At 63.7% G+C, this 57340-nt stretch carries 54 protein-coding genes (2 of these 54 cut by a window edge); 20 read left to right on the plus strand and 34 right to left on the minus strand.

Features of this window, described 5'->3' with window-relative positions; genetic code table 11:
- The 5 genes from ABID26_RS24025 to olsB all read left to right on the plus strand — a co-directional run.
- Positions 1–566, plus strand: partial view of a TrmH family RNA methyltransferase gene (locus ABID26_RS24025; RefSeq protein ID WP_126097876.1) — the 3' portion only. It extends 295 nt beyond the left edge of the window; 566 of the gene's 861 nt are visible here — the last part of the coding sequence; its start codon lies off the left edge, out of view; the stop codon is at positions 564–566.
- Between the two features lie 10 nt (positions 567–576).
- Positions 577–1065 carry a signal peptidase II gene (gene lspA, locus ABID26_RS24030; protein ID WP_126097875.1) on the plus strand — a complete coding sequence of 163 codons (489 nt, stop codon included), beginning with the start codon at positions 577–579 and terminating at the stop codon, positions 1063–1065.
- Positions 1066–1175: 110 nt separating this feature from the next.
- Positions 1176–2165, plus strand: coding sequence for an acrylyl-CoA reductase (NADPH) (gene acuI, locus ABID26_RS24035; protein ID WP_292373325.1), 990 nt, complete (start codon positions 1176–1178; stop codon positions 2163–2165).
- Between the two features lie 144 nt (positions 2166–2309).
- Entirely contained in the window at positions 2310–4589 is a 2280-nt protein-coding gene (locus ABID26_RS24040) for a PAS domain-containing sensor histidine kinase (RefSeq protein ID WP_292302575.1), read from the plus strand.
- 198 nt (positions 4590–4787) lie between these two features.
- Positions 4788–5660, plus strand: a complete 873-nt coding sequence (gene olsB, locus ABID26_RS24045) for a l-ornithine N(alpha)-acyltransferase (protein WP_435528608.1) — start codon at positions 4788–4790, stop codon at positions 5658–5660.
- A gap of 84 nt (positions 5661–5744) precedes the next feature.
- Here the strand turns inward: olsB and ABID26_RS24050 are convergent, their stop codons facing one another.
- Together ABID26_RS24050 and grpE are read right to left on the minus strand one after the other, a co-directional pair.
- Entirely contained in the window at positions 5745–6377 is a 633-nt protein-coding gene (locus tag ABID26_RS24050; protein WP_126097871.1) for a trimeric intracellular cation channel family protein, read from the minus strand.
- A 98-nt stretch (positions 6378–6475) separates the two neighbouring features.
- Positions 6476–7138: a nucleotide exchange factor GrpE gene (gene grpE / locus ABID26_RS24055; protein WP_126097870.1), complete on the minus strand. Its 663-nt coding sequence runs from the start codon at positions 7136–7138 to the stop codon at positions 6476–6478.
- A gap of 218 nt (positions 7139–7356) precedes the next feature.
- Between grpE and ABID26_RS24060 the strand changes: the two genes are divergently transcribed.
- A complete protein-coding gene (locus tag ABID26_RS24060) occupies positions 7357–7557 on the plus strand; it encodes a hypothetical protein (protein ID WP_126097869.1) in 201 nt (66 codons plus the stop codon).
- A gap of 156 nt (positions 7558–7713) precedes the next feature.
- On the opposite strand, the gene ABID26_RS24065 is transcribed toward ABID26_RS24060, so the two are convergent.
- From ABID26_RS24065 to cysG, 6 genes are all read right to left on the minus strand, one after another.
- A complete protein-coding gene (locus ABID26_RS24065; RefSeq protein WP_126097868.1) occupies positions 7714–8334 on the minus strand; it encodes a DJ-1/PfpI family protein in 621 nt (206 codons plus the stop codon).
- Between the two features lie 220 nt (positions 8335–8554).
- The gene (locus tag ABID26_RS24070) at positions 8555–9088 is read right to left on the minus strand and encodes a DUF934 domain-containing protein (protein ID WP_292302573.1); all 534 of its coding nucleotides are present in this window, start codon (positions 9086–9088) and stop codon (positions 8555–8557) included.
- A gap of 168 nt (positions 9089–9256) precedes the next feature.
- A complete protein-coding gene (locus tag ABID26_RS24075; protein WP_126097866.1) occupies positions 9257–10021 on the minus strand; it encodes a phosphoadenylyl-sulfate reductase in 765 nt (254 codons plus the stop codon).
- Positions 9996–11666, minus strand: a complete 1671-nt coding sequence (locus ABID26_RS24080; RefSeq protein ID WP_292302572.1) for a nitrite/sulfite reductase — start codon at positions 11664–11666, stop codon at positions 9996–9998. The genes ABID26_RS24075 and ABID26_RS24080 overlap by 26 nt, the downstream gene beginning before the upstream one ends.
- 43 nt (positions 11667–11709) lie before the next feature.
- Positions 11710–12015, minus strand: coding sequence for a DUF2849 domain-containing protein (locus ABID26_RS24085; protein ID WP_292302571.1), 306 nt, complete (start codon positions 12013–12015; stop codon positions 11710–11712).
- The gene (gene cysG, locus ABID26_RS24090) at positions 12012–13475 is read right to left on the minus strand and encodes a siroheme synthase CysG (protein ID WP_292373322.1); all 1464 of its coding nucleotides are present in this window, start codon (positions 13473–13475) and stop codon (positions 12012–12014) included. The genes ABID26_RS24085 and cysG overlap by 4 nt, the downstream gene beginning before the upstream one ends.
- Before the next feature lie 431 nt (positions 13476–13906).
- On the opposite strand from cysG, the gene ABID26_RS24095 reads away from it, so the two are divergent.
- Complete coding sequence (locus tag ABID26_RS24095; RefSeq protein ID WP_292302568.1) at positions 13907–14353, plus strand: host attachment family protein; 447 nt, start codon at positions 13907–13909, stop codon at positions 14351–14353.
- Between the two features lie 218 nt (positions 14354–14571).
- On the plus strand, positions 14572–16353 hold the full coding sequence (locus ABID26_RS24100; protein ID WP_292302567.1) for a cation:proton antiporter domain-containing protein: 1782 nt from the start codon (positions 14572–14574) through the stop codon (positions 16351–16353).
- A 43-nt stretch (positions 16354–16396) separates the two neighbouring features.
- Here ABID26_RS24100 and ABID26_RS24105 read toward each other — a convergent pair whose 3' ends face one another.
- Complete coding sequence (locus ABID26_RS24105; RefSeq protein WP_292302566.1) at positions 16397–17206, minus strand: AraC family transcriptional regulator; 810 nt, start codon at positions 17204–17206, stop codon at positions 16397–16399.
- Between the two features lie 125 nt (positions 17207–17331).
- On the opposite strand from ABID26_RS24105, the gene ABID26_RS24110 reads away from it, so the two are divergent.
- On the plus strand, positions 17332–18252 hold the full coding sequence (locus ABID26_RS24110; protein WP_126097859.1) for a zinc-binding dehydrogenase: 921 nt from the start codon (positions 17332–17334) through the stop codon (positions 18250–18252).
- A gap of 27 nt (positions 18253–18279) precedes the next feature.
- Here ABID26_RS24110 and ABID26_RS24115 read toward each other — a convergent pair whose 3' ends face one another.
- From ABID26_RS24115 to ABID26_RS24125, 3 genes are all read right to left on the minus strand, one after another.
- On the minus strand, positions 18280–19029 hold the full coding sequence (locus ABID26_RS24115) for an SDR family NAD(P)-dependent oxidoreductase (protein WP_292302565.1): 750 nt from the start codon (positions 19027–19029) through the stop codon (positions 18280–18282).
- 95 nt (positions 19030–19124) lie between these two features.
- Entirely contained in the window at positions 19125–21377 is a 2253-nt protein-coding gene (locus ABID26_RS24120; RefSeq protein ID WP_292302564.1) for a transglycosylase domain-containing protein, read from the minus strand.
- Positions 21378–21970: 593 nt separating this feature from the next.
- Positions 21971–22972, minus strand: a complete 1002-nt coding sequence (locus tag ABID26_RS24125; protein WP_126097856.1) for an MBL fold metallo-hydrolase — start codon at positions 22970–22972, stop codon at positions 21971–21973.
- Positions 22973–23014: 42 nt separating this feature from the next.
- Between ABID26_RS24125 and ABID26_RS24130 the strand changes: the two genes are divergently transcribed.
- Both ABID26_RS24130 and ABID26_RS24135 read left to right on the plus strand, forming a co-directional pair.
- Positions 23015–23320 (plus strand): hypothetical protein, encoded by a 306-nt coding sequence (locus tag ABID26_RS24130; protein ID WP_189521440.1) that lies wholly within the window; start codon positions 23015–23017, stop codon positions 23318–23320.
- 16 nt (positions 23321–23336) lie between these two features.
- Positions 23337–23603: a hypothetical protein gene (locus ABID26_RS24135; protein WP_126097855.1), complete on the plus strand. Its 267-nt coding sequence runs from the start codon at positions 23337–23339 to the stop codon at positions 23601–23603.
- Here the strand turns inward: ABID26_RS24135 and acs are convergent.
- The 7 genes from acs to ABID26_RS24170 all read right to left on the minus strand — a co-directional run bounded on the left by acs (position 23600) and on the right by ABID26_RS24170 (position 30170).
- Positions 23600–25630 (minus strand): acetate--CoA ligase, encoded by a 2031-nt coding sequence (gene acs, locus ABID26_RS24140; RefSeq protein WP_292302563.1) that lies wholly within the window; start codon positions 25628–25630, stop codon positions 23600–23602. The two genes, ABID26_RS24135 and acs, sit on opposite strands and share 4 nt — an antisense overlap.
- Before the next feature lie 393 nt (positions 25631–26023).
- On the minus strand, positions 26024–26272 hold the full coding sequence (locus ABID26_RS24145) for a hypothetical protein (RefSeq protein ID WP_126097853.1): 249 nt from the start codon (positions 26270–26272) through the stop codon (positions 26024–26026).
- A gap of 736 nt (positions 26273–27008) precedes the next feature.
- Positions 27009–27392, minus strand: a complete 384-nt coding sequence (locus tag ABID26_RS24150; protein WP_292302253.1) for a hypothetical protein — start codon at positions 27390–27392, stop codon at positions 27009–27011.
- Between the two features lie 166 nt (positions 27393–27558).
- Positions 27559–27705, minus strand: a complete 147-nt coding sequence (locus ABID26_RS24155; RefSeq protein ID WP_126097851.1) for a hypothetical protein — start codon at positions 27703–27705, stop codon at positions 27559–27561.
- Positions 27706–27762: 57 nt separating this feature from the next.
- The gene (locus ABID26_RS24160; protein WP_126097850.1) at positions 27763–27966 is read right to left on the minus strand and encodes a hypothetical protein; all 204 of its coding nucleotides are present in this window, start codon (positions 27964–27966) and stop codon (positions 27763–27765) included.
- A 61-nt stretch (positions 27967–28027) separates the two neighbouring features.
- A complete protein-coding gene (locus ABID26_RS24165; protein WP_126097849.1) occupies positions 28028–28648 on the minus strand; it encodes a ribonuclease D in 621 nt (206 codons plus the stop codon).
- A gap of 136 nt (positions 28649–28784) precedes the next feature.
- Complete coding sequence (locus ABID26_RS24170; protein ID WP_292302257.1) at positions 28785–30170, minus strand: M20/M25/M40 family metallo-hydrolase; 1386 nt, start codon at positions 30168–30170, stop codon at positions 28785–28787.
- A gap of 448 nt (positions 30171–30618) precedes the next feature.
- Between ABID26_RS24170 and polA the strand changes: the two genes are divergently transcribed.
- Positions 30619–33579 (plus strand): DNA polymerase I, encoded by a 2961-nt coding sequence (gene polA / locus ABID26_RS24175; RefSeq protein ID WP_292302260.1) that lies wholly within the window; start codon positions 30619–30621, stop codon positions 33577–33579.
- 241 nt (positions 33580–33820) lie between these two features.
- Here the strand turns inward: polA and ABID26_RS24180 are convergent, their stop codons facing one another.
- From ABID26_RS24180 to ABID26_RS24215, 8 genes are all read right to left on the minus strand, one after another.
- On the minus strand, positions 33821–34225 hold the full coding sequence (locus ABID26_RS24180) for a Fur family transcriptional regulator (protein ID WP_126097846.1): 405 nt from the start codon (positions 34223–34225) through the stop codon (positions 33821–33823).
- Positions 34226–34351: 126 nt separating this feature from the next.
- Entirely contained in the window at positions 34352–35398 is a 1047-nt protein-coding gene (gene mgrA, locus ABID26_RS24185; protein WP_292302263.1) for an L-glyceraldehyde 3-phosphate reductase, read from the minus strand.
- 168 nt (positions 35399–35566) lie between these two features.
- The gene (locus ABID26_RS24190) at positions 35567–36709 is read right to left on the minus strand and encodes a Gfo/Idh/MocA family protein (RefSeq protein ID WP_126097844.1); all 1143 of its coding nucleotides are present in this window, start codon (positions 36707–36709) and stop codon (positions 35567–35569) included.
- A gap of 12 nt (positions 36710–36721) precedes the next feature.
- On the minus strand, positions 36722–37468 hold the full coding sequence (locus tag ABID26_RS24195; RefSeq protein ID WP_292302264.1) for a sugar phosphate isomerase/epimerase family protein: 747 nt from the start codon (positions 37466–37468) through the stop codon (positions 36722–36724).
- Between the two features lie 30 nt (positions 37469–37498).
- Positions 37499–38605 (minus strand): ABC transporter ATP-binding protein, encoded by a 1107-nt coding sequence (locus ABID26_RS24200; RefSeq protein WP_435528604.1) that lies wholly within the window; start codon positions 38603–38605, stop codon positions 37499–37501.
- 2 nt (positions 38606–38607) lie between these two features.
- Positions 38608–39534 carry a carbohydrate ABC transporter permease gene (locus tag ABID26_RS24205; RefSeq protein WP_292302320.1) on the minus strand — a complete coding sequence of 309 codons (927 nt, stop codon included), beginning with the start codon at positions 39532–39534 and terminating at the stop codon, positions 38608–38610.
- Positions 39535–39547: 13 nt separating this feature from the next.
- The gene (locus ABID26_RS24210; RefSeq protein ID WP_292302266.1) at positions 39548–40441 is read right to left on the minus strand and encodes a carbohydrate ABC transporter permease; all 894 of its coding nucleotides are present in this window, start codon (positions 40439–40441) and stop codon (positions 39548–39550) included.
- An 85-nt stretch (positions 40442–40526) separates the two neighbouring features.
- The gene (locus ABID26_RS24215; RefSeq protein WP_292302268.1) at positions 40527–41765 is read right to left on the minus strand and encodes an ABC transporter substrate-binding protein; all 1239 of its coding nucleotides are present in this window, start codon (positions 41763–41765) and stop codon (positions 40527–40529) included.
- A 383-nt stretch (positions 41766–42148) separates the two neighbouring features.
- Here ABID26_RS24215 and ABID26_RS24220 point away from each other — a divergent pair, with 383 nt between their 5' ends.
- Positions 42149–43204: a LacI family transcriptional regulator gene (locus ABID26_RS24220; RefSeq protein WP_292302270.1), complete on the plus strand. Its 1056-nt coding sequence runs from the start codon at positions 42149–42151 to the stop codon at positions 43202–43204.
- Positions 43205–43230: 26 nt separating this feature from the next.
- Here ABID26_RS24220 and ABID26_RS24225 read toward each other — a convergent pair whose 3' ends face one another.
- Positions 43231–43686 carry a DUF2269 family protein gene (locus ABID26_RS24225; RefSeq protein ID WP_292302272.1) on the minus strand — a complete coding sequence of 152 codons (456 nt, stop codon included), beginning with the start codon at positions 43684–43686 and terminating at the stop codon, positions 43231–43233.
- Between the two features lie 151 nt (positions 43687–43837).
- Here ABID26_RS24225 and ABID26_RS24230 point away from each other — a divergent pair, with 151 nt between their 5' ends.
- A complete protein-coding gene (locus ABID26_RS24230) occupies positions 43838–44398 on the plus strand; it encodes a TetR/AcrR family transcriptional regulator (protein ID WP_292302274.1) in 561 nt (186 codons plus the stop codon).
- 26 nt (positions 44399–44424) lie between these two features.
- Here the strand turns inward: ABID26_RS24230 and gndA are convergent, their stop codons facing one another.
- From gndA to ABID26_RS24260, 6 genes are all read right to left on the minus strand, one after another.
- Positions 44425–45852, minus strand: coding sequence for an NADP-dependent phosphogluconate dehydrogenase (gene gndA, locus ABID26_RS24235; RefSeq protein WP_292302276.1), 1428 nt, complete (start codon positions 45850–45852; stop codon positions 44425–44427).
- Between the two features lie 112 nt (positions 45853–45964).
- A complete protein-coding gene (locus ABID26_RS24240) occupies positions 45965–47599 on the minus strand; it encodes a copper resistance CopC/CopD family protein (protein WP_292302278.1) in 1635 nt (544 codons plus the stop codon).
- Positions 47600–47651: 52 nt separating this feature from the next.
- Positions 47652–48170, minus strand: a complete 519-nt coding sequence (locus ABID26_RS24245) for a YcnI family copper-binding membrane protein (protein WP_292302280.1) — start codon at positions 48168–48170, stop codon at positions 47652–47654.
- 38 nt (positions 48171–48208) lie between these two features.
- Entirely contained in the window at positions 48209–48751 is a 543-nt protein-coding gene (locus ABID26_RS24250) for a copper chaperone PCu(A)C (protein WP_435528605.1), read from the minus strand.
- Between the two features lie 95 nt (positions 48752–48846).
- Positions 48847–49194 (minus strand): hypothetical protein, encoded by a 348-nt coding sequence (locus ABID26_RS24255; RefSeq protein WP_292302282.1) that lies wholly within the window; start codon positions 49192–49194, stop codon positions 48847–48849.
- A 127-nt stretch (positions 49195–49321) separates the two neighbouring features.
- On the minus strand, positions 49322–50224 hold the full coding sequence (locus ABID26_RS24260) for a GntR family transcriptional regulator (protein WP_292302284.1): 903 nt from the start codon (positions 50222–50224) through the stop codon (positions 49322–49324).
- Between the two features lie 207 nt (positions 50225–50431).
- On the opposite strand from ABID26_RS24260, the gene ABID26_RS24265 reads away from it, so the two are divergent.
- The 6 genes from ABID26_RS24265 to ABID26_RS24290 all read left to right on the plus strand — a co-directional run.
- Positions 50432–51982, plus strand: a complete 1551-nt coding sequence (locus ABID26_RS24265) for a UxaA family hydrolase (protein ID WP_435528606.1) — start codon at positions 50432–50434, stop codon at positions 51980–51982.
- A gap of 44 nt (positions 51983–52026) precedes the next feature.
- Positions 52027–53025, plus strand: coding sequence for an aldo/keto reductase (locus tag ABID26_RS24270; RefSeq protein WP_292302288.1), 999 nt, complete (start codon positions 52027–52029; stop codon positions 53023–53025).
- A gap of 336 nt (positions 53026–53361) precedes the next feature.
- On the plus strand, positions 53362–54357 hold the full coding sequence (locus tag ABID26_RS24275) for an ABC transporter substrate-binding protein (protein ID WP_292302290.1): 996 nt from the start codon (positions 53362–53364) through the stop codon (positions 54355–54357).
- A 218-nt stretch (positions 54358–54575) separates the two neighbouring features.
- A complete protein-coding gene (locus ABID26_RS24280; RefSeq protein ID WP_292341232.1) occupies positions 54576–56129 on the plus strand; it encodes a sugar ABC transporter ATP-binding protein in 1554 nt (517 codons plus the stop codon).
- Complete coding sequence (locus tag ABID26_RS24285) at positions 56126–57091, plus strand: ABC transporter permease (protein ID WP_126097827.1); 966 nt, start codon at positions 56126–56128, stop codon at positions 57089–57091. The genes ABID26_RS24280 and ABID26_RS24285 overlap by 4 nt, the downstream gene beginning before the upstream one ends.
- A 67-nt stretch (positions 57092–57158) precedes the next feature.
- Positions 57159–57340 carry the beginning of a zinc-binding alcohol dehydrogenase family protein gene (locus ABID26_RS24290; protein WP_292342813.1) on the plus strand. It continues 835 nt past the right edge of the window, so the window shows 182 of its 1017 coding nt (coding positions 1–182); the start codon lies at positions 57159–57161; its stop codon lies beyond the right edge, outside the window.

Raw genomic sequence — 57340 nt, forward strand, 5'->3', positions numbered from 1 at the left:
CAATCACTCGCCGCGAAAACCCGCAAATGGTCGTCGGCGTCTTCGCGCAGCAGACGCTACCGCTAAAAGGTATCCGCGCCACAGACGGCGACGTCTGGGTCGCGCTCGACCGCGTGCGCGACCCAGGCAATCTCGGCACCGTCATCCGCACCGTCGATGCCGTTGGCGCCAAGGGCATCATCCTGGTCGGCGACACCACCGATCCGTTTTCGCTGGAGACGGTGCGCGCCACTATGGGCTCGATCTTCGCCGTGCCGGTCGCCAAGGCGACGGAGCAAGCTTTCCTCGCCTGGCGGCGCGATTTCCCGGGTCTGGTCGCAGGGACGCATCTGAAGGGCGCGGTCGACTACCGCTCGGTCGACTTCTCAAGGGGCCCGGTGCTGCTCTTGATGGGCAACGAGCAGCAAGGGCTGCCCGACAGCCTCGCCGAAAGCTGCGACCGGCTATTGAGAATCCCGCAGGCCGGCCGCGCCGATTCGCTCAATCTGGCGGTTGCCACCGGCGTCATGCTGTTCGAGATCCGGCGCGGCGCGTTGAAGCTCGACCCCGCCACCGACACGCGATGAGGACTGCCAAGTGAAATCCTGGTCCCCTTACGCCCTGCTGGTCGTCGCGGCAATCGCGCTCGACCAATGGATCAAGCAGCTGGTCGAGAACGGCCTGGCCTTCCAGGAAAAGGTCGATCTCCTGCCGTTCCTGGCGCTGTTCCGCACCTACAACACCGGCATCGCCTTCTCGATGTTCTCTTCCTTCGGCGACACTGGCCTGGTGGTCATCGCCGCGCTCGTCGTCGCTTTCGTGCTCTATCTCGCCGTGCGCACGCCCCCCGGCCACGTCATTGCCCGCATCGGCTTTGCCCTGATCGTCGGCGGCGCGCTGGGCAACCTGATCGACCGCGCCGTCTACGGCCACGTCATCGACTACATCCTGTTCCACACGCCCGTCTGGTCCTTCGCGGTGTTCAATCTCGCCGACGCCTTCATTTCCGTCGGCGCAGCCCTAGTTGTCTTCGACGAACTGATCGGCTGGCGGCGGGAAACCAAGCCCCAGGACCGAGGCAATTGACCTAGCGCGGCCGCCGCCCCAAATTCGTTTCAAGGGCAATTCCAGGGAAAATGTGCAGCGGTTTTCCGCCGCAACCGCGTAAACAAATCGCCAGAACCGAGGAGACAAAAGTGTCGGATACCTTCAAAGCCATCCTCGTTTCGCGCGACGCCGAGAAGAAGCAGTCGGTCGAGATCGTCGACCTCACCGAGGCCGAGCTGATGGAAGGCGATGTCACCGTCGCCGTCGAGGCGACGACGGTGAACTACAAAGATGGGCTGGCCATCACCGGCAAGGCGCCGGTCGTGCGCCGCTGGCCGCTGGTGCCCGGCATCGATTTCGCCGGCACCGTCATTTCCTCTTCCCATGCCGATTGGCGCAAGGGCGACAAGGTGATCCTCAACGGCTGGGGTGTCGGCGAGACGCATTACGGCGCCTATGCCGGGCGCGCCCGCGTCAAGGGCGACTGGCTCGTGCCGCTGCCCGAGAGCATGAGCCCGCATGATGCGATGGCCGTCGGCACCGCCGGCTATACGGCGATGCTCGCCGTCATGGCGCTGGAGCGGCACGGCATCGTGCCGGACCGCGGGCCTGTGGTGGTGACGGGCGCTGCCGGCGGCGTCGGCTCTGTCGCCATCTCGATCCTCTCCACCCTTGGCTACCATGTCATTGCTTCCACCGGGCGCAATGCCGAAAGCCCCTATCTGATCGATCTCGGCGCGGCCGAGGTGATCTCGCGCGAGGAGCTCAGCCAGCCGGCAAAGCCGCTGGCCAAGGAACGCTGGGCGGGCGGCGTCGACTCGGTCGGCACTCATACGCTCGCCAATGTGCTGTCGATGACATCCTATGGCGGCGCGGTCGCCGCTTGCGGCCTGGCCGGCGGCATGGACCTGCCGACGAGCGTCGCCCCCTTTATCCTGCGCGGCGTGTCGCTGCTCGGCATCGATTCCGTCATGGCGCCGAAACCGGTCCGCCTCGAGGCATGGCGCCGCATCGGCGCCGATCTCGATTTGAAGAAGCTATCGACCCTGTCGCGGTCGATCGGCTTCGACGGGATCGTCGACGCCGCGCGCGACATTGTCCATGGCAAGATCAGGGGCCGCGTGGTCGTCGATATGTAGTGCAATTCCAGGAAAAGTGTTCGGCGGTTTTCCGTCCGGAATTGCACTAAAACAACACAAAATCGCAGGAATTCCGAACCAAAAATTAAAATTCGAATGATCCGCCGCAAGCTTCCATAATCTCTGTCTGGCAAGGTTTCCCGCATGTTCGCGGACTCCGACATCAGACAGGACAGCAAGGTCGCAGGCGATGACGGGCTGGACGCCGGCGCGCCGAAGCGGCAGGTGCTCGTTGCGCCGCCGCTGGTCCCTGCCTTGCAAGCGGACAGCCGTGAAGGCCTGCCGTTCCTGACGATCGTCGCCATCGCCGTGCTGGCCGGGCTGGCGCATCTCACCGGAGCGCCGATCTTCATCACCGTCGGCCTGCTGGCGAGCGGCCTCGGCAGCCTCGCCATGCATCTGCGCAACAGGAACACGGAGCGCCGCACCACGGCTCTTCTCGACGAGACCGCCGCCCGCAGCCGCGCCGAGATCGAGACGCTCGCCGACCGCATGTGGGAGATGCAGGAGAGCGAGGAGCGTTTTCGTGGCCTGATCGATGCGCTCGGCGATCTCGTCGTCCATCGCGACCGCGACGGCCATATCGTCTATGCCAACAAGGTGTTCGCCTCGCTTGTCGACACAGACCAGCGCGACCTTGCCGGCAAGACGCTTTCCGAGCTCGGCATAGATGTCGGCGTCGTGCCCGACGCCGCCTTCTCGGACCACGAATGCCTGAGCTCCACCGATGTCGCCGTCCGCACGCCGAACGGACCGCGCTGGTTCTCCTGGATCGAGCTCTCGGTGCGCGACAAGGATACGGGCGCGGTGTCGCACCGGGCTATCGCGCGCGACATCACCGCCCGCAAGCGCGCCGAATCCTCGCTGATTACCGCCCGCGAGCGGGCCGAATATGCAAGCCAGGCCAAGTCGCGCTTCCTCGCCACCGTCAGCCACGAGATCCGCACGCCGATGAACGGCATCATGGGCATGGCGAAGCTGCTTGCCGACACCGACCTGTCGCCGGAGCAGCGCACCTATGTCGGCGCCGTCTCCACCTCCGCAAGCGCGCTTCTTGCGCTGATCGAGGACCTTCTCGACTATTCCAAGATCGAGGCCGGCCGCTTCGATCCCGAGCCGCAGCCGACCTCGCTGCGCGAAATCGCCGACAACATCATCGAGCTCCTGGCGGCGAGAGCCTTCTCCAAGAACATCGGTCTTGGCTGTTATGTCGAGCCCGACGTGCCGCAGATGATCACCGCCGATCCCGGCCGCGTGCGCCAGGTGCTACTCAATCTCATCGGCAACGCCGTCAAATTCACCGACGCCGGCGGCGTTCTGCTCACCGTCGCGCGCGCCCGCACCGAGAGCACCGACCGCATCTGCTTCACCATCGCCGACACAGGTCCGGGACTGCGCGAAGAGGACATGGAGCGCATTTTCGAGGAGTTCGAGCAATCCGACGGCACCTCGACAAGGGTGCATGGCGGCGCCGGTCTCGGCCTTGCCATCTCCAAGCGGCTGGTGATCGCCATGGGCGGCACGATCTCGGTTTCGAGCCGGCTCGGCGAAGGGTCCGAATTCGTCTTCGATATCCCCGCCACCGCGGCGACCGAGCCGCCGCCGCATCGCCACAATATCCTCTCGGACCGGCGCGCGGTGATCGTGTCGAAAAACGCGGTCGAGGCCGATGCCATCGCCCGCGCCATCCGCGCCCATGGCGGCGCCGTCGATATCGCCGCGACGCCGGGCCAGGCCGCTTCGTTTGCCGCCGGCTGCAACGTGCTTCTGATCGATGCCGCGCTTGAAAACAGCGACGGCCGTTTGCTGAAGCGCCTGCGCGAGAGCGGCTTTGTCGATTGCGAGGCCATCACCCTGATCGCTCCGACCGATCGCGGCATGCTTGGCGAGTTCCGCGCCAACGGCTACGCGACGTTCCTCGCCCGGCCGGTGCGCGGCGAAACGCTGCTGCGTGTGCTGTTGACCAGCCATGTGGCGGCGCCGGCCGAGCCGCAGCCGAAACCCCGCGGTGCCGCGTCCGCGCGCCGCCGCGATCAGGGCCTGTCCGTGCTGATCGCCGAGGACAACGACATCAATGCAATGCTTGCCCGCGCCACGCTGCTCAAGGCCGGGCATCGCGTCAAGATCGTCGGCAACGGCAAGGCCGCGGTCGAGGCCGTAACCGATGCCGGGCTCAAGCATCGTTTCGACGTGGTTCTGATGGACCTGCACATGCCGGTGATGGACGGGCTGGACGCGATCGCCGCCATCCGCCGCCATGAGGAAGCGCTTGCCGTGCCGCCGATCCCGATCATGGTGCTTTCGGCCGACAGCCAGGAAAAGACGCGCCACACCGTGCTGGCTCACGGCGCCAGCGGCTTCGTCACCAAGCCCCTCGACCCCGATGCGCTCGTCCAGGCCGTCGAAGGCCAGGTTGCGGCGTAACGATTTTTTTGGTTTCGCGAACACCTTGGATTGCCTGGCTTTCGCAGCCGTAACATAGCCGGTTGAAGGTATTGCCCAGCCGACGAAGTATTGCCGGGCTCGCCGTATCACGGTACTGTCACAATCCTGTTGCACCTACACCGTATCCCCGTGCCAAGAGGGATGGCTCGAAGGAGAGAATCACTCGTGCATACAGTAATGCCTGAATGCGACACTCGGCCGAACGCCAGCGCTTTGCTCGGCGCGCGTACCGCCGACGCCGTCGCAAGCGGCGCACCGCTGGGCCGTATCGGCAACCTTGAAGTGCGTCTCGCCCGCAACGAGGCCGAGATCGCCGCCGCCCAGGAAGTGCGCTACCGGGTATTCTATGACGAGCTTGGCGCGAGGAAGGATTTGTTCCAGGCGCAGGACCGGCGCGATGCCGATCGCTTCGACCCGCTCTGCGATCACCTTTTGGTGTTCGACACGTCGCTTCCCGGTCCCGAGCACCGCCGCATTGTCGGCACCTACCGCCTTTTGCGGCAGGAGATCGCCACGGCCGCCGGCGGCTTCTACTCCGAGGGCGAGTTCGAGTTGACCAAGCTGGTCGCGCGCCATCCGGGCCAGCGCTTCCTTGAGCTCGGCCGCTCCTGTGTGCTGCCGGAATACCGCTCCAAGCGCACCATCGAGGCGCTCTGGCAAGGCATCTGGGCCTATATCAACCACTATGGTATCGGCGTGATGACCGGCTGCGCCTCCTTCCATGGCATCGTGCCGGCGGCCCATGCCGAGGCGCTCACCTATCTCGCCCATCATTGCCGCACCAACCAGGCCTGGGATGTCAAGGCGGTCGCGGGCCGCTACTGCTCGATGGACCTGATGCCGATCGAGGCCGTCAACGCCAAGGCGGCGATCGCCGCCATGCCGCCGCTGGTCAAAGGCTACCTGCGCGTCGGCGCCCGCATCGGCGACGGCTGCGTCATCGACCACGAATTCTCGACCGTCGATGTCTTCGTCGTCATGCCCGTCAAGGAAATCGGCGCCCGCTACGTCAACTACTATGGCGGTGAAGGGCAGCGCTTTGCTGCGTGAGAATAGCGAATAGCGAAAGAAATAAACGATGTTGGGTTGGTCACAACAACCCTATTCGCTACTCGCTACTCGCTATTCGCTCCCTCACGGAATATCTTCCGGCCTCCGGCCGGGCCGGCTTTTGTAGGCAGGAAACGACCAGCCGAATTTGAGCGCTCCCCCGCGTACCAGGAAAGCGGCCGCGAAGCCGAGCAGGCTGGATGGGAGCGCCGCCATGCCGATAAGGTCGCAAAGCGTGAAGAGCGCCGCCCCCGCAAGCGCCGCCGTGACATAGATCTCGGGTCTCAACAGCACAGACGGCTCGCCGGCGAGCAGGTCGCGCAATATGCCGCCGAAGGTCGCCGTGAGCACTCCGGTGATGACCGATACGACCGGCGAGCCCGTGATCGCCAGCCCCTTTGCAGCCCCCATCACCGCAAAGGCGGCAAGCCCGATCGCGTCGAGCCAGAGCAAGAGCTTATAGCGGGATTCGACGCGATGGGCGCTGAAGAAGACAAGCACCGCCACGACGGCGCAGATCAGCACATAACCGCTATTGGCGACCCAGAACACCGGCAGGTTGAGGATGACGTCGCGCAGCGTCCCGCCGCCGATGCCGGTGACGCTGGCCAGGAACAGGAAGCCGATGATGTCGAGTTCCTTGCGCGACGCGGCAAGCGCGCCCGTCGCCGCGAAAACCGCGACGCCGGCGTAGTCGAGCAGTTCGATCGGATTCATGGTGAGCGAGTAGTGAGTAGCGAATAGTGAGTAGTGGTGAATAACACGGTTCGTACCGGCTTCCCTACTCGCTATTCCCTATTCGCTACTCACTCTCTTCACGCATCCTTCTCGGCCTGCTCGTTCACCGGGCCCGGTTCGACCTTTGCCTCGCTTGCCGCCTTCGGGCCGCCCTTGGCGACGCCGACCATCGCGGGCCTCAAGACGCGCTCGCCGATCGAATAGCCGGGTTGCACGACCTGGACGACGGTGCCGGCCGCAACGTCGGCGTTGGGCACCTCGAACATCGCCTGGTGGAAGTTCGGATCGAACTTCTCGCCCTCGGGCGCGAGCTTCTTCACGCCGTGCCGCTCCAGCGCCGACAGCATGGCGCGCTCGGTGAGGTCGACGCCTTCGATCAACGCCTTGAAGCCGGCATCGCCCGCGGCCTTGGCCTCGGCGGGAATGGCATCCAGCGCGCGGCGCAGATTGTCCGACACCGACAGCATATCGCGGGCGAAGTTGGCCACCGCGTAAGTGCGCGCGTCATGCACGTCGCGCGCGGTGCGCCGCCGCAGGTTCTCCATTTCGGCCGCGACGCGCAGCGCACGATCCTTCAATTCCTCGTTTTCCTTCAGCAGCCGCACAAGCGCTTCATAATCGCCGTCGACGCCGCCTTCCGCACGTTCGCCAGAAGCCTGGGCGCCGGAAGCCTGGGCGTCGGAAGCCTGGGTGGCTTCGATTTCCTCGGGCGCGCGTTCGTCTTTTGCCTGGTCGCTCATCGCCGTATCCCGTCATTCGGATTGGTTTGGATTTGCGCCCGATATCGAGGTTTAAAGGCCAAAAATCAAGGGGCAAGCGCCATTGCCGACCATCCCCGGGTCATTCCAAATTAATTCAAATTTTACCCTACCGGACAGCTTCGCTTGCCTCTGTCGGCCGATGCGGGAACCATTGCCGGGCTAGAGGAGTTTCGAAGCCGACACAGGATTTTGGGACTATGAGCGGCACCAACAGTGAAAGGCGCGCCAGACTCGCCAACGATATCAGGCGGCAGGTCAGCAGCGAAGCGACCAAGCGCCTCTTGCGCACCCTTCCGGTATTTCGCCTGGAGAAAGAGGTGCCCAAGCGGCTTACGGACCTGCTCGACCGCCTGGACGGGGCGGAGGCGGAAAAGGTGGGCGGCGTGCGGCGCCGATAGCCGCGCTGCCCGCCTCCCCTATAACGCTCCGCAGCGTCGCGGCGGAAAGAGCCAAAGCATGTCTCCCGAAAGTGGGAACCGGTCTCGGGACAAAGACATGCGCAAAATCAAAAACCTAAAGCGCATGGAGCGAATCTGAAAGATCGCGACGCGCTTTTACGCCGCCTTGCGCTCGTCTCGCATAAGCGCTTCGCCATGGCGAATTTCGGTGCCGAGCACCTTCAGGCACTCCCGCATGAAAGCGGCAAGCCCCGGCCAACCCTTGGCTGACACCAGATTGCCGTCGACATGTGCGCCGGTCGGCGCAACGTCGATATAGGTGCCGCCGGCGAGCGTGACCTCGGGCTCGCAATATTGCAGCGCCGCCACTTGCCTGCCGCGCACCACACCGTCGACGGCGATGAGGATCTGCACGCCGTGGCAGATGGTGAAGATCGGCTTGCCGGTCTCATGGAAATGCCTGACCAGCGCCTGCACGCGCTTGTCGATGCGGATATATTCCGGACCGCGCCCGCCGGCCGCGTAGACCGCATCGTAATCCGCGGGATTCACCTCGGCGAAGGTCTTGTTGAGGATGTAATCGTGGCCGAGCTTTTCGGTATAGGTCTGATGGCCCTCGAAGTCGTGCAATGAAGTCTTGAGCACATCGCCGGCCTTCTTGTCCGGGCACACGACATGGACCGTGTGGCCGACCGCATGCATGGCCTGCTCAAAGACGAAAATCTCGTATTCCTCGCTGAACTCGCCGACGAGCATCAATATCTTCTTGCCTGCCATGTCGATTCCTCCGTTGACGGCTATTTATTTCGGATCGCGAAATAAATAGCCTATCCTAAGGGCAACACGGCGGAAGGGAAAGCGCAAATCGCGTAAGTGGTCCGGCCAGATCGGTGACGGCTTCCCACTTCCGCTCATTGCAATGCCAGCCCACCGGGAAAATCCGCAGCCTTGGTCCGACCAGGCTGGCCCGAAACGAACCAGGCATGCCGTCACGCCGTCAGCCCGGGCGCTTGCGTCGCCAGGAATATTTCGGGCCCTTGGCTTCCGGCTCAACGGCCGGCTGGTAGTAGAGCGGCAAGCCGCCGGTGCGCCCTTCCTCCAGCCGTTTCAGCAGCACCGGGTTGGAAACTTCGAATTCGTCGAAGCCGAGCCTCAGCATATGCGGCAGCTGGTCGACCAGCACCTGGCCCGTTGCGCGGATCGCGCCCTTGAAGTTGTGCCGGCTGCGCAGCAACTCGCCCTTTGAGAAGGAGCGGCCGTCATTGAACGCCGGAAAGGCCAGCGCCACCAGTGACAACTGATCGAGCAGGCCGACGATCTTGTCGAGCTCGTCGCCTGGCTGCAGCAACACGCCGATGCGCTCCTTGGCCGACTTGCGGACGTCGTCGTCAAGTCCGAGGAAGGCCTGCAACGGCAGGATGAAGCGGCCGTTGCCGGCGAGCGCCTCCACGCCTTCGGCATGGACCCAGTCGTCCTCGCGAAAACCCTTCGGGGTCCAGAGGCGGGTTTCCGATTTGGTCGGTTCAGTCATCAAATTCCTAATACCTAAGAATGCAAGGATATGTCGCTATTCAGGTCAGGCCGAGTCGAAAATGGTGGCTTCCGAGAACCGGAGCGGAGCGTACTTGAAGTACGTGAGCACCGGAAGCGCAGGAAGCCGCCATTTGCAGGCCGGCCTCACCTGAATAGCGGCGTATCCTTAAAGCGATGCGTCGGTCAGCGACTTTTCCAACCCCGACAGATGGATGCCGCACTCGGTCTTGGCGTGCCCTGCCCAGCGGCCGCTGCGCGCATCCTCGCCAGGCTGTACCGGCTGCGTGCATGGGAAGCAACCGATCGAGAGATAGCCATAGGCGACGAGCGGATTTTCGCGCAGCGCATGCGCGCGCATGTAGTCGGCCTGGTCCGACGTCGTCCAGCGCGCGAGCGGATTGATGCGGATGCGCGAGCCGACCGCCTCGAAGACCGGAAGCGCAGCACGCGTCGAAGCCTGGAAGCGCTTGCGTCCGGTGAACCAGGCGCGGAACGGCTCGACGCCGCGGGCCAGCGGCTCGACCTTGCGCACGTTGCAGCAGGCGTCCGTGTCGGTCTCGTGCAGTCTGCCGGTAGGATCGACGCGCTCGAGCGCCGCCTCGTCCGGCTTGATCACCCTGACATCGGTCAAGCCGAAATCGGCGACCAGCGCGTCGCGGTAGCCGAGCGTTTCCTCGAAATGCTTGCCGGTATCGAGGAAGATCACCGGCAGCGACCGGTCTATCTTGGCGATCATGTGCAGGAGCACCGCCGAATCCGCGCCGAAGGACGACACGGCGGCGACCTCGCCGCGGAAGAATTCGCGCACCGACCGCTCGATGATCTCGATCGGCTTCAGATGACCGAGCAGCGCGTCGAGCCCCGCCGCTTCCGCGGCGACGCCGGCCTCGACGCCGTCCGTGCGATCAAGCGGCCTTGGTTTCGCCAGCATAGAGCGCCTCCTTGAACGGCGAGGGACCGACACGGCGGTAGGCGTCGATAAAACGTTCATCGGGACTGAGCCGAAGGCCGAGATAGGTATCGACGATCTGCTCGATGGCATCGGTGATCTCTTCCGAGGAGAAGCCGCGGCCAATGATCTCGCCGACCGAGGTGTTCTCGTCGGCCGAGCCGCCGAGCGTCACTTGGTAGAGCTCGGTGCCCTTCTTCTCGACGCCGAGGATGCCGATGTGGCCGACATGGTGGTGGCCGCAGGCATTGATGCAGCCGGAGATCTTCAGCTTCAACTCGCCGATCTCGCGCTGCCGCTCCAGCGAGGCGAAGCGGCGCGAGATTTCCTGCGCCACCGGAATGGAGCGCGCCGTGGCCAACGCGCAGTAGTCGAGGCCCGGGCAGGAGATGATGTCGCTGATCAGGTTTGAATTGGCTGTCGCGAGACCAATCTCGACCAGCGCGTCATAGACCGTCTTGAGGTCGGCGCGGGCCACATGCGGCAGGATCAGGTTCTGCTCGTGACTGACGCGCAGCTCGTCGAAAGCGAATTTCTCGGCGATGTCGGCCACCGCTTCCATTTGGCTGTCGGTGGCGTCGCCGGGCACCTCGCCGATGCCCTTCAGCGAGATCGTCACCGCCGCATAGTCAGGATGGCGATGGGTCACGACATTCTGGTCGAGCCATTCCGAGAAGCTTTTGGAATCGAGCCGCGCCTGCTTCACTTGCGCGTCGCCTTCCGTCCGGTCCGGCAATGCCGGCGGCGCGAAATAGGCGTTGATCGCCTGGATGTCGGCTTCCGGCAGCTTCAGTTCGGCGTCCTTCAGCTCCTGCCATTCGGCCTCGACCTGGCCGGTGATTTCCTCGACGCCGGTCTCGTGGACGAGGATCTTGATGCGTGCCTTGAACTTGTTGTCGCGGCGGCCATAGAGGTTGTAAACGCGCAGGATCGCCGTGCAGTAGGACAGAAGGTCGGCTTCCGGCAGGAAGTCGCGGATCTTCCTGGCGACCATCGGCGTGCGGCCCTGGCCACCGCCGACATAGACGGCAAAGCCCAGCTCGCCGGCCGCGTTCTTCTTCAGATGCAGGCCGATATCGTGCGTCTGGATGGCGGCGCGGTCGCGCTCGGCGCCGGTCACCGCGATCTTGAACTTGCGCGGCAGGTACGAGAATTCCGGATGCACCGACGACCACTGGCGCAGGATTTCCGCATAGGGGCGCGGATCGGCAACCTCGTCGGCGGCGGCTCCCGCGAAATGGTCCGCGGTGACATTGCGGATGCAGTTGCCGCTGGTCTGGATGGCGTGCATCTCGACGCTGGCCAAATCGGCGAGGATCGCCGGAATGTCCGACAGCGCCGGCCAGTTGAACTGGATGTTCTGGCGTGTGGTGAAATGGCCGTAGCCCTTGTCGTATTTGCGGGCGATGTGGCCGAGCATGCGCAACTGCCGGCTGTTCAGCGTGCCATAGGGCACGGCGATGCGCAGCATATAGGCATGCAGCTGCAGATAGACGCCGTTCATCAGCCTGAGCGGCCGGAACTGCTCCTCGGTGATCTCGCCGGCAAGCCGGCGCTGCACCTGGTCGCTGAACTCGGCGACCCGGGCGCGAACGAAATCTTGGTCGAACTCGTCGTAACGGTACATGCTTCGTCTTCCGGGGGCGCGTCCGCCCGCTCTTTCCTTGAACTTATGCCGCCCGGGCCGGTGCCGCGGACGCCTGCTTGCCGATGTCGGTGCGGATGGTCGGGCCCGCGGCGCGGATCTTCTCGCGCAGCCGCACCGGCTCGACCAATCCATCGACCGCGGTGACGTCGATCAGGTTGACGTCGACCACCTCGTTGTTGGCGGCGGCCGCGGCGCCGATCGCTTCCAGCCGGTCCTCCGCCGCTTTGTCGTGGGCGATGTCGGCATGGCCGACTATCTCCGCCCAGCCGCCATCGGCGTACCAGACGGCAATGCCGTCGGAGAGCCTGTTCGCGGTCAAAACCTTCATTCCCGTACTCCTTCGGCCACCGTGCTGGCGGCTTCTTCATGCCCTGTGTCTTCGCGCTTGTGTGTCACGAGCGGCTCGGATCGCTCGAAATTGGCGCCGGCGACCGCGTCGCCGATGATCGTCATGACCGGACCGGTGAGATCGGCGCGCGCTTCGAGCGACGGCAGGTCGGCCAGCGTGCCGTGAAAGCGGCGGCGGTTGCCGAGGCTGGCATTCTCGACGACGGCGACGGCGGTGTCCGGCGACAGTCCCGCTTCGATCAGACGGCCGGCGACTTCGGCGGCGACCGAGCGGCCCATATAGACGGCGACGGTGGCGCCGGAGATGGCGAGCTTGGCCCAGTCGGGCAGCGAGTTGCCCTTGAGGTCGTGGCCGGTTGTGAACACCATCGAGGAGGTCACGCCGCGCAGCGTCAGCGGCAGTTCGAAATCGGCGGCTGCGGCGAAGGCGGCGGTGACGCCCGGAACCACCTCATAAGCGATACCGGCCTCGCGCAGCGCCGCCATTTCCTCGCCGGCCCGGCCGAACACCAGCGGATCGCCCGACTTCAGCCGGACCACCCGCTTTCCGGCGCGGCCAAGCTCGATGAGCAGCGCGTTGATCTCTTCCTGGCTCTTGGAATGGCAGCCCTTGCGCTTGCCGACAGGCAGGCGCTCGGCGTCGCGGCGGCCCATGGCGACGATCGCCTCCGGCACCAGCGCGTCATAGACGATCGCGTCCGCTTCCATCAGCAGACGGTGGGCGCGCAGCGTCAACAGATCCTCCGCGCCCGGACCGGCGCCGACGAGCGCGATATGGCCCGCTGCCGGCGTGTTCGAAACCAGAAGGTCGAGCGCCGCACCATGCGCCCTGTCGAACTCTCCGGCTTCGATGGCCTTGGCAGGAGCGCCGGCGAAGAAATCGCTCCAGAAACGGCGGCGGCGATTGCCTTTCGGCAGCCGCTCGGCCGCGGCACGGAACGAAGCCGCCAAGGCCGCCAACCGGCCTAGCGACGGCGACAGCATGCGGTCGATGCGCACGCGCAGCATCTGTGCGAGCACCGGGCCGGCGCCCTCGGTGCCGATGGCGATGGCGACCGGCGCCCGGTTGACCAGCGCCGGGGTGAAGAAATCGCAGAGCTCCGGCCGGTCCACGACATTGACCGGGATGCCCAGCCGGCGCGCATCCTCGGCGACGCGGCGATCGAGCGCCTCGTCGCCACCGGCGGCGAACACCATGGCCGCGCCTTCGAGCTGCGCGGCGTCATAGGCGACTTCGATGTGGATGGCGCCGGTGGATGCGATGAATGCAAGCAGCTCCGCATCGGCATTGTCGGCAATGATGCGCAGCGAAGCGCTCGACTGCGCAAGGAGCCTCGCCTTGGCAAGCGCCTCCTCGCCGTTGCCGACGATGGCCACAGCTTCGCCGTCGACGCGCACGAAGACGGGGAAGGCGTTGAGCTTGGCGTTGGCTGGCGACATGGCGATAAGCAATAGTTGAACAGTTTGGCAGTTTTACGCGGGCGCGGCAAAAACCAGAAGGCAAGCACTCGCGCATCCCTCGGAGGCAGGCAATCGCTTTTTCGCAACCGCGAAATGCAGGAGAAAAAAATTCTACGTCTGGGCTTGAGGTGGCCTGACACCTCGCCGACACCCATTGATACCGCATAATTTTTAGCGCTGGCCGGTCATGGCGGCAAAATGGTTTTTTCTAATTTCTACTAAGTTAGTAGATTAAAGCCGTATCCGCTCCGAGCGGCTGCTTGATGCGCCGCGCAAAGAGCGAGCGAGCAGTCGTCGCTGACTGGAACAATCGCGCTTGGCGGCACGTTTGGCTAACGATCCCATCGCTGCCGGCAGACCGCATTTTGAAGCTTGGTCGGCAGGCCTAGAAGCTGAAAAGGAGGAGCGCTATGAGCATCAGGCTGAAACATGATCTTTGGGTCATCGTGGCTGACGGCGAAAAGGCGCTTTTCCTTCGCAACCAGGGCGATACCAAATGTCCGGACCTGCAGGTCGTGCAGGAGCTGGAGCAGGAGAATCCGGCCACCCGCGAGCAGGGCAGCGACAGGCCGGGCCGCTACAGTGACGGGCCGACAGTTCACCGCAGCGCGGTTGAAGACACCGATTGGCACCGTCTCGGCAAGGAACGCTTTGCCGATACCATCGCGGAGCGGCTCTACAAACTCGCGCATCGGGGTGACTTCCACGAGGTCGTGCTGATCGCTCCACCGCAGGTGCTCGGCGAGATGCGCCAGAAGCTGCACAAGGAGGTCTGCGACAAGGTGAAGGCGGAGATACCGAAGACGCTGACCAACCACACCATTCCCGAGATCGAGAAGCTGCTCCAAGCGGCCTGAGCCAGGCAGCGAGAGGCTATCGAACGCCATTGAGGTTGATGCTGCACGACCGCGCGCGACGGCCGGCTGCGGTTTTCGTCCTCCGGTGGCCTCCGGGGCGCCGATTTCAGCGCACCAGCGGTTGCGTCACCACCGCTCTCCCCATCATATTGCGAAAGGCGACGGCCTCGGGCGGCGCTTATCCGACATCGCAGTTTCTGAAAGGCGCTCCATAGACCATGCCGCATGACACGCCCCTTATCGCCACCATCGTCGCCGGTTTGGGGCTTGCTTTCGTCTTCGGAGCATTGGCCAACCGTTTCCGCATCCCGCCGCTGGTCGGCTATCTCGTCGCCGGCGTGCTGGTCGGGCCGAACACGCCGGGCTTCGTCGCCGACGCCAGCCTCGCCAACGAACTGGCCGAGATCGGCGTCATCCTCTTGATGTTCGGCGTCGGCCTGCATTTCTCGCTGAAGGACCTTCTGTCGGTTCGCGCGATTGCCGTGCCCGGCGCCGTCGTGCAGATCGGCTTTGCCACGCTGCTCGGCGTTGGCCTCGCTTGGCTGCTCGGCTGGTCCTTGGGCGCCGGCCTGGTCTTCGGCCTGGCGCTTTCCGTCGCCTCGACCGTCGTGCTGCTGCGCGCCATGCAGGAGCGACGGCTGATCGAGACCGAGCGCGGCCGCATCGCCGTCGGCTGGCTGATCGTCGAGGATCTGGCCATGGTGCTGGCGCTGGTGCTTTTGCCGGCGCTCGCCGGCGTGCTCGGCGGCCAGCCGCAGGCCGACGACCATGCGAGCCTGCTTTCGCTGCCTGCCAGCTACGGCATCTGGGGCGTCGTCGGCGTGACGCTGGCCAAGGTCGCCGCTTTCGTCATCGTCATGCTGGTCGTCGGCCGCAGGGTCATCCCGTGGGTCCTGCATTATGTCGCCCATACCGGCTCGCGCGAGCTGTTCCGGCTTGCGGTGCTCGCCATTGCGCTCGGCGTCGCCTTCGGCGCGGCGAAACTGTTCGGCGTGTCGCTGGCGCTCGGCGCCTTCTTCGCCGGCATGATCATGAGCGAGTCCGAGCTCAGCCATCGTGCGGCCGAGGAATCGCTGCCGCTGCGCGATGCCTTTTCGGTGCTGTTCTTCGTCTCGGTCGGCATGCTGTTCGACCCGCTCAGCCTGATCAGCAACGGCCTGCCTATACTCGCCACGCTTGCCATCATCGTCGTCGGCAAATCGATTGCCGCCTTCGTCATCGTCATCGCCTTCCGCTATCCGATCGCGACGGCGCTGATGATCTCGGCCAGCCTCGCCCAGATCGGCGAATTCTCCTTCATCCTGGCCGAGCTCGGCGTCGGGCTGAAGCTGTTGCCCGAGCAGGGCCGCGACCTGATCCTGGCCGGCGCCATCCTGTCGATCCTGCTCAATCCGTTGATGTTCCTCGTCGTCGACTGGATGAAGCCGTGGCTGGAAGCGCGTGCCACCAAAGCAGCGCCCCCGGTCGAGGCAAGGCCGATCGGCCCGGCTACCGAGCCAGGCCAGGTGGCTTCGGTGGTGGCAGCTCCGGAAAAGGAAGATGGCCCGCCACCGCGCACCGCGCTCACCTATCATTCCATCCTGGTTGGCTATGGCCGTGTCGGCAGTCTCGTGGGGGCCGCGATGAAGGAAGCCGATCTGCCCTTCCTGGTCATCGAGGATGCCGACAAGACGCTTGCGAAGCTGAAGTCCGACGGCATCGAAACCGTGGCCGGCAATGCCGCCAGCGCGGAGATCTTTTCAGCCGCCAATCCGGAAGGCGCCAAGCGGCTGATCCTCGCCATTCCCAATGCCTTCGAGGCCGGGCAGATCGTGCTTCGGGCCCGCGCCGCCAATCCTGCGATAAACGTCATTGCCCGTGCCCATTCCGATGCCGAGGTCGAGCATCTGAGAGGCCTCGGCGCCGACACGGTGATCATGGGTGAGCGCGAGATCGCGCGCGGCATCGTCGAGGTGGTGACGGGCGCGGCCGTTGTGGCGCCGGTCAAGGCGGAAACCTGAAACCAGCTCTTCGCATTGCCGATTTGCGCGGAGTGAGCGGGGTTCAAGCAACGAACGCCGAACCGCCGTTTTGCGCGATGTCGCTGAGATATTTGGCCGGCGGCTTGCCGAGCGCCTTCTTGAACATGGTGATGAAGGCGGTGACCGATTCATAGCCGAGATCGGCCGAAACCTGCTGCACGCTGGCGCCGGCGGCCAGCTCTCGTATTGCGACGATCAAGTGCAATTGCTGGCGCCAGCGCCCGAAGCTCAGCCCTGTCTCCTTGACCACGAGACGGGCGAGGCTGCTCTCGCTCAGCGCAACGCGGCTGGCCCACTCCGCCAGGGTGCTGCGGTCGGCGGGATTTTCTGCCAGCGCTTCGGCGATCCGCCTCATGCGCGGTTCGGATGAGATCGGCAGATGCAGTTGCTGGACAGGCATGCGCGGCAATTCGGTAAGCAGGATCCTGGTCAGGAGCTCGCCCCTCGCATCGTCGTCGTTCGCACGATCCGACAGCTCGATGATCAGTTCGCGCAGCAGCGGCGAGATCGAAAGCGTGCAGCATCGGTCCGGCAGATCGGCGGCCCCGGGCTCGATGTAGACAAAGAAAATCCGGGCATTGGCGGTTGCGATATTGCTGTGTTCCATGCGGCTCGGAATCCACACGCCGCAATGCGGCGGCACCATCCAAAAGCCGCTCGGAACGCGGCATGTGACGCCGCCTCCCACCGCAAAGACGAGTTGCCCTTTGCGGTGCCAGTGCTCAGGCACTTCAGTCTTGTTCCCGGTAACGTCGACGCGCACCGCGATTGCTGGCGCCAGCACATTGTCGACGTCGAAATCGGGCCAGGGCCAGCGAAGAGGCTGTCTCATGATTGACGACTTTTAGCGATCGTTTGACTTTATGTCTAAATTTTTCGGCGCAAAAGTCGATAGATTGAGCGGTGACCGTCGCAGTCGATCGCGGCTCCCTAATCGCCAATTTCAAAGGTGGGCCTATGCTCGCTCTCGCCATTTCTTCCGACGGCCCCGACCGGCTGAAGCTCACCCAGGTCGACGAGCCAAACTGCAATGGAAATGAAGCATTGGTGGCAGTTCATGCAACATCGTTGAATCGTGGCGAGCTGCGCTTGCTCAGCATACGACCTGACGGGTGGATACCTGGCCAGGACATCGTCGGCATTGTCGAGCGCGCGGCGGCCGACGGCTCAGGCCCGACTGCGGGCACGCGCGTTGCGGCCTTGGTCGACCAGGCCGGCTGGGCCGAACATGTCGCCGTTCCGACCGACCGTCTCGCCGCCCTGCCGGACAACGTCGGCTTCGCCTCTGCCGCCACGCTTCCGGTCGCTGGCACAACGGCGCTAAGAACTTTGCGCCATGGCGGTGACCTGACCGGCCAGCGGGTCCTGATCACCGGCGCAAGCGGCGCGGTCGGCCGATTCCAGATCCAGATCGCTCGTCAACAGGGCGGGCGCGTGACCGCAGTCGCCGCCTCCCGGCACGGCGAGGATCTCCGTCGCCTGGGCGCCGAGCAGGTGGTCGAGGCGATCGAACTGGCCGAGGGACCGTTTTCGCTGATCACCGAGTCGGTCGGTGGTGAAAGCCTCGCACACGCGATCGAACGCGTCGCACCCGGCGGGACCATCGTCATGTTCGGTTCGAGCAGTGGCGAACTCACTCCGATTGGCTTCCGCCAGTTCGTTCCGGGTCACGAGGGGGCGAGGCTTCAGACTTTCGCCTATTACACATCCGGTTCAGCCATCGGCGCCGACATCGCCTGGCTGCTTGGCTTAGTCGCGGTCGGCCGGCTGGAAACCCGCGTGGCCATGACCGTGCCGTGGACGGACATCGCCCAGGCCCTGGACGCGCTGCGACAGCGCGGCATCAGCGGCAAGGCCGTTCTCACCATAACCGGATGAGCGGTCCTTGGCTTGAAGTCAGCCGTCTCACACGTGCTGGCCGCCATTGATGTGGATTTCCGAGCCGGTCACGTAGGAGGCTTGGCCCGAACACAGGAAGAAGATGATGTCGGCGACTTCCGCCGTAGCGCCGAGGCGTCGCAGCGGAATCGTCTCGACTATTCTGTCGGTGCCTGGCGAAAGGATGGCGGTGTCGATCTCGCCTGGCGCGATCGCGTTGACGCGGATGCCGTGCGGGCCGAAGTCATGCGCCATCTCGCGCGTCAGCGAGCCGAGCGCTGCCTTCGACGTCGCATAGGCCGTGCCGGCGAACGGATGCACCCTGGTGCCGGCGATCGAGGTGACGTTGACGATCGAGCCCTTGGCCGCGGCGAGTTCCTTGAACAGGCCGCGTGCCAGCATGATCGGCGCGAAGAAATTGACCTGGAACACGTCACGCCAGACATGCATCGGCGTCTCGATCGAGTTCATCCGGCCGCCGTCCTTCAGCTTCGGCGAGATGCCGGCATTGTTCACCAGCGCATGGAGCTGCCCGCCATGCGCTTCCAGCCGATGCCGGATTTCCGAGACGGCGATGCCGACATCCTCCTGGTCTGCGAGGTCGACCTTGATGTGGTCCTCCGGCCCGGCGGGCCACGGACAATCCTCGGCAAAGGCCTGTCGCGAGCAGGTGATGACGCGCCAGCCCTCACGCGAAAAGCGCTTCACCGTCGCATGGCCGATGCCGCGGCTGGCCCCGGTGAGCACGATGGTTTTTCTGCTGTCGATTTCGGCCATGGCTTGATCTCCGGCCGGACATGTAGCCGAAGGCGCTTGCCATTGCGAGAGGCGAGTTGCCGGCTGGACCACGATCCCGAAAGCGGGATCAGGCTTTAGCCGCCACTCAGAATATCGAGAATGGACGTCTGCCGCCGTTTCTTCGGGCCGCCGACGTCGCCGGGCGGCACCGGATGCCCGACCGACGCGGTGGTGCCGCCGTCGCTGGGCATGTCGAAACCGTCGGCATCGACCGTCTGGGCCGGACGCGCCTGGCGCGCAGGCGCCTGGGCAACCGGCGCCGACTGGCCGACCGGCGCGGGCGGCGCCGGCGGCGGCTGTGAGCCATCCGCCGACGGGATCTCGTCCGGGACGACCGTATCGGAGGGCGTCGACTTCCACGTGCCGGGCAGCGGCCTGACCGGCACGCCTTCATGCGCCGCCACCATGAACTCGTGCCAGGCCTGCGCCGGCAATGCGCCGCCGGTCACTTTCTTCATCGGGCTGCCGTCGTCATTGCCGAACCAGACGCCGGTGGTGAGGTTGGCGGTGTAGCCGACGAACCAGGCGTCGCGCGAATTCTGGCTGGTGCCGGTCTTGCCGGCCGAAGGCCAGTTGAAGGCCGCCTTCTTGGCGGTGCCGACCTCGACCGTGCCCGTCATCATCGAGTTCATCATGCCGACGATGTCGGCCTTGATGACGCGCGGCGCGCTCCCGCCATTGTTCTCGTAGAGCACCTTGCCGCCGGCCGTGGTGACGCGGCTGATAAAATGGATGTCCGGCTTGTAGCCCCCGTTGGCGAAAGGCACATAGGCGGAGGTCAGTTCCAGCGGCGTCACTTCCGACGTGCCGAGCGCGATAGAGGTGTTCGACTGCAGGTCGGACTGGATGCCCATGCGGTGCGCCGCCTCGACCACCGCGTCGGGCCCGACTTCCATGGTGAGTTGCGCCGCGACCGAGTTCAGCGACTTGGCCAGCGCGGTGGCTAAAGTCACCTTGCCATAATATTTGCCGCCGTAATTGTCGGGCGTCCACTTGCCTATTCTGATGGGGGCGTCGTTGCGCACGCTGTCCGGCGTGCGGCCGGCCTCGAGCGCCGCCATGTAGACGAACGGCTTGAAGGCGGAGCCTGGCTGGCGCCGCGCTTCCGAGGCGCGGTCGAACTGGCTGGTCGAATAATCGTAGCCGCCAACCATTGCGCGCACGGCGCCGGAATCGTCGATCGACACCAACGCGCCTTGCGTGACGTTGAGCTTCTTGCCGCTCTCGTCGATCAGCCGGCGGATCGACTGCTCGGCGAGTTTCTGCAGCGTCAGGTCGACCGTGGTGTCGATGACGATGTCGCCGCGCACGTCGCCGATAAGGTCGGGCAGTTCCTCCATGACCGTGTCGGCGACATAGTTTTCCGAGCCGGTCCAGTAGGAGGGCGAGCGCGTCGCCGGCGCGCTCAGCGCCACCTTGTATTCCTTGTCGCTGATCTTGCCTTCCTCGCGCATGGCGGCGAGCACGAGCTGCGCGCGCTCTTCCGCCGCCTTCGGGTCGCGCGCCGGTGAAAGCCGCGACGGCGCCTTCAACAGACCGGCGAGAAGCGCTGCCTCCGACAGCGAGACGTCGCGCGCGCTCTTGCCGAAATAACGCCGCGAGGCCGCTTCCACGCCATAGGCGCCGGAGCCGAAATAGACCCGGTTGAGGTACATTTCGAGAATCTGGTCCTTGCTGTGCTTGTGTTCCAGCCACAGCGCCAGGAGCACTTCCTGCACCTTGCGCTCCAGCGTCCGGTCCGGCGTCAGGAACAGGTTCTTCGCCAGCTGCTGCGTCAGCGTCGAGCCACCCTGCGAGAAATGACCGCCGAGCACGTTGGTGACCATGGCGCGCGTCAGCCCGATCGGGTCGATGCCGAAATGCGAATAGAAGCGGCGGTCCTCGATGGCGACGACGGCCTCGGGTATATAGGGCGACATCTCATTGAGGCCGACGGCCTCGCCGCCGCTCATGCCTCTGTTGGCGATGAGCTGCCCGTCGACCGAGACGATCTTGATGTTGGGCGCGCGGTCGGGGATCGACCAGGTGGTCGCCGCCGGCATCTTGGCGCCGTAATAGACGACGATGCCGGCCACCGCGATGCCGCCCCAGATGCAGAGCACGAAACACCAGTAGAGCAGGCGGCCGAAGATGGAAAACAGACCGCGCCGGTTGCGGTCTCGGCCGCGACGCGACGATTTCGCCTTGCCGGATTTGCGTTTTGCTCCGGATTTGCGACTTGCCGGCACGACGCGATCCTCCTCGCTGACCGAAAAGCCGTCGGAGGGTTTCGCCCGCGGCGAGCCTTCGAAGCTCGGTTCGATGCGACTGTCTCTGCGGTTCGCCATGCGCTGTGCTTGCTTGTCCCCGGTGCCGATGGCGCTCGAGGTGCAGAGTAGATGCGGCGGTTTAAAGGCGCGTTAAATTGGCACTCGGCCAGCCCTTTGAGATTCCTTACGAAATTCTTAATCCGTTACCGTGTGTTACCGCTCTGTTCACGATACTTAAGCCGAGCCTCGGCGAAGCGATCGGCGGCCGTGGTCGGAGGCGAAGAAGCTATAGCGGCCCGCGCCGGACGATGCGTTGGTGATCATCGATAAGCCGTCGAGGCAGATCAAGTTTCCCCACCGAGCCGCCGGCGCAAAGGAGAACTGCCGTGAATCACATGATCATCGCTCGGGCCCCTGCCCCAACGGAATAAGGGGCTATGTCTTTTCGTCATTCAGACGAATGCCGCGGGCAGGGTGGACCTCCGTCGATTGCGGACTTGCTAGCAAATCGGACAGTCTGCGCTCGCGCCGGCTGATAAGCCCTAAGCCCCCCGCCCGTCAGTCGGTGCATAGCCCGGCTTGCAAGCCTCAATCACCACCCAAAAAGCAAGCCGGGCTTACCTGCTCCGGCCGTGCGCGCAATAGTAGGGGCCTTACAAGGGGAACGAGCCTTATCTCGCTGTAACGGAACTTCCGAGAAATCCGGCTTCGAATTCGGTCCGCAGCTCGTCCTCACGTCCGAGATACCGAGGCGAAAGGTGTATCTGGTGGGCGGAGATAGCGCCGGCTTGCCTGGCGATCGCGCCTGCCTGCGCGGCAGTCAGATGCTTCTTCGACGCCGCGAGGTCTCGGTCTTCCTCCAAGAATCCGGCTTCGATGAAAAGATGATCGGCGCGGCGCACCAAGTTAGAGAGACGTGTGACGTTCTCCGGACCGAAGGCTAAATCGGTTGCATACGCGATGCGTTGACCCGGCCCACAGACCAGCGCCCGATCCCGCAGCAGTTCCCCAAGCGTTACCTTCCTGCCTGCAATCGGCGTGAACTCGGTGGCCGCATCAGCGCCGCATCGCGCCGCCCGCTTGGCGTTTGTGAGCCAAGGTCCGACAGGAAGATCAAGCTCGTCTAGACGCGACCGGTGCACGTTCACCCGCAGTTTTTCCTGGAAGGCGAAGGCTAAGCAAGGAATCCCGTGATCGAGCGTGACGGCTTCGATCGTGAACTCCGGATCGTCCAGGGGGAACAGGGTGTCCGGGTTCTGCCAATTCTCCCGCGCGAAAGCCCTGCGCGCCCGGAAGGCGGCTGCAGTGGAAAAGCCTTCTTCCGTCCAATCAGAGGCGGAGATCGTAAAGTCCTGCGACTGCTCGTTGAGGAGATTCCACGTGTAGGCCCGCAGCTTGGCCTCTACGGCATCGGCCAGTCCGGGCGGGCCGATGATATGGACCTGCTTGTCACGATAGAGCGACACCCCCAACAGGCGATCGAACCCGCTAAAGTGATCCATGTGCATGTGCGACACGAATACGTGCGAAACGTGCAGGATCTCACGTGGCGAAAGCGCCGACAGATCGCCGAGGTCAAAGAGGACTGCCCTACTGCCGAAGCGGAAATCGAGAAGCAGTCCCGGGCGGGAAAACGGCTCATTCACTAAGCGCGGCTGGACGAGAAGAGTCATGATAGGGAAGGCAAGAGTTGCATCCTCCACAATTCAGGACGCGTGCCGTTCGTTCCGCCGCCGGTCCGAATAGGCTATGGGGACGCCCATCACGTCTACACGGTCGAACGTGTCGTCGGGGATCTCGGCGTCTGCGAAGGGCTCATCCAGGAACTGCCCCACGATCTCGAGCCCGAGCACGGCGTCATCAGGGTCTACGGGGTCAATGATGACGACGGGATCTTGGCCTTCGCCGATAATGGCATCAAGGAGATCGAACTGCCGCGGCGCGACGGCCGGAGATCAAAGTCGGCGTTCCTCGCAAACGCAAAGAACCGCCCCGAGCGTTCAGATCGAGACGGCGAGTGAGTTATGATGAAAGTGGTTGCGGGGACCCGCAACCATCACCATCGGACCCGACAACAACGGCGAGATCGCTTTTGGCGCCCTGCAAGCCGGCCTCGATCCGAGCTACGCTCCCCATAGTCTAGCTCACGTCACATGGGGCGGATGTGACGAGATCGACGAAGTCACAGGCGATGGCCATTCCGAATTGCTCGGCGACGACCCGATCGAAATCACGTTCGCCTGCCACGATGGCGACGAGGCCATCCTCAAGGCAATACGGCAGACTTCTTCAACAGCCTGCTAGACCTTCATCCTTCGAATCTCATCGACGACTTCGGGATTAGCCAGGGTTGAGACGTCACCGGCATCCTCATCATTCGAGATCGCCCTTAGGACACGGCGCATGATCTTGCCGGAACGGGTCTTCGGCATGTCGGGGACCATCACGACACGGCGCGGTCGGGCAATGGGCCCGATCTCACGGATCACGGCGTCTTCCACTCGCTTGCGGATGTCCTCGCTTGGGGCCAGCCCGGGCTTCAGCGATACGTAGAGGTCGGGTACCCTGCCTTTGATTTCGTCCCTGGCGGGGACCACCGCAGCCTCGGCGACCTCCTCAACAAGGAGACTGGCGGACTCGATCTCCTTGGTTCCGAGCCGATGCCCAGCCACATTGATGACGTCATCGATCCGACCCAAGATGCGATAATAGCCGTCGGCCGCCTGCAAGGCACCGTCGTTGGCGAAGTACGGCCAGTCGCGCCAGTCGCGACTCTTTCGGTTCTTGCAATATTTTGCGTAGTATTGTTCGACGTAGCGATCGGGATTCTTCCAGATCGTCTGAAATGTGCCCGGCCACGGATTTTGGATGCAGATGTTTCCAGCGCGGCCGGAGCGCGGCGGTATCTCGTTGCCGTCCTCGTCATAGATGATCGGATGGATGCCAGGCACGCCTGGCCCCGCGCTCCCAGGCTTCATCGGGTGGATGGCCGGCACTGTGCTGCACAAGAAACCGCCGTTCTCAGTTTGCCACCATGTGTCGACGATGACCGCTTCGCCCTTGCCTACAACGTCGTGGTACCACCGCCACACCGCCGGCTCTATGGGCTCGCCCACTGTCGTCATATGCTTGAAGTGGTAGTGGTATTTTGCCGGCTCATCGGGTCCGGCGCGCCGAAGCGCTCGGATTGCTGTCGGCGAGGTGTGAAAGATGTTGACGTCGAGCTCTTGGGCGATGCGCCACGGACGCCCCGCGTCAGGATGGGTCGGGAGCCCCTCATATACGACCGAAGATGCGGCGAGCGCCAATGGTCCGTAGACGATATAGGAATGACCGGTGATCCAACCGATATCGGCCATGCACCAATAGACGTCCTCCGGATGGATGTCCTGAATGTACTTTGAGGTCCCCGCGACGTAGGCGAGATATCCACCGGTGCTGTGCTGGCAGCCCTTGGGTTTGCCGGTGGTGCCGCTTGTGTACATGAGGAACAACGGGTCTTCGGCGGGCATTTCCACAGGGTCGATCCTGCGGTGCCGGTAACCCGACAAAACTTCGTTCATGATGAAGTCGCGGCCCTCGACCAGCGGCGTCTTGCTCGAGTAGCGCCCCGGGTACCTCTGCCACACGAGCACTTTCTCGAGCGTTACGCCATCCTTCTTTGCTTCGGTGAAAGCGATGTCTGCTTTCTCCTTGTGATCGAGGAGCTGGCCGCCTCGGTAATAGGCGTCCATTGTGATCAGCGCACGGCTTTCGGAATCAACGACCCGGTCCGCCGTGGCTTTGCCGCTGAAGCCGCTGAAGACCTGCGAGTGAATGATGCCGAGCCGCGCGCAGGCTAGCATCGTGATGGGAAGCTCCGGGACCATCGGCATGTGCAGCGTCACTCGGTCACCTTTCTTGAGACCGCAGAAGTCCCGCAACAGCGCGGAGACTTCGTTTACGCGCACGTAGAGTTCCTGGTAGGTGACATGCTGGATGGCTTCGTGCTCGGGCTCGGGGACAAAGTGGATCGCGGTCTTGTTTTTGTGCTTGGCGAGATGGCGGTCGACGCAGTTGTAGCTGGCGTTGAGCCGGCCCCCAATGAACCACTTCCAGAACGGCGGATTACTCGTGTCGAGTGTGACGTCCCAAGGCTTATACCAGTCGAGAAGATCGGCGTACTCTTTGAAGCAATTCGGGAATTTCTTGAGGCTGAATCGCTCAAAGACCGTCTGGTCAGTCAGATTGGCTTGAGCAATGAATTTCTCCGGTGGTTTGACATAGTCCTCTTCCTGCCAGTGCACTGCGATCTCGGCCTCGGACACCTCTGTGGCTCGATCCTGTGACATATGCTGCCTCCCAGGTTTTGTGGCTTGAGGAAGCCGTTGCTCTCAAGCGAAGCAAAAAGGATAACACCCGCAGGCCTGTGGCCGAAAGCCTGGCGCTGGCCGCCAGCGCAACAGGCGCTGCTCGAACGGAAAGTGAACACCGCACCCGATCTGGATGAGTTGACTGACCTTTGATCGCAAAACCCGAAGGCCAGCGTGCTCCCGGAGGGGAGCAAATAGAGTCCTCTATACCCAGGGCGAGGTCCACACCCACAGGAACAGGCTGCGCACCTAAGCGGGGTGATTGGGCGAAGCTGGCCAATGGCAATGTTATCGGACTTGCGTCGCCCAACCCGTCAGCCAAGGCGCCGCCTACAGCGACGATCTCTGCAGTTGAGCCCCGCAGCATAGCGTTCAGACTGGAGTGTACCCTTCGATCATCGTCAGAATCTCTTCCTCGATCGCTCTGCGCCGATCATGCAGAATGCGCGCTTCCGGGCTTGTCTCTCCGTTCTCGGTCCGCACGATCTTTGTAACTTCACGATCGGTATCAGCATACTGCTGACAAAGAGCATCGAAAACCTGGCTGTCCTGGATCAGTTGTCGAACCGCGGCCTCATTCTCCGGGAACCGTGCCAGTATATCGCGTATACGGTCGACCATAGCAGCCTCCTAGTTCCTCCTCCTGAACTGCTTGATAATGTAGCTGTCGGCCGACGCCGGAAAAGATGCGAGTGCCGGCATTTTCAAATTCCGGCGCCTCGGGCCGCTCGAGAGGATGGTGGGGCCGTGCTCACCACGGGGCGGAGCTCGTATGGCGGCAGAAACAGCAGCAACGCTCCCCTTTTGCGAACCGCGTCTTGTTCAAAGATGCGAAATCATGGCACCTCCCGATCTGTGGCGCGATAGATTCCATAGCCAACCTTGATAAGCAGGCCCTTTTTACACATTCAAGCTAAATAGCAGCGGGGAATGCCGACGTCCGTGAGATCGCGCGTTCGCACGACCCCCTCGTTCTCGGGCGAGAGCGACTGCCCGCTCCCTGAGGGATGGCTTCGGCCCACCAGCCAACGAACGCCGTGCATGCTCGCCCTGCCACTGAGTGCGAGCGACCGGTAACGGTCAACAACAAAAACAATCGCTTACCTTTAAAGGCGCGTTAAGTGCGGAAAAATCGAAGCGATTGAAAATCAAATGCCCGGCAATCGCGATCTGACCCGATTTCGCGGACGCAGGAGCGCAAGCGGCGGCAAGACCCGATCGCGCTCCTACTTTGTGGTTCGTCGCGACGCGCTTTAATGCATGTCGCGCAAAAGTGCGTAACGGTTTTGCGAAAACGACATGCATAAAAACAAAGACTTAAAGCGCGTCGCCTGAATCCGTTTCAGCGCGACGCGCTTTAGTCGAGCACGGCACGAACCGACAGCGCCGCTCTCGATGCCTGCATGACGTCGCCGACATGGCAGTAGCAGACGATCTCGTGCAGCTGATAGTCGCTGAGCTTGAAGAAGCGCTTTGCTTCCCCGTAACTGTCGTCCTTCAAACCCTCGCCGTGCAAAATCGGGTCTTCGAGAGCGACCGATATCGGCGAGCCGTCGCCGCGCATGATGTCGCGCTCGGGCCGGGCACGGTATTCGGTGCCGGTAAGCGCGGTTAGCAGCCGGGTTGGCTCACGTTCGAGAAGCTCCGCCCAACGTGCGAGGCGCTGGGTTCGGCTCATGATGGGTCTGGCAGTTTTGACCTCGGCAACGGCGTGCAGCTGGTCCAGTGTTTGGTGCCTCATGGCAACCTCCTAGTGGCTAGGTTGGTTGGCCCCAAACTCCCTATGCCGTGATGATACCGCCGAACCGCCCGGACGTCACTCTCGTTGCCGTCCCGTTCCCGCAAGATTGATGGGAGCTGTTATCCGGAGCAAGCCGGTCAAGCCGCAAGATGCGCACGCGACCGGATCAATTCTGTTGGATCGAAATGCCCTTGTCGTCGATCTTGAGCTCCACGCCTTTCGGCCTGGTCTGCTCGCGATAGATGTAGACGCCAAGTCCAATGATCACGACGACCAATACCCCGATAACGAGGTAGAGCATGTTCTGTCTCATTGCGCCCCCTTGTTGCGGCCGGACCTCATGCTCGCTTCAGAAACTGTCAACGATTGCTCACTGGTCGTCGTCGTCGCCGGATGCCGGCCGCCAGCTCGTCGGATCGACTTTTTTCTGGGTGTCGCTGTCGGTGTAGACCCACCAGCCGCCGTCACGATACTGACCGGCGGATTCGTTGATCACGCCGTCGACGTCCTTCCAGATGATCGTGACCTTCGAGCCGTCTTTCGGCGCGGTCGCTATCGGTTTGCGCTCTGCCATTTCATTCCCTCTCACTCCAACAATGGACCGGCAGGAACGCGGCTCGACGCGCCAGGTTCCGTCAGCTGTGCGCGAAGATATCTTCTTCCCCCCAGCCCATCAGGTCGAGCTTGGCGCGCGTCGGCAGGAAGCGGAAGCAGGCGTCGGCCTCCTTGGTACGGCCCTCGCGCGCCAGCCGTGCCGCAAGCACCTCGCGCAACCGGTGCAGGTAGAGCACGTCCGATGCCGCATATTCGAGCTGCTCGGGCGAGAGCGTTTCCGCCGCCCAGTCCGACGATTGCTGCGCCTTGGAGAGACCGATGCCGAGCAGTTCGTTGCAGATATCCTTCAGCCCGTGCCGGTCGGTATAGGTGCGGGTCAGCCGCGAGGCGATCTTGGTGCAGAACACCGGCTCGGCCATGACGCCGAAGGTGTGGTAGAGCACGGCGATATCGAAACGGCCGTAGTGGAACAGCTTGGTGACAGTGCGGTTCCGGAGCAGGCTGACGAGGTTCGGCGCTTTCCGCTGACCGGGGGCGATCTGGATCACGTCGGCGCTGCCGTCGCCGGGCGAAATCTGCACCACGCAGAGCCGGTCGCGATGCGGATTGAGCCCCAGCGTTTCCGTGTCGATGGCCACCGCCCCGACATTGTAGCGGGACAGGTCCGGCAGATCGTTCTTGTGGAAACGGATGTCGGTCATTCTCTTCTCCGGATCGCGGCCTGCAGCGCCGCGCATCCTTTGGGATGCGCAAAGGACGCTGCAGCACTTTGCGCTAGAAAGCCCGTCCTCGCCGCGATCCGAAGAAAAATCAACAAAAACTTGTCTTTCCCGCCTCTCAACGGGTCAGCGCGTCGAGAATGCGCGCCCAGGAGCGCTGCCCCTTGTGGAAGGAGGAGAGCTCGTACTTCTCGTTGGGCGAATGGATGCGGTCGTCGTCGAGGCCGAAGCCGACCAGCAGCGATTCCATGCCGAGATAGGTCTGGAAGTCGCCGACCACTGGAATAGAGCCGCCGCCGCCGGTGGTGACGGCCTGCTTCTCCCATTCGTCGGACAGCGCGTCCTTGGCCTTGGCGAGGAACGGCGAGTCGTAGGAGAGCTGGATTGCCGGCGAGCCGCCATGCGGATGGAATTCGACCGAGCAGTCGGCAGGGATGCGCCCACGCACGAAAGCCTGGAAGGCGGCGCGGATCTTCTTCGGGTCCTGCTTGTGCACGAGGCGGAACGACACCTTCGCCGAGGCTTCCGCCGCAATCACCGTCTTGAAACCCTTGCCGGTGTAGCCGCCGATGATGCCGTTGAATTCGGCGGTCGGCCGAGCCCAGGTGAGCTCGAGCAGCGAGCGGCCCTTTTCGCCGGCGGGAATGGAAAGCCCGACGGGTCCGAGGAAGGTCTCGGCGGTTTCGCCGAGCCCTTCCCAGGACTTCAGCACTTGGCTAGGCGTCTCCTCGACGCCCTCATAGAAGCCCGGGATGGTGACATGGCCGTCCTTGTCGTGGACGTCGGCCAGGATCCTGGCGAGGATCCGGATCGGATTGGCGGCCGGGCCGCCATAGAGGCCCGAATGCAGGTCGCGGCTGGCGGCCTTGACCGTGACTTCCTCGCCGACCATGCCGCGCAGCGACACGCAGATCGACGGCGTCTCGCGGTTCCACATGCTGGTGTCGCAGACCAGCGCGAAATCCGCCTTCAGTTCGGCGGCATTCGCCTCGAGGAAAGGCTTCAGCGACGGCGAGCCGGATTCTTCCTCGCCTTCGAACAGGATGGTGACGCGGCAGGGCAGGTTGCCATGCACCTGCTTCCAGGCGCGGCATGCCTCGACGAAGGTCATAAGCTGCCCCTTGTCGTCGGCCGAGCCGCGCCCGGTGATCACCTTGCGGCCGGGCTCGATCTCCTTGATCGACGGCGCGAACGGATCGCTCTTCCAAAGCTCGATCGGGTCGACCGGCTGGACGTCGTAGTGGCCGTAGAACAGGACATGCGGCGCGCCGGCGGGCCCCTCGTGATGCGCCACCACCATCGGGTGTCCGGGCGTGTCGCGCACGCTGGCGTCGAAGCCGATCAGCTTGAGCTCGGCGACCAGCCATTCGGCGCCCTTGCGGCAGTCGGCGGCAAAGGCCGGATCGGTGGAGATGGACTTGATGCCGAGCAGGCCGAAAAGCCGTTCCAGGCTCTGGTCGAGGTTCTGGTCGAGACGGTCGAGGACGGGGGAGATTCTGGACATTTTTTTCAGCCTTTCGATTCTGGCCCGACCCTAAAGGGGCGAGCAGAAAACGCAAAGCCGTGATCATTGGACCACCGGTTTTGGCGTCAGTGACGCGGAGGCTGCAGGGCAAAAAAGAACCGCCGTGGTGGAGGGGGAACCACGGCGGTCTTTACTCGAAACGTTGCGGCAGCCCGGAGAGGGGGGATAGGCTGCCGCAGTTGCCCGGGATAGGCGGGGGACGGGCCTTACTCCGGACTTCGGCGAAAACTGCCGATGACAGCTATTTGGGTCCGTGAACATGGCGATTCAAGGGCACGAGCATTACACTTTTGTAACATACCCGTGAGTGGCCGGATGAGCAGGCGGATTCCGGCAGGATCGGCACTTGTCAGGGTGTTGCCGGAACCGGTGGGTTGCGCCGCCTTTGGCATGGACCGCGAAGCCTGGCCGCGCTATCCCTGCCGGCATGAAAAAAGGCGATCACCTCTTCCTTGTCGACGGCTCCGGCTACATTTTCCGCGCCTACCACGCGCTGCCGCCGCTGAACCGCAAATCCGACGGCCTGCCGACCAGCGCCGTGCTCGGCTTCTGCAACATGGTGTGGAAGCTGATGCAGGATGCCCGCAACACCAGTGTGGGCATTGCGCCGACGCATTTCGCCGTCATCTTCGATTATTCGTCAAAGACCTTCCGCAGCGATCTCTATCCCGAATACAAAGCCAACCGTTCGGCGCCGCCGGAAGACCTCATCCCGCAATTCGGCCTGATCCGCCAGGCGACCGTAGCCTTCAACCTGCCCTGCATCGAGATGGAAGGCTTCGAGGCCGACGACATCATCGCCACCTATAGCCGGCTGGCCTGCGAGGTCGGCGCCGACACCACCATCGTCTCTTCCGACAAGGACCTGATGCAATTGGTCGGCCCGACGGTCGGCATGTACGACCCGATGAAGGACCGCCAGATCGGCATCCCCGAAGTGATCGAGAAATGGGGCGTGCCGCCGGAAAAGATGATCGACCTGCAGGCGCTGACCGGCGACTCCGTCGACAACGTGCCCGGCGTGCCCGGCATCGGCCCGAAGACCGCGGCGCAATTGCTGGAACAGTTCGGCGACCTCGACGGGCTTTTGGCTCGTGCCAGCGAGATCAAGCAGGACAAGCGGCGCGAAACCATCATCGCCAATGCCGACAAGGCGCGCATCTCGCGCGAGCTGGTGACGCTGAAGAACGACGTGCCGCTGAAAGAGGGGCTGGACGACCTTGTGCTGCATCCGCCGGACGGGCCGAAGCTGATCGGCTTCCTGAAGACGATGGAGTTCACCACGCTGACCCGCCGCGTGGCGGAAGCGACCGCAACCGAGATCGGCGACGTCCAGGCCGCGCCGGTCACCATCGAGCGCGCCGATACCGCGCATGGCCCCGATGTCGGCGCCGGCGCGCCGGCCCCAAGACCAGCCCCGCCAAACGGCGCCGCGGAGCCCTCCCGGCCGCCGGTCCGCGGCGAGGACGCGCCGCCGCAGGGCGACACCCCTTCCCTGCTCTCGGCGCTGCGGCTGGAGCAGGCGACGGCGCGCAAGATCGACACTTCGGCTTATACGGCCATTCGCGACGTGGCCGCGCTGAAAGCCTGGGTCGCCGAGGCGAGAGAAGCCGGCATCCTCGCCTTCGATACCGAGACCACCTCGTCCGACCCGATGCAGGCCGAGCTGATCGGCCTCTCCATGGCGATCGCGCCGGGCCGCGCCGTGTACGTTCCCCTCGCCCACATGAGCGGCAATGGCGACCTGCTTGGCGGCGGCCTGCTGGCGGATCAGATCCCGGTCCGCGAAGCGCTGGCGCAGCTCAAGCCGCTGCTCGAGGACAGGTCGGTTCTCAAGATCGTCCAGGACATGAAATACGACATCGTCGTGATGAGCCGGCACGGCATCGAGGTCGGACCGTTCGACGACACGATGCTGGTCTCCTATGTGCTCGACGCCGGCACGTCCGGCGGCCATGATCTCGCCTCGCTGTCGGAGAAATGGCTGGGCCATGCTCCGGCCTCCAAGAAGGAACTTGCCGGATCGGGCAAGAGCGCCATCGGCTTCGGCCAGGTCGATATCGAGCGGGCGACCGCCTATGCCGGTGAGCAGGCCGATCTGGCGCTGCGCCTCTGGCAGCTGCTGAAGCCCAGGCTCGCCGCCAAGGGCCTCGTTTCCGTCTATGAACGGCTGGAGCGGCCGCTGGTGCCCGTGCTCGCCCGCATGGAGCAGCGCGGCATCTCGGTCGACCGCCAGATCCTGTCCCGACTCTCCGGTGAGCTGGCGCAAGGGGCCGCGCGCGTCGAGGAAGATATCTACGGCATCGTCGGCGAGCGCATCAACATCGGCTCGCCGAAGCAGCTCGGCGACATATTGTTCGGCAAGATGGGCCTGCCGGGCGGCTCCAAGACCAAGACCGGCCAATGGTCGACCTCGGCGCAGCTTTTGGAAGACTTGGCCGCCGAAGGCCACGAGTTGCCACGCAAGATCGTCGACTGGCGCCAGCTCACCAAGCTCAAATCGACCTACACCGATGCGCTGCCGGGCTTCATCAACCCCGGCACCAATCGCGTCCACACCTCCTATGCGCTGGCCGCGACGACCACCGGGCGTCTGTCCTCCTCCGAACCCAATCTGCAGAACATCCCGGTGCGCACCGCCGAAGGCCGCAAGATCCGGACCGCCTTTATCGCCGAAAAGGGCCACAAGCTGGTCTCGGCCGACTACAGCCAGATCGAATTGCGCGTGCTGGCGCATGTCGCCGAGATCCCGCAGCTCAAGCAGGCCTTCGCCGACGGCGCCGACATCCACGCCATCACCGCCTCGGAGATGTTCAACGTGCCGGTCGAGGGCATGCCTTCGGAAGTGCGCCGCCGCGCCAAGGCGATCAATTTCGGCATCATCTACGGCATCTCGGCCTTCGGCCTCGCCAACCAGCTGTCGATCCCGCGCGAGGAAGCGGGCGCTTACATCAAGCGCTATTTCGAACGCTTCCCGGGCATCCGGGACTATATCGAGGAAACCAAGGCCTACGCGCGCGAGAATGGCTTCGTCGAGACCATCTTCGGCCGCCGCATCCACTATCCGGAGATAAGGTCGTCCAACCCGTCGGTTCGCGCCTTCAACGAACGCGCCTCGATCAACGCCAGACTCCAGGGCACCGCGGCCGACATCATCCGCCGCGCCATGGTGCATATGGAAGAGGCGCTGGACAAGGCGAAGCTGTCGGCCCGCATGCTTTTACAGGTTCATGACGAGCTGATCTTCGAGACGGTGGAAGCGGAGGTCGAGGCGACTATCCCCGTCGTGCGCCGCGTGATGGAGAACGCGCCGATGCCGGCCGTCTCGATGTCGGTGCCGCTGCATGTCGATGCCCGCGCCGCGGATAATTGGGACGAGGCGCATTAGGCGCCTCACCTTCGTTCGTCATCCACGGGCGGAGCAAGGAGCGAAGCGACGCGCGCAGACCCGAGGATCCATGCCGTGACGCAGGCCGTAAAACGCGGCGGTTGCGGATAGCCTTGCAAGGCTCGCGGCGCTTCGATCCAGATTCTGCGCCGTGGCGGCGCGTCTATGTCACGGAATGGATACTAGGGTCTGCGCGCGTCGCTTCGCTCCTTGCTTCGCCCTAGTATGACGAAGCGAAGGCTTACGCCGCCTCGGCCCGACATTTCGCGCACACACCCCGAAATTCGATCACCGCCTTCTTCGCCGCAAATCCGGTCGAGCGCACCCACTCGTCCAGCCGGTGGTCGACATCGTGGTCGGACATCTCGGTCACCTGGCCGCAACTGTCGCAGATGGCAAAGGCCGTCATCGAATGGCTATGATCGTGCGGCTCGGCGCAGGCGACGAAGGAATTGAGGCTTTCGAGCCGGTGCACGAAGCCCGATTTCACCAGAGTGTCGAGCGCGCGGTAGACCTGCAGCGGCGCCCGGAAGCCGCGCTCGCGCAGCTGGTCGAGCAGCATATAGGCGCTGAGCGGCCCGGTGGCGGCCTCGAGCTTCTCGAGCACGCACAGCTGGTTCTTGGTCAGCGCATCCCTTGCCGTCATCTTGTCCGTCCGGTCGTCGCATCGTTTCGCGTGCCGATTGTGCACGCAAACGGTCTCTGGTCCATGAGATAGCGACGAACGCGCATCTTTGCCACTGTTTCCGCAGCTGGCCGCCCGACGCAGCCCTTACTTGCGTGGCGGTCCCTTGCGCTCGGCGGATGCCGCCCAAAGGTTTATGTCGGCCTCGCGTGCGTAAGTGTCGATCTCGGCCAGTTCGGCATCGCTGAATTCGAGCGCCTTAAGCGCGCCGACGCAATCCTCGACCTGCTCCGGCCGGCTGGCGCCGATCAGCGCCGAGGTCACGCGGCCCTTGCGCAGCACCCAGGCCAGCGCCATCTGCGCCAGCGTCTGGCCGCGCCGGCCGGCGATGGCGTTGAGCGCATTGATGTTGGCGACCGACTTGTCGTTGATGAAAGCCGGCCTGAGCGACTTGCCTTGGGATGCGCGGCTGCCTTCGGGGATGCCGCCGAGATATTTGTCGGTCAGCATGCCCTGCGCCAGCGGCGAGAACACGATCGAGCCGATGCCCAGCCCCTCCAGCGTGTCGAGCAGCCCGTCGTCCTCGACCCAGCGGTTGAGCATCGAATAGCTCGGCTGGTGGATCAGGCAGGGCGTGCCGAGCCGCTTCAATATGTCGGCCGCCTCGCGCGTGCGCTGCGAATTATAGGAGGAGATGCCGGCATAGAGCGCCTTGCCGGAACGCACCGCATGGTCGAGCGCGCCCATCGTTTCTTCCAGCGGCGTCTCGGGATCGAAACGGTGGGAATAGAAGATATCGACATAGTCGAGCCCCATCCGCTTCAGGCTCTGGTCGAGGCTGGCCAGTACATATTTGCGGCTGCCCCATTCGCCGTAGGGACCGGCCCACATCTCATAGCCCGCCTTGGTCGAGATGATCAGCTCGTCGCGATAGCCGGCGAAATCGCTGCGCAGGATCTCGCCGAACGCGGTCTCGGCCGATCCGGGCGGCGGGCCGTAATTGTTGGCGAGGTCGAAATGCGTGATGCCGAGGTCGAAGGCCTTGCGCACGATCGCCTGCTTGGTCCTGTGCGGCGTGTCGTTGCCGAAATTGTGCCACAACCCCAGCGAGATCGCCGGCAGCTTGAGGCCGGACCGTCCGCAGCGGTTGTAGATCATCTTCTCGTAGCGGTTCTCGGCGGCGACATAGGGCATGGGAAATCCTCGGGATCGAAGAGCGCGGCGATCGCCGCTAGAGCATGATGCCGAAAAGTGTGGAGCGGTTTTCGGACGACATCATGCTCCGGCTCTAGTGTGAATTGAATCGATGCTTGCCCGACACCCTTACCCTCTCCCCGCCGAAACGGGGAGAGGGGTTGCCACCTACTTTTTCTTCGCCAGCAGCGCCTTCGCCTCCTTGATGCCGAGCGCTGCCGGCCGCTCGCAGGTCGTCTGCATGGCGACGAACTTGCCGCTTTCGCCGGAGCGCAGGATGCCGGTCATGACGTCGACGGCATGCAGGGCCAGCTCCATCGAGCAGCGGTGCGGCCGCCCTTCGGCGATTGCGATCGCCATGTCGGCGAGCCCTGCGGTGCGGTAGTTGGCCATCATGCCTTGGCTGTGCATCTCGTTGGGCACGCCGAACGGATGATCCCACTTCGGCAGCTTCTTCACCGGCTTGGTGGCATCGGTGAAGCGAACCTCGCCGCCGAAAAAGTTCGGGTCCGGCACAAAGACGGTGCCCGCCTCGCCGTAGAGCTCCATCGGCGCGTGGCCATGGCTCCAGACGTCCCAGCTGGTGTTGAGCGTCACCACGGCGCCGTTCTCGAATTCCAGCAGCGCATGGATGGTGGTCGGCGTGTTGACCGGGATTTTTTCGCCCGCACGCGGTTTGGAGCTGATCGTGCGCTCCTTGGCCGGCATCGCCGCGAAGGCCGCAACCTGCTTCACCGGTCCGATCAGCTGGATCAGGTTGGTGACATAGTACGGACCGATGTCGAGCACCGGGCCGGCGCCCGGCTGGAAAAAGAAATCCGGATTGGGGTGCCAGTGCTCCATGCCGTGGCCCATGACATGACAGGTGCCGCTGGTGATCCTGCCGAGCTTGCCATTGTCGATCAGCTCGCGCGCCAACTGGTGCGCGCCGCCGAAGAAAGTGTCGGGCGCCGAGCCGATGCGCAGGCCCTTCTTCTCGGCCCGCTTCTTCAAGTCCAGCCCTTCCTTGACCGACAGCACGAAGGGCTTTTCCGAATAGACATGCTTGCCGGCGTCGAGCACCCGCTTCGACACTTCATAATGCACGGCCGGAATCGTCAGGTTGACGACGATATCGATGTCGTCGGCTTCGAGCAGCTCGTCCACCGTTTGCGCGCGCAGCTTGAACTCCTTCGCCCGCGCCTTCGCGGCGTCCATGTTGATATCCGCGCAGGCGCGCATCTCGATGCCGCGGAACAGCGGCGCCAGCGAGAAATACGCCTTCGAGATGTTGCCGCAGCCGATGACGCCTACGCCAAGTTTCCTTGCCATTTTGATCTGCTCCTACCAGCTCTTGGCTGCCGCGATCGAGCGACGGGCGAAGCGCTCGACGTCGTTGGGGTTGTCCTGTTCCATGACGAAATACTGCGCAGCGCTTCTAGCGCGCAACGCCTTGATAAGGCCTGGCCAGTCGATGGTGCCGTGGCCGACATCGGACCAGCCGTCCTCGTCGAGCCCCTCGCCGGGCTTCGCCATATCCTTGACGTGAACGGCAACGATGCGCTTGCCGTGCTTTTCGATCCAGGGCAGCGGATCGGCGCCGCCGCGCACCACCCAGGCGACATCCATCTCCCAGCCGATGTCGGGCGCCGCAGACAGGATATGGTCCTGCGGCAGCGAGCCGTCGGCCAACGCCTTGAACTCGAAATCGTGGTTGTGCCAGGCAAAGCCGTAGCCCGCCTTCTTCGCCGTTTCGCCGACCTTCGCCAGGCGCTCGCCGAAGCCGCGCCAGCCGGCGGCGTCGCCCGGCCGCGCATCGGGCATCAGGTAGGGGCAGATCAGCAGCTTGACGCCGAGCGTATCGGCAATCCTGCGCACGCCGTCGAAATCCTTTTCCAGCGCGTCGATGGAAAAATGCCCGGTCGGCATGGCGAGCCCGTTCTTGTCGAGCTCGGCGCGGAAAGCCTTGGGATCGTCATAGACGCCGCCAAAACCTTCGACCTGGGAGTAGCCGAGCTCGCCGAGCATTTTCAGTACGCCGTCCCATGGTTGGAAATTGCGGGCACTATAAAGTTGGAATGACCAGTTCATCTGTCTGTCCGTTCTTGGTGGCTTGGGAGATTAAAGTCGGCTGTCGGTCTCGGCGTCGAACAGTGAAGCGCGCGCCGGATCGAAGCCGATGCGGATCGCATCGCCGTTGCGCAGCGTCTTGTCCGCTTCGACGCGGAAGGAAAGAATCTGGCCGCCGAGCTTGGTCCACACCAGCGTGTCGGAACCCATCGGATCGACGATCTCGACGGTGGACTCGGCGCTAAACGGCATCGCCTTGGCGGCGTCGCCCAAGGCAATGTGCTCGGGCCTGATGCCGAACACGCAGGGCTTGCCGGCACGACCGTTGTCGCCATCGAATGTGTAGCGGCCGAGCGGCACCGAAACACCGTCGGCCTTGAAACTAGGCGCATCGCCCGCTTCCAACTCCCCTTTCAGGAAATTCATCGCCGGCGAGCCGAGGAAGCCGGCGACGAAGCGGTTGACCGGGCGGTTGTAGATGGTCTGCGGCGCATCGAGCTGCTGGATGACGCCACCCTTCATCACCGCGATACGGTCGGCCAGCGTCATCGCCTCGATCTGGTCGTGGGTGACGTAGATCATCGTGTTCTGCAGCCTGCGATGCAGGAGCTTGATCTCGACGCGCAGTTCCGAGCGCAGCTTGGCGTCGAGATTGGACAGCGGCTCGTCGAACAGGAAGACGTCGACGTCGCGCACCAGCGCCCGCCCGATCGCCACGCGCTGGCGCTGGCCGCCGGAAAGCGCCGAGGGCTTCCGCTGCAGGAGCGGCTCGATCTGCAGGATCTCGGCCGCGCGCGCGATGCGTTTGGCGATTTCCTCCTTGGGCACGCCGGCGACGCGCAGGCCGAAGGAAAGGTTCTTCTCCACCGTCATCTGCGGATAGAGCGCATAGGACTGGAACACCATGCCGATGCCGCGATCCTTCGGCTCCTCCCAGGTGACGTTCTTGCCCTTGATGAAGATGCGGCCCTCGGAAATGTCGAGCAGGCCGGCGATGCAGTTGAGCAAGGTGGACTTGCCGCAGCCGGACGGCCCGAGCAGCACGATGAACTCGCCCTCGGCGACGTCGAGGTTGAGCGTCTTCAGCACCGACATCACGCCGAAATTGAGCGACAGGTCCTGGATCGAAACGCTGGGATTGGCGATCGCTGCTGCCATCATCATCCTTTCACCGCGCCGGCGGCGATGCCGCGCACGAAGAGCTTGCCGGAAACGAAGTAGACGATGAGCGGCACGAGGCCGGTCAGAATGGTCGCCGCCATGTTGACGTTGTATTCCTTCACGCCCTGCACCGAGTTGACGATGTTGTTGAGCTGCACCGTCATCGGATAGGTGTCCGGGCGGGTGTAGACGACGCCGAACAGGAAGTCGTTCCAGATGCCGGTCACCTGCAGGATGACGGCGACGACGAAGATCGGCAGCGACATCGGCAGCATGATGCGCAGGTAAATGCCCCAGAAGCCGGCGCCGTCGACGCGCGCGGCCCTGAACAGCTCCTCCGGCATCGACGTGAAATAGTTGCGGAACAGAAGGGTCAGGATCGGCATGCCGAAGATCGAATGAACGATCACCAGGCCGGTCAGCGTTCCGTAGATGCCGATCTCACGCAGGATGATGACGATCGGGTAGATCATCACCTGATAGGGGATGAAGGCGCCGACGATCAGGATGATGAAGAAGGTGTCTGCCCCCTTGAAACGCCAGTTGGCCAAAGCATAGCCGTTCACCGAGGCGATCGCGATCGACAAGAGCACCGACGGCACGGTGATGCGCACCGAATTCCAGAAGCCGCGCGAGAGCCCGTCGCAATTGAGGCCGGTGCAGGCCTGCGACCACGCCTTCACCCAGGGCTCGAAGGTGATCTCCAGCGGCGGCGAGAAGATGTTGCCGAGCCGGATTTCCGGCATGCCTTTGAGCGACGTGACGACCATCACGTAAAGCGGCAACAGATAATAGAGCGCCACCACGATCAGCGTGCCGTAGAGGAAGATGTTGCGGCGCGAGAGCACATGTCGCGGCTTCGTTCCGCTCGGCCCCAATGCATCGCGCGAAGGGGCTTCGCGCCGAAGGGCATCGGGCTTGGGTATGGAGGCAGCAATCTCAGCCACGCTTCTTGCCTCCGAATTCGAGATAGGCCCACGGCACGATGACGATCACCACCGAGAGCAGCATCATGGTCGAGGCAGCAAAACCCTGACCAAGATTCTGGGCGAAGAACATGTAGTCGTAGACGTATTTTGCCGGCACTTCGGAAGCGATGCCCGGTCCGCCGCTGGTCTGGGCGACGACCAGGTCATAGACCTTGACGATGCCGGCGGCGATGATCACCAGCGTGGTGATGAAGACCGGCCGCATCATCGGGATGACGATGAAGAGATAGGTCTTCCACATCGGTATGCCGTCGACCCTGGCGGCCTTCCAGATGTCTTCGTCGATGCCGCGCAGGCCGGCAAGCATCAGGCACATGATGAGCCCCGTGCCTTGCCACAGAGCAGCGATCGAAATGCCGTAGATGACGATGCTGGAATTGTAGAGCGGGTCGAAGCTGAAACTTTCCCAGCCGAGATCGCGCACGACGCGCTGGATGCCGAAATCCGGATTGAGCAGCCACTGCCAGACCAGCCCGGTGACGATGAAGGACAGCGCGAACGGGTAGAGGAAGATGGTGCGAAACGTGTCCTCGAAGCGGATCTTCTGGTCGAGGAGTGCCGCAAGCACGAAGCCGATGACCAGCGAGAACACCAGCGAGATCACGCCGTAGATCAACAGGTTCTCGATCGACACCAGCCAGCGCGGAGTCGCCCACAGCCGGTAATACTGGTCGACCCCGACGAAGTTCAGCCGCGGCAGCAGCTTCGAATTGGTGAAGGAATAGAGCACCGTCCAGGCCGTGCCGCCGACGAAGACCACCAGCGCGGTCAGGATCATCGGGATCGATGCGACCTTGGCGTTGAGGTTGCGGAAAATCTGGTTGGGGCGTTCGCTGTTGCTCATCTCGGCAGCCGGGCTGGGACAATGAGGACATCATGCTCCCGACCCCGGATAGGCAGGGGCCGGGAGCTGGCGGGGGCGCCGTCGATCAGTCGGCCGAAGCGATGATGTCGGCGAAGCGCTTCTGCGCCTCTTCGAGGCTCATGTCGGGCTTGGCGAAGAATTCGGAGAACAGATCCTCCTTCTGCTTCTGGCTGTCCTGCGAGAGCAACTGGTCCGTCCACGGGATGACGGCGCCCTTGGCGAGGATGGCGAGACCCTTCTTCATGCAGTCGTTCGCCGTGTCGAGGTCGACGTCGCCGCGCACCGGCAGCGAGCCCTTCTTGAGATTGAAGGCGACCTGGGTCTTCGGATCGAGCAGTGTCTCGGCCAGAACTTCCTGCGCCTTGGACTTGTCGGCGTCCTTGAGCAGCGGGAAGTAGAAGGCGTCGCCGCCGGTGGCGATGACCTCATTCAGGCCGAGGCCCGGCAGGCAGCTATAGTCCTTGCCGGCGGTCTTGCCGGCGACCTGGAACTCGCCCTGCGCCCAGTCGCCCATGATCTGTCCGCCGGCCTTGCCGGTGATGACGAGATTGGTCGCCTGGTTCCAGTCCTGCACATTGGTGTTCTTGGCCATCTTGCGGGCGTCGTCGGCCGCCTTGAACACCTTGGCGATCTCGGGACCGCCAGCGAATTTGGCGTCCTTTTCCTTGTAGACCTTGAGGAAGGCGTCGGTGCCGCCGACCGCGGCGAGCAGCACGTCGAAGGCGCCCGATGCCTGCCAAGGCTGTCCGCCGACGGCCAACGGGATGATGCCGGCCTTTTCCAGCGCCGGAGCGGCCGCCACGAATTCGTTCCAGTCCTTAGGCATCGGCACGCCGGCCTTCTGGAAGGCTTCGTTCGACAGCCAGAGCCACTGCCAGGAATGGATATTGACCGGCACGCAATAGATCTTGCCGTCGATGGTGCAAGAATCGAGCAGGCTCTTCGGTCGCACGACTTCGGTCCATTTGCCCTTGGTGGCGATGTCGGTGAGGTCGCGCATCAGGCCGGCCTGGACGAGTTCCTCCGCCTGCCGGCCGTGGTTGAACTGGGTGGCGCCCATCGGATCGCCGCCGGTGATGCGGCTGATCATGATCGGCCGCGCCGTGCCGCCGGAGCCGGCGATGGCGCCGTCGACCCAGTGATTGCCGGTCGCGTCGAAGGCCTTGGCAAGTTCAGCCACCGCCGCCGCCTCGCCGCCCGAAGTCCACCAATGGGTGACTTCGAGGTCGGTCGCGGAAGCCGGTCCGGCGAAGTTCAGCGCGACCGTCGCGGCGAACGCGGCAGTCAGGAATTTGTATTTCATTTCGGTTCCTCCCAGAATCTGAAACGTTACAGATTTTCGATACGGCAAATGGCCGGCATAGGCAACCCCTCGAATGAACTTGGTCCAAGATTTTTTCGAGACGCGAACAAAATCCTTCTCCTGGGAGGGCCCAAACATGCGCAGCTTGACCGAATAGCGCCAAAAGCTGCAAGAAACTGAGATTTCTTTGCGATTCCAGTAGCCTTGGACCGACTTCGTCAGCGTTGACCGCGAGGATCGCGGTTTGCCTTCCGGCCTCAGGCGTTGGCAATCTGTAACGTTTCAGTATATTGAACCGTGTCACGGGCTGAAAGCCGCGAAATGTCAACGCGCACGATTGCCGGTAGGCCTCGCGGCTGCTATGCGCCGGATGGGCGGGACGAATGGATAGACGAGCTACCGAGAAGGACGACGAGACGTCGGCCAAGGAACGGCCGACGCTGAAGACGCTTGCCTTCATGACCGGGCTGGGCGTCACGACCGTCTCGCGCGCGCTGAAGGATGCGCCCGAGATCGGCGCCGAGACCAGGCGCCGCGTGCAGCTCGTCGCCAAGCAGATCGGCTACCGGCCGAACCGTGCGGGCGTCAGGCTCAGGACCGGCAAGACCAACGTCATCAGCCTTGTGCTGAACACCGAGCACGAGATCATGAGCTTTGTCTCGGACATCATCTATGGCGTCACGGAGGTGATCGCCGACACGCCCTATCATCTGATCGTCACGCCCTATTCGCGCTCGCAGGATCCGCTGGATCCGGTGCGCTATCTGGTCGAGACCGGCTCCGCCGACGGCGTCATCATTTCACGCACCCAGCCCAACGACCCCAGGGCGCGCTATATGCTGGAGCGCGGCATTCCCTTCGCCACGCATGGCCGCACCGACATGGGGCTCGTGCATCCCTATCATGACTTCGACAACTACGCCTTCGCCGGCGAGGCGGTGCGCCACCTTGTCGGCATGGGCCGTCGACGCCTCGCTTTGGTGACGCCCCCGGTCGGCCTCACCTATTACGGTCATACGGTGAACGGCTTTGCCGATGCGCTGAGCGAGGTCGGCGCCAGCGAAGTGCCGTTCAACACCGTTTCCATCGACCACACGATCGAGCAGATCAGAATGCGGACCGCGCAATTGATGCGACGCGAGAACCGCCCGGACGGCATCGTCTCGAGCGCCGCCGCCGCGACGCTCGCCGTCGTCGCCGGCATTGAGGACGCCGGCCTGAAGCTCGGCCGCGACGTCGACGTGGTGTCGAAACAGTCGTCGGAACTGCTGCACCTGTTCCGCCGGGAGCTGCTGGTCGTCAACGAGAATTTCCGGCTCGCCGGCTCCGAGCTCGCCCGCGCGGTGCTCGGCTGGATCGGCGGCGCCGCGCCCGGCTCGCTGCAGTCGCTCAGCACGCCGGGCGAGGTCCAGGCCTACCGGCATTCGGAAGGCCAGTGACGCGGCGCCTTTCGCGACGGCGATCCTCATGCAAAGGGGTTCAGTTCGGGCTTCGCGGTCATCAAGGCGACAATAAGCGCAAAGAGCGTGATCATGGTCAGGCGTCCAACCAGCGCGCGTTTGTCGCCGGCAAAGGCTTTGACCTCGACGGCTGAGACGGCGCCGCGAAGTGCTGTTTGAGCTTGCGTCGCCCATGGGCGCACGAGCTTGTGCTCGACCGCCATCAAGGCAGCGACTAGCGCAAGCGACGCCATCAGCCACGGCGTCAGCAGGGACCAGCCGCCAAGAAACACAAGGACGATGCCAGCAAGCACACCGGGGCCTACCAGAAGCCCCGCAAAGCGACCGGCGAAGAAGGCCATTCTGGCCGGCCCTGGCTGCCCTCTTCGGGCAGGAATTAGCAGAAATTCATTCACCACGAACAACAGCAACGCGGCGCACATGGCGTATGCATGGAGTCCCAAAACAACTTCATAGAGCATCTGTCGTCATCCGCATCGTTAGAGCATTGGTGGACATAATGCGAGCGATAGCTCACAATTGTCTACTCGCATCGGAATCGACAGGAACATGCCGCCTAAGCCGCTCACGAACCCAAGGAAAAGCGCCTCTCAGGAGCGGTCGCGCGCGACGGTGGACGCGCTCGTCGAGGCGACTGCTCGCATTTTGATCCGGGAGGGTTTCGACAAAGCCAGCACCAACCGGATCGCCGCAGAGGCCGGCGTGAGCGTCGGCTCGCTTTACCAGTATTACCCGTCCAAGGAAGCGCTCGTTGCCGCCGTCATCGATCGTCACAACCAGGACATCATGCAGGTTGTGCGGCGGGCGTTCGCGGAGGTCGCCTCGCAGCCGGTCGAGCGGGCGGCGCGCAGGCTTATCGCCGTCGCGATCGAGGCGCATCGCATCGACCCCAAGCTGCACCGTGTCCTTGCCGAGCAAGTTCCGCGCACCGGACGCCTTGAAAACGTGGAGGCCTTCAATCGCGAAGCCCATGCCCTCTTCAAGAGCTATCTCGAAAGCCACAGCGACGAGCTACGCGTGGCCGACCCTGGGCTTGCGGCCTTCGTGTGCGTGACTTCGATCGAAGCGCTGGCCCATACCGCGGTGCTGCACAGCTCTGAAAAGCTATCGGATGAAGCGGCCGAAGCGCTCATCGATGAGGCTGCCCGGCTGATTATCGGATATCTGAAATAGACGTTCCGCGTGAGCGGCGGCGCGTCTCACCCGCCCGCGCCGCTGCCCCAAGGCCCATGGAACGCCCCCTGCTCGCCGATGCGCTCGAAGCCGTGCGCGCCGAAGAAATCGCGCTGCGCCTGGATCAGGTTCGAGGTGCCCCGGCCCTGGCGGTAGCTGTCGAAATAGGCGAGCGCGGAGGACAGCGCCGGCACCGGCGAGCCGGCCTCGGAGGCCCTCGCTACGATGCGTCGCAGCGACGGGTGCGCTTCCTTCATCATGGCGATGAAGGCCGGCGCCATCAGAAGGTTGGTGGAGGCGCCGCCTGACCCGAAAGCCTCCGCCATCGTGTCCAGCATCTGCGAGCGGATGATGCAGCCGGCGCGCCAGATCTTGGCGATGGTCGGCATCGGCAGGTTCCAGTTGAACTCCTTCGAGGCGCCGCTCATCACCGCGAAGCCTTGCGCGTAGGCGGCGATCTTGCCGGCGAACAGCGCCAATTCCAGATCCTTCAGCAGCGTCGCCTTGTCGCCGGAAATCTTCCCGACGCCGATATTGCCATAGGCCTTTTCCGCCGCCTGCCGCTCGTCCTTGATCGACGACAGCACGCGAGCCGCCACCGCGGCCTCGATGGCTGTTGCCGGAATGCCAAGCTGTTGCGCCTCGATGACCGACCATTTGCCGGTGCCTTTCTGACCGGCGCGGTCGAGGATGATGTCGACCACCGGCTTGCCGGTCTTGGGGTCGTCGGCGGCCAGGACCTTGGCGGTGATCTCGATCAGGTAGGAGTTGAGCCGGCCCTTGTTCCAGTCCTCGAAGACCTTGCCGATCTCCTTCGGCCCCATGTCCAGGCCGTCGCGCAGGATGCCGTATATCTCGGCGATCATCTGCATGTCGGCATATTCGATGCCGTTATGGATGGTCTTGACGAAATGGCCGGCGCCGTCGGTGCCGAGCCAGGCGGCGCAGGGCTCGTCCTTGAACTTGGCGGAGATCGCCGTCAGCACCTTCTCGACGCGCTTCCAGGAGTCTTCGGTGCCGCCGACCATGATCGACGGTCCATGACGCGCGCCCTCCTCGCCGCCCGACACGCCCATGCCGATGAAGGTCAGGCCCGAGCCGGAGAGTTCGGAGAAGCGCCGCATCGTGTCGCGGAAATTGGCGTTGCCGGCATCGATGACGATGTCGTTGTCGGAGAGCACCCCGCGCAGCGCCGCGATCTGCTCGTCGACCGGCTTGCCGGCCAGCACCATGATGATGATCGGCCTCGGCGGCCGGATCGCCGCAGCCAGTTGCTCCAGGCTGTAGCAGGGAACGACCATGTCCTTCAGCGCTCCGGCGCTCTCGACGAAGGCGTCGGTGCGCGATGGCGTCCGGTTGAAGACGGCGATGCGGTGCCCGTGCTCGGCGATGTTGAGCGCCAGGTTGGAGCCCATCGTGCCAAGGCCGATCAGGCCGATTTCGGCTTTTTCCATCGTTTCTTCCCTGCTTTCGAATGCTTTTGTTGAGGCCGTCGATTTGCAGGCGATGATTGACGAGCCTTCGCCGCGGCGTCAACCGCCTCGCCGAATTGTGTCTCGGTCTAGGTCACTGGGCTCTGATATCAATTGGCGCCTCTATCTTCACCATCTCGAAGTCGGAGACCAGAATGTCGAGGCGAGCGTTCCATCGACCGGATATCGGGATGACCAGATTGTCGACGCGCCAGGTGCCGTCGCCCGGCTTTATCGCCGGCCGCTTGATCGGTTCGATGCCGGAATCCGGCTTCGACAGCACCAGCGTCACCTGCTTGGCATCGAGCGGACCGAAATCGCCGGTCATCACGACGATCGAAGCCTCGACCTGTCCTGCATGGCCGGGCGTGATGCTGAGATCGGCCATCGCCTTCAGCGTGTGGATGTGGACCGACACCGGCTGCGCCGCGGCGATCGCCAGCGCGCGCGGCGGCGGCGTGAAGCGCCAGCCGGCGGCGACGCCGAAGACGGCGAGCGCGATCAGCATCTCGATGCCGATCGAACGCACCAGCCGCCGCTGCACCTCGGTGTCACCCGCCTCGGCTGGGGCGGTTAGCGTCCACCGGTTGACGGAGGCCAGCGTGAACAGGAACAACAGCAAGGCCAGTTTCAACAGCAGCAGGCGGCCATAGGCGGTGTTGATCAGCGCCGCCGGGTCCCGCACCTGGATAACCGACATCACGATACCGCTTGCGGCAAGCACGGCAACGACGGGCAGAATCGTGCGCGAGAACCGGCGCAGGAAAACCTTCGCTTCAGCCGGCTGGTGTCGCAAAACGAGGCCGAGCGGCGCCAGCGCGCCCGTCCAAAAGGCAATGGCTGTGCCGTGCAGGAACACCAAAGGCCGCATCAGCCATTGCGGCTCGGCCGCACTTGCATGTCCGCTGGCGGCAAGCGCTAAGCCCACGCCGACAAGTCCTGCCAGCGCAAGCAGCTTGCGAGAAGCCCCCGGTGCGACAAGGGACAGCAATGCCAGCCCAAGCGCGATCAAGCCAACCAGCACGGTCCAACTGAAGCTGGTTTCAATCGCGGTCTGCCAGACGACCGGCGCCGCGAACCGGACGAGCGGCGCGCCGAGCGAGTCCAGTCCCTGCAAGCCAAGCGAAAACGGGGCGGCGGCCAGCCCGCAGAGCAGAGCGCCGATGACGAAGCGCTGGCCGCAGCGGCGGTATTCGGCGAGCCAGGCGAGAGAGAAGGCGCCGCCGACGCCGAGAAAGAGGCCGGCATAGAGGAAGAACTTTCCGATCCAGATCATCGTGCGCAGCGACCAGTCGACGGTTTCACCGGCGACAGGCGCCGCGGTTGGCGCGCCGACGGAAAACAGCGCCGAACCGCCGACCGGATGGCCGTCCTCCGAAATCACCCGCCAGCTCAGCACATGCGTGCCCGATTTGAGCGTCTCGGGATTATCGATCTCGACGGTCCGTTCCGTGAGACGGAATGAGGTCAGCGCAAGCCGCGTGCCGTCCGGCCGCACGAGAGTGAGGACCAATGGCGAGACCGGCTCGCTGAAGGTCAGCGAGAAATGCGTAGGACTCTGCATCAGCACCGTGCCGTCGGCCGGATCGGTTGCGACCAGGGCCGCATGCGCGAAGGCGCGGCAAGGCAAGACCAGCAGCGCGATCAGCACGAAGGCCGCCACCAGGCTACTGGTGACAGGGTTGATGCGGGTGCCGCTCAGGCGGGCGGGGAAAATTGCTGCGTTCATGCGGTCTTTCGAGAAGCGATGGCGCGCCCGAATGGGACGCGCCATCAAGAGATCATTTCTTCGGCAGCAATTTGATGCCGGGCGCCGGATTTTCCAGAGCATCCTCATCCTGGCCCGCCGCCGGAATTTCGATCCAACGAACGGCAGCATCGCCGCATTCCTGCACCACCGGGAAATAGAGCATCTGGCCGGCCGGCAGATCGGCCGCCAGCGAAGCGCGGAAGACGAACTCGTCATAGAAGTCGTCAGGCAAATTGCCGCCGCTCCAGTCGACCTCCTTGACGCCGGTGGTCAGCGTCTCGCCATAGAGCTGGTACGACTTTTCGTATCTGCCCTTCTTGGTCTGCAGCGTCCAGCCGGGCTTCGGCATCGGCTTCACCGAAATGACGCCTTCCGGGATCTGCACCCGCACCGCTGTCGTCGCCTTGCCTTCACAGCCATGCGGTACGCGCAAGATTGCCTTGTAGGTCGAGCCGACGGCCGCTTCCTGGGTTTCGAGCGTAATGTGAGCGAGCGCGGCATTGGTGCCAAGCGCGCAAAGCGCGCCCACCGCCAAAAGATACTTTTTCATGAATTGTCCCTCTGATTTCGAATTGGCGGATGGCGGATTCACTCGGCGTGATCGTCCATGCCGCCCATTTCGCCCATGCCTTCGACGGCGAACTCAACGGTGACGCTGCCGGCCTTCTCGAAGGTCAAAGTGGCCGGGAATTTCTCGCCCTGCTTGGGCTGCCGCTTGAGGCCGACGAACATCAGGTGGTAGCCGCCGGGCTTCAGCTCGACCTTGCCGCCGGCCGGAATTTCCAGCCCGCCGCTGACCGGCCGCATGGTCATGACGCCGTCCTTGACGCCCATCTCATGCAGTTCGGCCTTGTCGGAGACCTCGGAGGAAATCGACAGCAGCCGGTCGGGCGCGCTGCCCTTGTTGGTGACCGTGAAATAGCCGCCGGCCACCTTGGCGCCGGGCGGCGTCGCGCGCGACCACGGGTGCCCGATTTCCAGGTCGCCGGCCTTGAATTCATGCGCCAGGGCGCTGGGAACGCTAGCTAAGAGGAGAAGGAGGACGAACACGGCAAGACTCAAGTGTTCGAAGCTGCGTGAAGGCATGCCGTGATGAGCGTGCGCACGCGCTGCAGGAAGAAGATTGGACATGGTTGCTCCATGGCTACGAGGTCGCGCCGGCGTCCGGTCGCGAGCAGTCTGATCTTGGATGAATGCGCCCGCGAAAAGTTCCGCGGATCGGACAGTCAGACTATTGCCGGCGGCGCGCGCGGATTGGCCGGAGAGCGGGTGCGGGCAAAGTCCAAGTGCCTGAACGCCGGCGCCGGGAAGGCGACGGCCTCCAACAGCTCCGCTCGGACCAGCGGGCTAGAGTCCGGCGGCGGAAAATGCGCCGGTGAAACCATAGGGCAGCCAGACGAACAGCAGGCCGGAAGATTCTGCTGGTGCGGGTCGCCGCCGGGGAATTTGACCGCCCCTTCATGGGTGCAGATGATGTTGCCGAAGGCATCGAGCTGCGACGGCCCGCCAAAGGCGAAAGCGCCGAGCGCCGACTGAACCAACAGCAGCAGCGCCGCGACGAACGCGGCTGGCATGCTCCATCGTCTCAGCCGGATATCCAACAGACTGCCTCTTCCAAGCAACTCAACCGACCCTAGCATGGGGACAGCAACCGGAAAATCGGCAAAACCATCCTGCGGCAACGCGGCGCGATGTGCCGCATCAGGCCGGCTGCACCTGCCGCCCTTCCGGAATGGAGCTCAGCAGCGTTTGGCGCGCCGACTTCAGATGCTTTCGGCAAGCGGCATCCACTTTGCCGGGATCGCGCGATTTCAGCGCCGCGATATAGGCCAGATGCTCCTGGACCGCGACCTCGTTGCGCTCACGTTCCTGCGCCTTGTTCCACTGGTAGTGGTAATGGAAGATCATCGCGATCACATCGTAGAAATCGACGATGAAGCGGTTGTGCGAGGCGCGGTGGATCAGCCGGTGGAAGCGCTCGTCGAGCTCGGAGAATTCGTTGAAGCGGGTGGCGATCTCGCCGGCCAGTTGGCGGTGCTCCTCCTCCAGCCTGTCGAGATCGGCCCAGACCGCGCTCTCTTCCGGCAGCGCGACGAAAGCGGCAGCCGAGCGCAGCTCGAACATTTCGCGGATTTCGGTCAGCTCCAGCGCGAAAGCGCGGGTGAAGCCCTTTAGCACCCAGTGGCTGTTGCGTCGCTTTTCGATCAGGCCGAAGCGCGAGAAGCGGATCAGGAATTCGCGCACGCTGGTGGTGCCGACGCCGATCTCGCGCGCCAGCTCCAGCTCGTTGAGCTGCATGCCGGCTTCGGCGCCTTCGGCAAGCAGCCGGCGCATGAAGGAGCGCTCGATGATTTCGGCCAGCGAATCGGTCTCTTCCTCGGGAAAGAAATCTTCCGGCTTCGGCGCCCGCAGCACGGTCTTGTTGCGCTTGTTCCAGTCGATCAGCCCGGTCTCCTCCATGCGCGAAAGGATGCTGCGCACCGTGGTGCGGCTGACGCCGAGCAGCGTCCCAAGCTCCGGCTCCGACGGCAGGCTCTTGGTTTCGTCGAGCAGCCGCAAGCCGCGGTTGAAGGCGTCCTTGTAGACATTGTTGCTCTTCGACATGCCCCGTATCCCCAACGCTTGCGGCGGCCCGCCGGAAGCGTGATATGATCGGTGTTCCTAGCGCAAGCCTCCGAAAAGCGGAACGGCTTTCGCCGGCTTGCCGAACGAGCAATTGCGCACCGAAAGAACGCGCGCCGCTCGCGGTGAAAAAACAATTGACGCAAAAATGTTTTTTCACGATAAAAGACATTATCCTCAAACGGGCGCATGTCAATCCGCCCACATTCCCAGGACTACCCAGGACAGCCGCCCGTGAACGCCGCAAAAACCATCCTTCTTTCCCCCGCCGACAATGTCGCGGTCGCCAATGGCCGCATCGAGATCGGCACGGCCTTGCCCGGCGGCGCGGTTGCCGTGGCAGCGATAGACCCCGGCCACAAGGTGGCGATCAAGCCGATCGCGGCCGGCGAAGCGGTGGTGAAATATGCGCAGGCAATCGGCCGCGCAACGCAGGACATCGCGCCGGGCGAGCATGTCCACTCGCACAATCTGGTGTTCGAGAGCGGGCGCTTGCCGGTGGTGCCGCCGAGCGCGGCCGAGCATGCCACCGAGGCCGACCGCAAGCGCACCTTCATGGGCTATCGCCGCGCCGACGGCCGCGCGGGAACGCGCAACTTCATCGGCATTGTCGCCAGCGTCAATTGCTCGTCCACCGTCTGCCATGCCATCGCCGACGAGGCCAACCGCACGCTTTTGCCCAAATATCCCGGCATCGACGGCTTCGTGCCGATCGTGCACGGCCAAGGCTGCGGCATGAGCGCCACCGGCGACGGCATGATGGTTCTGCATCGCACGCTCGCCGGCTATGCGCGCCACCCGAATTTCGGCGGCGTGCTGATGGTGGGGCTGGGCTGCGAGGTCAACCAGCTCACGCTTTACGGCCAGAAAGGCGTCGCGGCGGGAAAACGCCACTTCAATATCCAGGAAGCCGGCGGCTCGCGAAAATCCGTCGAGAAGGCGATGGGCGTGCTGGCGGAGATCGCCGAGGAAGTGGGCCAATTGCAGCGCGAGCCGATCCCGGTCAGCGAGATCGTCGTCGGCCTGCAATGCGGCGGCTCGGACGGCATGTCCGGCATCACCGCCAACCCGGCGCTGGGTGCCGCGGTCGACATCCTCGCCGGCGTCGGCGGCATCGGCATCCTGTCCGAGACCACCGAGATTTACGGCGCCGAGCATCTGCTCGCCTACCGCGCTGCCTCGCCCGAGATCGCCGCCAAGCTCGACAGCTATGTCAAGTGGTGGGAGGACCATACCGCCAAGCACGGCGCCTCGATCGACAACAACCCCTCGCCCGGCAACAAGCGCGGCGGCCTGACCACGATCCTGGAGAAGTCGCTGGGCGCGGTAGCGAAGGGCGGCCAGACGCCGCTCAACGGCGTCTTCGGCTATGCCGAGAAGGTCAGCGGCAGCGGCCTGGTGTTCATGGACACGCCCGGCTACGACCCGGTCTCGGCCACTGGCCAGGTCGCCGGCGGCGCCAACGTCATCGTCTTCACCACCGGCCGCGGCTCCTGCTTCGGCTGCCGGCCGACGCCGTCGATCAAGGTCGCCACCAACTCGACCATGTACCACCAGATGGAGGAGGACATGGACGTCAATTGCGGCGTCATCGCCTCGGGCGAGAAGACCATCGCCGGCATGGGCCGCGAGATCTTCGAGCTGATCATCGAGACGGCGTCCGGCCGCAAGACCAAGAGCGAGGCGTTCGGCTACGGCGATAACGAGTTCGTGCCCTGGCACCTCGGCGCAACGCTCTAAGTATTTCAAAACATCGGCCGGGCGAACGGCAAGGGGAGGCTTTGATGAACAAACGCCGGATCGGCACCACTGCGCTCGAAGTGACCGAAATCAGCTTCGGCGGCGCAGCGATCGGCGGGCTTTATCGCGCCTGTCCGCGCGAACCCGCGATGGAAACGCTGCAGACGGCCTGGGACGGCGGCCTGCGCTATTTCGACACCGCGCCCTTCTACGGCTTCGGCCTGTCGGAGCGCCGGACCGGCGACTTCCTGCGCGAGAAGCCGCGCTCGTCTTATGTGCTCTCGACCAAGGTCGGGCGCCTGTTCCGGCCGGTGCCGGAGGACCAGGTTCCCGATCACTCCTATGTCGATCCGCTGCCCTTCGCGCTCGACTACGACTATTCCTATGACGGCATCATGCGCTCGGTGGATTTTTCCTACGCGCGGCTCGGCCTCAACAGAATAGACATCCTGTTCGTCCACGACATCGGCGTCTACACGCATGGCGTCGAGGCGACGAAAATCCATTTCCGCCAGCTCATGGATGGCGGACTGAAGGCGCTGGAAGAACTGAAGTCATCCGGCACGATCTCGGCCTACGGCCTCGGCGTCAACGAGGTGCAAATCTGCCTCGACGTGCTCCGCCGCGCGCCGCTCGACTGCATCCTGCTCGCCAGCCGCTATTCGCTGCTCGACCGCAGCGCCGAGGCCGAACTGCTGCCGCTCTGCCGCGAGCGGCAGACATCGCTGATCATCGGCGGTGTCTTCAACTCGGGCATATTGGCGACAGGCCCGGTGCACGGCGCGCATTTCGATTATCTGCCGGCGAGCAAGGATATCCTCGACAGGGTCGGCGCGATGGAAAGGATCGCCGGAGAAGGCGGCTATCCGCTGGCCGCGGCCGCGTTCCAGTTTCCGCTGCATGAGCCGGTCGTCGCCTCGGTGCTGACCGGCACGGCCAAGCCCGCCAATCTGACGCGCAACCTCGAACTGCTCGACATCGAGGTGCCAGCGGCTGAGTTCGCCAAATACGACCCTTACACGGTCGTCCAGCAGCTCGGTTGAGATGCCGACGGCTACGTGCTTGTTGGCCATGTGTCGGCTTCACAATCGTGCGATTTCCCGAATCGGAATGAATATTCCATATTGACATAATTGTGGAATTAACATTCCATATTGGAAGGGAGGATCGGAAGCATCTGGGTGCCGCATAGGAGGAGCCGGTAAAGCCGGACGCGCCGGCCCGCACCACGCAAAAGGCATCAGACACCGCTTGCATCGGCCGGACCGATGCACTATCAAAAGGCGGCAAATGTTTTTTATTGATAAAGTTCTGTTTGGCTCGCGCCTGTCCAGATGGAGCTTCCGAACCTTCACCAGGCGACCTTAGGGAGGAACCTAATGAAATTTGTGACCAGCCTTCTCAACCGCCGCGCCTTTGTGGCGCTCGCCGCCGCCTCGATGCTCGCCGGCGCGATGCATTCGGCACCCGCCTCGGCGGCCGACGTGACCATCCCGATCATCGTCAAGGACACCACCTCCTTCTACTGGCAGATCGTGCTGGCCGGCGCGCGCAAGGCCGGCAAGGACCTCGGCATCAACGTGCCGGAGCTCGGCGCCCAGGCTGAGACCGATGTCAACGGCCAGATCTCGATCCTCGAGAACGCCGTCGCCGGCAATCCCGCCGCGGTCGTGATCGCACCGACGGAAGCCAAGGCGCTCGGCAAGCCGATCGACGAGGCAGCTTCCAAGGTCAAGGTCATCGGCATCGACTCCAGCGCCGAATCCAAGGCCTTCACCTCCTTCCTCACCACCGACAATGTCGAGGGCGGCCGCGTCGCGGCTCGAGGTCTGGCGGCAGCGATCGGCGCGGCCAATGGCGGCAAGGTCGAGGGCAAGGTTGCGCTGATCACCGCGCTGCCTGGCGCCGGCTCGCTCGAGCAGCGCGCGCAAGGGTTCAAGGAAGAGCTCAAGGCGAAATATCCCGGCCTCGAGCTCGTCGCCGACAAATATGCCGATGGCCAGGCCACGACCGGCCTCAACATCGCGACCGACCTGATCACCGCCAATCCGGACCTCAAGGGCATCTTCGCCTCGAACCTGATCATGGCGCAGGGCGTCGGCCAGGCGATCGCCGAGAACAGCCTTGCCGGCAAGGTGGCGCTGATCGGCTTCGACAGCGACGAGAAGCTGATCAAGTTCCTCAACGACGGCGTCATCTCCGGCCTCGTCGTCCAGGATCCGTACCGGATGGGTTACGACGGCATCAAGACCGCTTTAGCCGCCTCGAAGGGCGAGAAGGTCGAGGCCAATGTCGACACCGGCGCCAACCTCGTCACCAAGGACAACATGAAGGATGCGAAGATCGACGCGCTGCTCAACCCGAAGCTCAACTGAGCGGCATCGCGACAATCGTTTCCGGGGCCTCGCCGCCCCGGAAACATCCACCGCAAGCGGTTTGGAAATTCGTCGGCTTGCCCTGCGCAATTCCAGGAAAAGTGTGTAGCGGTTTTCCGTACGGAATTGCGTAAACTAGCTTTAGGCTCCGCCAACAAAATGCGCGCCAGACGCATCGCTGCGTACCCAACGGTTGAGATCGATCTGGGAGGACTGTCATGACGTCGACGGCTCAGGAACTGCACCCCGCACCAACGCTGGAGCCCGGCCGGACGATCCTGGAACTCAAAGGGCTCGAAAAGCGCTATCCCGGCACGCATGCGCTGAAGCCGGTGGACCTTGCCTTCAAGGCAGCCGAGATCCACGCCATCGTCGGCGAGAACGGCGCCGGTAAATCGACGCTCATCAAACTTTTGACCGGCGTCATGCCGCGTACCTCCGGCGAGGTGATCTGGGAAGGCAAGGCGGAAGCGCTGGCCACGCCGCATGAGGCGATGGCTCTCGGCATCAATGCCGTCCATCAGGAGGTCGTGCTCTGTCGCCACCTCACCGTCGCCGCCAACATGTTCCTCGGCGAGGAGAATTCGCGCTTCGGCCTGCTGCAGCAGCGCGCCATGGTGAAGGAAGCGCAGAAGATCATCGACGGGCTGGGCTTCGACCTGCCGGCGCATGTCATGCTCGGCGACCTCACCATCGGCCAGCAGCAGCTGATCGCCGCAGCCCGCGCCACGGTGCGCGGCACCAAGTTCCTGATCTTCGACGAGCCGACCGCCTACCTCACCCGCAAGGAAGCCGACCAGCTCTTCAAGCTGATCCGCCGGCTGAAGGGCGAAGGCGTCACCATCATCTATATCAGCCACCGCATGGAGGAGGTCTTCGAGCTTGCCGACCGCGTTTCGGTGCTGCGCGACGGCACCCTCGTCGGCACCCGGAAGATCGCCGAGACCAACGAGCCGGAACTGGTCAAGCTGATGATCAACCGCTCGATCGAGCAGATCTATCACAAGGAGCATTTCACGCCGGGCGCGACGATCGTCGAGACGAGGAACCTCTCGGGCAAGGGTTTCGAGAACGTTTCGGTGATCGTCCGCGCCGGCGAGATCGTCGGCCTTTACGGCCTGATCGGCGCCGGCCGCAGCGAGTTCGTCACCACGCTCTACGGCCGTCACAAGAAGTCGGCCGGCCAGATTTTTTGGCAAGGCAAGGAGGTGCAGGTCAATTCCGAGCATGACGCTATAAGGCTCGGTATGGCGCTGGCGCCGGAAAGCCGCCGCGACCAGGGCCTTTGCCTCAACCTGCCGGTCGGCATGAACCTCAACCTGCCGATCTACAAGCGCATATCGAGCAATCTTCTGATCTCCGGCGCACGCGAGAAGGCCGAAGCCGACCGCCAGATCGCCGATCTCAGGATCAAGACGCCGACGCGCAACGCGCTGGCCTCCAGCCTGTCGGGCGGCAACCAGCAGAAGATCGTCATCGGCAAATGGCTGGCGCATGGCGCCAAGCTGTTCATCTTCGACGAGCCGACGGTGGGCGTCGATGTCGGCACCAAGGCCGAGATCTACCGCCTGTTCTCGACGCTTTTGTCCAAGGGCGCCGGCATCATCCTGATCTCGTCCTATCTGCCGGAAGTCTATGAGCTCGCCGACACGCTGCATGTGTTCCGGCGCGGCAAGCTGGTCGCCACGCATGGTTTCCGCACCGCCAGCCACGAGGACATTTTGGGTCAGGCGCTGGCCGAGAAACAAGAAAAGTCGGGAGGACAAAAATGAGCACCGAGGCGATCCCCGCCGAAAAACCCAAGCGCAATTTCAATGCCTTGTTCGGGCTGACGCTGCTTGGCCTTTTGCTGCTGATGTGGATCGTGCTGGCTCTCGCCACGCCTTCCTTCGCCACGGCGCTCAACATCACCAATCTTCTGCGCCAGGGCTCGCTGATCGCCATCCTCGCCGTCGGCCAGACCTTCGTCATCATCACCGGCGGCATCGACCTTTCCGTCGGTGCCGTGGTCGGTTTCACTACAGTCGTCGTCGCGCTACTGATCAACGCCGGCTGGCCGATCTGGGCGGCTGTGCTGATCACCCTGCTGGTCGGCGTCGCCATCGGCCTCTTCCACGGTTTCGGCATCGTCAAGATGGGCCTGCCGCCCTTCATCATCACTTTGGCCACCATGACGTCGCTGCGCGGCATCGGTCTCCTGATGACCAACGGCAACTCGATCTCGATCAACAGCGATTCGTTCCAGGCCTTCTCGCGCGGTTCGCTGCTCGGCATCCCCTACCTCTTCTGGATGGTGATCCTGGTCGCGATACCGTCCTACGTTTTCCTGCACCACACGCGCTGGGGCCGCTATTTGTTCTCGGTCGGCTCCAACGCCGAGGCCGCGCGCCTGTCCGGCGTCAACGTGCCGCGCACCATCTTCATGGCCTATATCCTGTCGGGCCTGCTGGCGGCCTTCGTCGGCGTGCTCTTGGCGTCCCGCATCGGTATCGGCAATCCGACGCAGGGCGACACCTATGAACTGCAGGCCATCGCCTCGTCGGTGATCGGCGGCACCTCGCTGTTCGGCGCCATCGGCTCGGTGCACGGTCCGCTGATCGGCTCCTTCATCCTTTCCACGATCAACAACGGCGCCAACCTGCTCAACGTCAACACCTTCTGGCAGCGCGTCATCACCGGTGTCTTGATCATCGTCATCGTCTACTTCGACGGCCTGCGCCGTCGCGGCAAATAGTCCCTGAAATGACGCGCCGGCCTGATCGACCGATGGGCCGGCGCTCTCTTGAATACTGGATCAGCGCATGAAAGCCGTCGTCTGCCGCTCGCCCGGCGACCTTGTTCTCGAAGACCGCGCCGCGCCCGGCGCGCCGCCGCCCGGCTGGGCGCGGGTGGCGGTCAGCCATGTCGGCATCTGCGGCACCGACTACCACATCTTCGAAGGCAAGCACCCTTTCCTCGCCTATCCGCGCATCATGGGCCACGA

This window comes from Mesorhizobium shonense, from assembly GCF_040545255.1.
Classification (GTDB): Bacteria; Pseudomonadota; Alphaproteobacteria; order Rhizobiales; family Rhizobiaceae; genus Mesorhizobium; species Mesorhizobium shonense.

Bases quoted from the DNA above. Each gene is read 5' to 3' on its own strand.
- ABID26_RS24040 (WP_292302575.1), top strand. From the start codon at position 2,310: ATGTTCGCGGACTCCGACATCAGACAGGACAGCAAGGTCGCAGGCGAT.
- olsB (WP_435528608.1), top strand. From the start codon at position 4,788: ATGCCTGAATGCGACACTCGGCCGAACGCCAGCGCTTTGCTCGGCGCG.
- ABID26_RS24050 (WP_126097871.1), bottom strand. From the start codon at position 6,377: ATGAATCCGATCGAACTGCTCGACTACGCCGGCGTCGCGGTTTTCGCG.
- grpE (WP_126097870.1), bottom strand. From the start codon at position 7,138: ATGAGCGACCAGGCAAAAGACGAACGCGCGCCCGAGGAAATCGAAGCC.
- ABID26_RS24060 (WP_126097869.1), top strand. From the start codon at position 7,357: ATGAGCGGCACCAACAGTGAAAGGCGCGCCAGACTCGCCAACGATATC.
- ABID26_RS24065 (WP_126097868.1), bottom strand. From the start codon at position 8,334: ATGGCAGGCAAGAAGATATTGATGCTCGTCGGCGAGTTCAGCGAGGAA.
- ABID26_RS24070 (WP_292302573.1), bottom strand. From the start codon at position 9,088: ATGACTGAACCGACCAAATCGGAAACCCGCCTCTGGACCCCGAAGGGT.
- ABID26_RS24075 (WP_126097866.1), bottom strand. From the start codon at position 10,021: ATGCTGGCGAAACCAAGGCCGCTTGATCGCACGGACGGCGTCGAGGCC.
- ABID26_RS24080 (WP_292302572.1), bottom strand. From the start codon at position 11,666: ATGTACCGTTACGACGAGTTCGACCAAGATTTCGTTCGCGCCCGGGTC.
- ABID26_RS24085 (WP_292302571.1), bottom strand. From the start codon at position 12,015: ATGAAGGTTTTGACCGCGAACAGGCTCTCCGACGGCATTGCCGTCTGG.
- cysG (WP_292373322.1), bottom strand. From the start codon at position 13,475: ATGTCGCCAGCCAACGCCAAGCTCAACGCCTTCCCCGTCTTCGTGCGC.
- ABID26_RS24095 (WP_292302568.1), top strand. From the start codon at position 13,907: ATGAGCATCAGGCTGAAACATGATCTTTGGGTCATCGTGGCTGACGGC.
- ABID26_RS24100 (WP_292302567.1), top strand. From the start codon at position 14,572: ATGCCGCATGACACGCCCCTTATCGCCACCATCGTCGCCGGTTTGGGG.
- ABID26_RS24105 (WP_292302566.1), bottom strand. From the start codon at position 17,206: ATGAGACAGCCTCTTCGCTGGCCCTGGCCCGATTTCGACGTCGACAAT.
- ABID26_RS24110 (WP_126097859.1), top strand. From the start codon at position 17,332: ATGCTCGCTCTCGCCATTTCTTCCGACGGCCCCGACCGGCTGAAGCTC.
- ABID26_RS24115 (WP_292302565.1), bottom strand. From the start codon at position 19,029: ATGGCCGAAATCGACAGCAGAAAAACCATCGTGCTCACCGGGGCCAGC.
- ABID26_RS24120 (WP_292302564.1), bottom strand. From the start codon at position 21,377: ATGGCGAACCGCAGAGACAGTCGCATCGAACCGAGCTTCGAAGGCTCG.
- ABID26_RS24125 (WP_126097856.1), bottom strand. From the start codon at position 22,972: ATGACTCTTCTCGTCCAGCCGCGCTTAGTGAATGAGCCGTTTTCCCGC.
- acs (WP_292302563.1), bottom strand. From the start codon at position 25,630: ATGTCACAGGATCGAGCCACAGAGGTGTCCGAGGCCGAGATCGCAGTG.
- ABID26_RS24145 (WP_126097853.1), bottom strand. From the start codon at position 26,272: ATGGTCGACCGTATACGCGATATACTGGCACGGTTCCCGGAGAATGAG.
- ABID26_RS24150 (WP_292302253.1), bottom strand. From the start codon at position 27,392: ATGAGGCACCAAACACTGGACCAGCTGCACGCCGTTGCCGAGGTCAAA.
- ABID26_RS24155 (WP_126097851.1), bottom strand. From the start codon at position 27,705: ATGAGACAGAACATGCTCTACCTCGTTATCGGGGTATTGGTCGTCGTG.
- ABID26_RS24160 (WP_126097850.1), bottom strand. From the start codon at position 27,966: ATGGCAGAGCGCAAACCGATAGCGACCGCGCCGAAAGACGGCTCGAAG.
- ABID26_RS24165 (WP_126097849.1), bottom strand. From the start codon at position 28,648: ATGACCGACATCCGTTTCCACAAGAACGATCTGCCGGACCTGTCCCGC.
- ABID26_RS24170 (WP_292302257.1), bottom strand. From the start codon at position 30,170: ATGTCCAGAATCTCCCCCGTCCTCGACCGTCTCGACCAGAACCTCGAC.
- polA (WP_292302260.1), top strand. From the start codon at position 30,619: ATGAAAAAAGGCGATCACCTCTTCCTTGTCGACGGCTCCGGCTACATT.
- ABID26_RS24180 (WP_126097846.1), bottom strand. From the start codon at position 34,225: ATGACGGCAAGGGATGCGCTGACCAAGAACCAGCTGTGCGTGCTCGAG.
- mgrA (WP_292302263.1), bottom strand. From the start codon at position 35,398: ATGCCCTATGTCGCCGCCGAGAACCGCTACGAGAAGATGATCTACAAC.
- ABID26_RS24190 (WP_126097844.1), bottom strand. From the start codon at position 36,709: ATGGCAAGGAAACTTGGCGTAGGCGTCATCGGCTGCGGCAACATCTCG.
- ABID26_RS24195 (WP_292302264.1), bottom strand. From the start codon at position 37,468: ATGAACTGGTCATTCCAACTTTATAGTGCCCGCAATTTCCAACCATGG.
- ABID26_RS24200 (WP_435528604.1), bottom strand. From the start codon at position 38,605: ATGGCAGCAGCGATCGCCAATCCCAGCGTTTCGATCCAGGACCTGTCG.
- ABID26_RS24210 (WP_292302266.1), bottom strand. From the start codon at position 40,441: ATGAGCAACAGCGAACGCCCCAACCAGATTTTCCGCAACCTCAACGCC.
- ABID26_RS24215 (WP_292302268.1), bottom strand. From the start codon at position 41,765: ATGAAATACAAATTCCTGACTGCCGCGTTCGCCGCGACGGTCGCGCTG.
- ABID26_RS24220 (WP_292302270.1), top strand. From the start codon at position 42,149: ATGGATAGACGAGCTACCGAGAAGGACGACGAGACGTCGGCCAAGGAA.
- ABID26_RS24225 (WP_292302272.1), bottom strand. From the start codon at position 43,686: ATGCTCTATGAAGTTGTTTTGGGACTCCATGCATACGCCATGTGCGCC.
- gndA (WP_292302276.1), bottom strand. From the start codon at position 45,852: ATGGAAAAAGCCGAAATCGGCCTGATCGGCCTTGGCACGATGGGCTCC.
- ABID26_RS24240 (WP_292302278.1), bottom strand. From the start codon at position 47,599: ATGAACGCAGCAATTTTCCCCGCCCGCCTGAGCGGCACCCGCATCAAC.
- ABID26_RS24245 (WP_292302280.1), bottom strand. From the start codon at position 48,170: ATGAAAAAGTATCTTTTGGCGGTGGGCGCGCTTTGCGCGCTTGGCACC.
- ABID26_RS24250 (WP_435528605.1), bottom strand. From the start codon at position 48,751: ATGTCCAATCTTCTTCCTGCAGCGCGTGCGCACGCTCATCACGGCATG.
- ABID26_RS24255 (WP_292302282.1), bottom strand. From the start codon at position 49,194: ATGCCAGCCGCGTTCGTCGCGGCGCTGCTGCTGTTGGTTCAGTCGGCG.
- ABID26_RS24260 (WP_292302284.1), bottom strand. From the start codon at position 50,224: ATGTCGAAGAGCAACAATGTCTACAAGGACGCCTTCAACCGCGGCTTG.
- ABID26_RS24265 (WP_435528606.1), top strand. From the start codon at position 50,432: ATGTCAATCCGCCCACATTCCCAGGACTACCCAGGACAGCCGCCCGTG.
- ABID26_RS24270 (WP_292302288.1), top strand. From the start codon at position 52,027: ATGAACAAACGCCGGATCGGCACCACTGCGCTCGAAGTGACCGAAATC.
- ABID26_RS24275 (WP_292302290.1), top strand. From the start codon at position 53,362: ATGAAATTTGTGACCAGCCTTCTCAACCGCCGCGCCTTTGTGGCGCTC.
- ABID26_RS24280 (WP_292341232.1), top strand. From the start codon at position 54,576: ATGACGTCGACGGCTCAGGAACTGCACCCCGCACCAACGCTGGAGCCC.
- ABID26_RS24285 (WP_126097827.1), top strand. From the start codon at position 56,126: ATGAGCACCGAGGCGATCCCCGCCGAAAAACCCAAGCGCAATTTCAAT.